Consider the following 56,823-nt stretch of genomic DNA (forward strand, 5'->3'; position numbering starts at 1 on the left):
TAAACGTTTTTCTTCGCATTTTCACCTCGTTAGCGTTGCTCATTATATCTCTAACAAAGTGTCCTGTTTGATTAGACTCATTACATGAGTTGTTTGGCGAAGAAACGACCGATGCTGACAAGCTGGTATGGCTTGATGGCGTAGCGGCTAAAGTTTCCGAAAATGATTCTGTGATGGATCAACTTCGTCATAACGATATTGAGCAAATCATGCTTGGGGATTATCCTCAGGCCGTACAGAATGCTGTCATTGAAAGCATGGGGGCGTTTGAGAAACATTCAGTTGCTTACCTGTCTGATAAGGGGGTTGTCCGTTAGCCAACCGTTTTATCTTAATGTATTGCTTAAAGGGCTTGCCCGATGAGTGAGTCTTTGACGGGCTTGATATGAATTTGCGTAGAAGTTTTGGTATACTGTTTGAACGATGTTTTTCAGCCCAGATTCTGCTTTTTAGGAGTGATTATGAGCACCCACAAAAAAACTCAGGCAAGCTACGCTAAGCCATCACGTGCTGACATTGTTCGCTCAGTAGCAACATCTACGGCTGTTGAAACAGGGCAGTCCTCCGCGAAGATCGAAGCTTCACTTGAAGCCACGCGCAAAAAATTTGCTCATTTGCGTCTTGCGGTTTAATCCCTTCTTAATGCTTCTCTCACCCAGTGTTTCATCGGCTCGTAGTCCATTGATACACCTGCATGGATAGCCGAGATATACTGGGTTTTGTTTTGCTCCCGGCTTTGATAATCCAGCGGTTTGTATCCTCCCTGAACGGCCATTACGTCGGCTAGCAGTCGCGACAGGCGTCCGTTTCCCTCTCTGAATGGATGGATAAGTATTAGCTCTACATGGGTTATGGCGATAGCAGTGATGAGTTGTTCTTCGTCCATGCCGCTACATGGCGTGTATTGAGCCAGATACCTGGTGTCGAATTCGCTCAGCAGTTTTGGCAATTGTGCTGAAGGTGCAAACATAAAGCCGCCCTTGCTGATATTAACCGCTCTTTCTTGTCCAGCCCACTGGTAGATGTTGCCTAACCAGCGGCGATGCCAGCTTTTTAGCATGGCTACGCTGAACTGTCCTTCCGGGAACTGTTCTTCAAAAACAGACTGGTAGAGTTGTTCTAACAGGACAAGTTCAGCCTCATCCATCTCATCAGAAGTTGCGATCCCCAGCTTGTTAGCCAAAACTTGCTCGCCAGAGTCTTTCTCATACTGACCTTCACTGCTGGATACATGGTATCGGCTCATTGAGATGCCCTGTGTTATTAGAAGGATGGGAGAGCAGAGGGAGTATAACGCTGGATGAGTACAGTAAATAATATTCGTAAAATCAGATAGTTACAAAAGTGTAGGTTACAATGTAGTTTTTATGCTCAAGTGAAAAATAATCGTTAGTAATCAGCATTAACACACCAATGCATCATTGGGGTGTGATCTGATAAATCCTTGTCAATAGACTCATTCATATTGATTTTACTCATTTTTTAAGTCTGTTGGGTACCCAAGTGGCCCCATGTGAAACCCTTAAAAACCCATGTGAATCGCTAAATTTGTATACCAGTAGTATACCGGTTAGTATCGGGTAGACACTCTGAATAGCGGGTATAGATTGATGAAATTGACACTCAACCAGTCGACTATAATCAATAAGTTATCTATCGATGTTAAACCAGAACTCGACCAGCAAGGGCGTGTTATCTACTTACCGAATCCTGGACGAAAGCCGTATCTTATCACTGATAATCACCGGGATTCACCCGTTGGTTTTGGTGTCAAAATCAGTGCAAAAAAAAAGACATATATTGTTCAACAGAGCGTATCTTCTCCTGGCAACCGTCCTGAGACAGGGGGAAAATCCCGGTCTGAGGTTATCAGACCTACCATTGGCAATGTCTCTGATTTCGCTAATATCGATCAAGCCCGCGAGGGTGCTCGTACTTTAGTTTAAACTATGAAGTTGACTAAAAAGCACCCTAACTTAAGTGACAGGAACCAGTAGATGTTCAGGCATTCATCCCTCAGACTGCCATTAAACGATTCGATAAGGGCGTTATCCGTGGGTTTTCCCGGCCGGGAGAAGTCCATGGTGACCCCGTTTTCACAGGCCCATCAGTCCACCTGCAGCTTTTGCGATATACGCCCTGAGGACGGCCTCAGACGCTCCATCACAGCAACCACATCATCCGGTAATCCCTCCGAAACCCCTGGCCGACCTCGATCGCCAGCCGCCCGCGCCAGATTTCAGGGCCAGAAAGGCGTTTCATCGTATGAGTAAGGGCTCTTGCTGCATCCTGATTCGGTTTAGTCGTTGCACCTCCCGTTGCTGCTGCCATTCCGGCCTTCGCCGTACTGTCCATAACAATCGGAAACGGGGGAGGTGGCATAGCTTTCGCTTCAGCAAAGAACAAGCCAGACACTTTATCAAATAGGGATTTTTTCTTTGGCGGTTCTGGTGGCGGTGACGTTTTATTTTTCACAGCCTGAGCGTGTTGTTCAGGCACCGGGACTGGCTGAGCGGGTTGTGACTGATAGAAGCATAAATAACCGGTAACGGTCAGAAGTTCTATACCGGCATTTTCCTGCCACCGGGGAAAGAGGGGCAAACAGCGGTTTTCACTGCCTGGTTGTGTTATCTGTCTTTTTTTTCGTTTTTTTTTGTATTACTCCACTGTTTGTCTGGCTGGCAAAGCATTACCATGGGCCAACGTCTGCTTCTGGTTAATGGGTTTCTGATGCGTTACAAAATTGCGTTATTACCGTTATTTGCGTTGCTGGTTGCCTGCAGTAGTAAAACAGAAAGTGTCCGGCAGGGGCCACAAGGCGGTTTTTTACTGGCTCCGGCTGGCGGACAGGGAATGTTATCCGGGGATTTTGCCGGGCGTCCGCAGACCGAAGAATTTATTAATATGATGGTGAAAAAGCATAATTTTGACCGTCAGCAGCTTGAATCCTGGCTGGGACAGGCGCGGCGTTTAGATTACGTGCTCAGGCTGATGGACAGGCAGGCACCTAATACTCCGGCACCTCCGGGGCCAAACGGGGCGTGGCTGCGTTACCGGAGTAAATTTATTACCCCGTCGAATATACAAAACGGTGTGGCATTCTGGAACCAGTATCAGACAGAACTGCAGCGGGCCCGGCAACAGTACGGAGTTCCTGCAGAAATTATTGTCGGTATTATCGGGGTGGAAACCCGCTGGGGAAGAGTGATGGGTAAAACCCGTATTCTTGATGCGCTGGCAACCCTGTCGTTTGATTATCCGCGGCGTTCGGCCTATTTCAGCAGTGAACTGGAGACATTTTTACTGATGGCCCGCAGCGAACGGGATAATCCGCTGGAGCTGAGAGGATCGTTTGCCGGAGCAATGGGTTACGGCCAGTTTATGCCTTCGGCCTATAAACAATATGCCGTTGATTTTGATGGTAACGGCACGATTAATCTCTGGGACCCTGTAGATGCCATTGGCAGTGTGGCCCATTATTTCCAGCAGCATGGCTGGCAGGCCGGGCAGCCAATTGCAGTGCCCGCCAGTGGCACCGCACCTTCTCTGGATGACGGCTATAATACCCGTTACAGCGTCAGTCAGCTGATAAAGGCCGGATTACGGCCACAGGCTGCATTGCCCGGGGATCAACAGGTAAGCCTGCTGAAACTTGATATGGGGCAGAGTTATCAGTACTGGTTCGGGTTGCCTAATTTTTATGTGATTACCCGTTATAACCACAGTACCCAATACGCAATGGCGGTCTGGCAGCTGGGTGAAGCAGTACGTAATGCCCGCAATAACACGGTTTTTTAATTCACGACTTTCCTTATTGTTTGTATGGATATAGGATGGCGCCCTTTGCGGGCGTCTTCTGCCTGCGGTGAGAGTAAGGAACCCTGATGCAAACACTCCCTCCTTGTCCTGAATGCCATTCTGAATACAGCTGGCAGGATACTGAAAATTATAACTGTCCTGAATGTGGTCATATCTGGCCGGTAGTGTCAGCTGAAACCTCAGAAGAGACCTTACTGGTGCGCGATGCCAACGGTAATCTGCTGGCGGACGGTGACAGCGTTACTATTGCCAAAGACTTGAAAGTAAAAGGCAGTTCTTCGGTACTGAAGATTGGTACCCGGGTTAAAGAGATTCGTCTGACAGAAGGTGATCATAATATTGATTGCCGGATTGATGGTTTTGGCCCGATGAAGCTGAAATCAGAGTTTGTGAAAAAAAGTTAATCTTCGCACTCTGTTCTCCGGCGGCATGACCGGCCGCCGAGATCCCTTTTGTTGTGCCATTCTCTGTCCTTTCACGCAAAAAAAACCTTTATACCCCGCAATGCAGCAAACTCTTGCTGCGCAGTTCCGTTTTCCGGCGGTTGCTGCCGGCCATGACTTGAAAAGCTGTCATTAATCCATAGTATCTTCTCTGGTGTTGATAAATATACTCGTGCTACACGGAGGGAAGTTGATGGATAAGGATTTACGGCAGTTAAGTATTCAGACCGGACAGTCTCTGCTGTCCCGCGGCGCAACACTCACTACCGCTGAGTCCTGTACCGGCGGCTGGATTGCAAAAGTGATTACTGACATCAGTGGCAGCTCTGCATGGTTTGAACAGGGATTTGTGACATACAGTAATCAGGCCAAAATCACTATGCTGGGGGTTGACCCGGCAACTCTTGAGGCCCATGGTGCGGTAAGTGAAGCGACAGTCCGTGAAATGGCGAGTGGGGCACTACAGGCTGCGGAGGCTGACTATGCGATTTCAGTCAGCGGTATTGCCGGTCCGGATGGCGGCAGTGCAGAGAAACCGGTCGGTACCGTCTGGTTTGGTTTTGCGGCCGCAGACGGTAAAGTACTGGTATCAGGTCAGCAATTTACCGGTGACAGGGACGCAATACGGGCTCAGGCAGTCGCATTTGCCCTGCGTACCCTGAACTGTGAGTTTCTGGAAAAATAAACTTGATACTGTATGACTATACAGTATAATTATCCCTCATCAGAGACAGAGCATACCCACACATTTGCCTGGCTAATCCGGCATAATCAGGAGTTGAAATGGCGATCGACGAAAACAAACAGAAGGCTTTAGCCGCAGCGCTGGGGCAGATTGAAAAACAATTCGGTAAAGGCTCCATCATGCGTCTGGGTGAAGACCGCACTATGGATGTTGAGACCATTTCAACCGGTTCACTGTCGCTGGATATTGCTTTAGGTGCCGGCGGGTTACCGATGGGCCGTATCGTGGAAATCTACGGGCCAGAATCTTCCGGTAAAACCACACTGACCTTGCAGGTTATTGCCGCCGCGCAGCGTAAAGGAAAAACCTGTGCCTTTATCGATGCTGAACATGCTCTGGACCCTGTCTATGCCAAAAAGCTGGGTGTGGATATTGATAATCTGCTGTGCTCTCAGCCGGATACCGGTGAGCAGGCGCTGGAGATTTGTGATGCACTGGCGCGTTCCGGGGCAGTGGATGTCATTATTGTTGACTCCGTCGCCGCTCTGACACCAAAAGCCGAAATTGAAGGTGAAATCGGTGATTCTCATATGGGACTGGCTGCCCGTATGATGAGCCAGGCAATGCGTAAACTGGCGGGTAACCTTAAACAATCCAATACACTGCTGATTTTTATCAACCAGATCCGTATGAAGATTGGTGTGATGTTTGGTAACCCGGAAACGACAACCGGCGGTAATGCGCTGAAATTTTATGCGTCTGTTCGTCTGGATATCCGTCGTATCGGGGCCATCAAAGACGGCGATAATGTGGTCGGCAGTGAAACCCGTGTCAAAGTGGTCAAAAATAAAATTGCAGCGCCGTTTAAACAGGCTGAATTCCAGATTATGTACGGCGAAGGCATTAACTTCTTCGGTGAACTGGTTGACCTGGGGGTTAAACATAAACTGATCGAAAAAGCCGGTGCATGGTACAGCTATAACGGCGATAAAATTGGTCAGGGTAAAGCGAACGCGGGTAACTACCTGCGTGATAACCCACAGGCCGCCAGCGAAATTGAGCAAAAACTGCGTGATATGCTGCTGAATGCTCCTGCTCAGGAATCAGCCGAAAAAGAGTCAAACGGTCATGATGAAATGAGTGAGGATCATCAGGAGTTCTGAGTCCGGTAAGCGGATACATTACCCTGAAACGGGAGAGTGCTGTTAAAGCCTCTCCCGTTTTTTGTTTTTTATGGCCGGTACTGGCAGAGTATCACTTTGCGTCAATAACCTATCACACAGGAGAGTCTGGTGCTGTTTACTGAAACTGAACGCCATCCGATGTTTGCTTCTTTACTGGAACGGGCGGTACGGTTACTGGCCCGGCGTGATCATTCCGAACACGAGCTGAAAGAAAAAATCCGTCTTTCGGTGTGGCGCAGCGAGCAGAGAGAGGGCAGTGAGCATACGCCTCCCGATGAAGCGGCCCTGACACAGGTGATAGCCTGGTGCCTGGAAAATAATTATCTCGACGACCAGCGTTTTACCCGGCAATTTATTATCAGCCGTAGCCGCAACGGTTATGGACCACAGCGTATTCGTCAGGATCTGCAGCTGAAAGGGATAGGGCGTGATGATATCAGTCAGGCATTAGCAGAGTCTGAGATAGACTGGCAGCAGCAAGCGGCAGAGGTTGCCGGGAAAAAGTATGGTCATAAATGGCCCTCCGATGCCCGGGAAAAAGCCAGATTACAGCGATTTTTACACTCCAGAGGGTTCCTGATGGAGGATATTCGCTCTGTTTTGGTAAATTTTTCCGGCTGAGTCATAATCCGGTTTTACTTCCCTGTGAAGAAAACTTATCTTATTCCCACTTTTTTGTTCCACTGTCACCGGCGGGCCGCAATGTGCTGGCTGCCCGGACGAAAGGAACATCCGTCAGAGTGATACCAGGATATTTATGAGCAAGAGTACTGCTGAGATCCGTCAAGCGTTTCTCGATTTCTTTAAGAGCAAGGGACACCAGGTTGTAGCCAGCAGCTCCCTCGTACCAAATAATGATCCGACGTTGCTGTTTACTAACGCCGGAATGAACCAGTTTAAAGACGTTTTTCTCGGTCAGGATCAACGCGACTATACCCGTGCAACAACATCACAACGCTGTGTACGTGCCGGCGGTAAACATAACGATCTGGAAAATGTCGGTTATACCGCCCGTCACCATACGTTCTTCGAAATGCTGGGTAACTTTAGTTTCGGCGACTATTTTAAGGCTGAAGCTATCGCATTTGCCTGGGAGCTTCTGACCGGTGCTGAATGGTTTAATTTGCCGAAGGAGCGTCTGTGGGTCACAGTCTATGAGACTGATGATGAAGCCTATGATCTCTGGGCTAACGATATTGGCGTGCCGGCCGAGCGCATTATCCGCATCGGTGATAATAAAGGCAGTGCCTATGCGTCAGATAACTTCTGGCAGATGGGTGATACGGGACCTTGTGGCCCGTGCAGCGAAATTTTTTACGACCACGGTGACCATATCTGGGGTGGCCCTCCGGGCAGTCCGGAAGAAGACGGCGATCGCTATATCGAGATCTGGAACATCGTATTTATGCAGTTTAACCGTCAGCCGGACGGTACTATGCTGCCATTGCCTAAGCCTTCAGTGGATACAGGCATGGGGCTGGAACGTATTACTGCCGTGCTGCAGCATGTTAATTCTAACTACGAAATTGACCTGTTCCGTACGCTGATCAGTGCGGTGGCAAAAGTGACCGGTACCACTGACCTCGATAATAAATCACTGCGGGTTATTGCTGACCATATCCGGTCATGTGCCTTCCTGATTGCTGATGATGTACTTCCATCGAATGAAAACCGTGGTTATGTATTACGCCGTATTATCCGCCGTGCAGTACGTCACGGAAATATGCTCGGTGCCAGCGGAAGCTTTTTCTACAAACTGGTTGCCCCGCTGATTGATGTGATGGGCAGTGCCGGTGATGACCTGAAAAAACAACAGGCTCATGTTGAATCGGTCCTGAAAACTGAAGAAGAACAGTTTGCTAAAACACTGGAACGTGGTCTGACGTTACTGGATGAGGAACTGGCGGCCCTGAAAGGGGATGTTCTGGATGGTGAAACCGTTTTCCGTCTGTATGACACTTTCGGATTCCCTGCGGATTTAACCGCGGATGTCTGCCGTGAACGTAATGTCACAATTGATGAAGCCGGATTCGAAGCAGCCATGGAAGCACAGCGTCAGCGTGCCCGTCAGGCCAGTGGTTTCAGTGCTGATTATAACAATATGATCCGTGTGGACAGTGAGTCAGCCTTTACCGGTTATGACCATTTGCAGGAGCAGTCCACTGTCACGGCTATCTTTGTCGAAGGTCAGCCCGTTGATGCACTGACAGGGTCAGAGCAGGCAGTTATTATATTGGATCAAACACCGTTCTACGGTGAATCAGGTGGTCAGGTCGGTGATACCGGGATATTAACGGCCAATGGTGTCAGCTTTACAGTGACAGATACCCAGAAATACGGCAAGGCTAACGGTCATATCGGTAGCCTGACCAGCGGTATCCTGCGGACAGGTGATAAAGTATCAGCACATGTTGATGAACAACGCCGTGCCCGGATACGTCTGAATCACTCAGCCACTCACCTGTTACATGCTGCATTGCGTGAAGTTTTAGGTGACCATGTGTCACAGAAAGGTTCACTGGTTAATGATAATTACCTGCGTTTTGACTTCTCCCATCCGGAGGCCGTCAAACCCGGGCAGTTACGCAGGGTTAATGAAATTGTTAACGCCCAAATCCGCCGCAACCTGGCGGTAGAAACCGACATTATGGACCTTGAGTCGGCCAGGGCGAATGGTGCAATGGCTCTGTTTGGTGAGAAATATGACCAGAAGGTGCGCGTACTCACCATGGGTGACTTCTCGGTTGAACTCTGTGGTGGTACTCATGCCAGCCGTACCGGAGATATCGGCTTATTCCGTATTACTTCCGAGTCCGGTACTGCGGCGGGTGTACGCCGTATTGAAGCGGTTACCGGTGAACATGCCCTGCAAACGGTATTTGCGCAGGATGCTCAGTTACATGAAATAGCGCAGCAGGTGAAAGCAAACAGCAGTAATCTGAATGAGAAAGTCCGGTCTCTGGTAGAGCAGGTGCGTTCTCTGGAAAAAGAACTGCAGCAGTTGCAGGACCAGCAGGCAGCACAGGAAAGCAGTTCACTGTCAGCCAAAGCGATTAATATCAACGGCGTTAAACTGCTGGTCAGTGAGCTCAGCAATACTGAACCAAAACTGTTGCGAACCATGGTCGATGATTTAAAAAATCAGCTTGGATCGGCGATTATTGTGCTGGGAACCGTTAATGACGGTAAAGTATCGCTTATTGCGGGAGTCACGAAAGATTTAACTGACAGAGTTAAAGCAGGGGAACTGATCGGCATTATCGCCAGTCAGGTCGGTGGTAAAGGCGGTGGTCGTCCGGATATGGCTCAGGCCGGCGGAACGGAACCTGCAGCATTACCAGCGGCTCTGGCAGGGGTTGAGGCCCTGGTCAGCGGGAAATTGTAAAAGAGATAAACAAGCTGCCGGTAGAAATCGCCCGGACCGTTCTCCGGGCGTTTTTTACACGATAAGCAACCTAAAATGATAAAGTCAGGTAGTAATGGTGTATTTCGGCTAAACTAACTATTAGCGAAATGTATTGGCATACTGATTGAATTTTCTGTATCAGTCGTAGTCAATAGATAGTAATGCGTTATACGATGGATTTGCCGGGACCCAGAACTGGCCCGACTCTTTTAATCTTTCAAGGAGCAAAGAATGCTTATTCTAACTCGTCGAGTTGGTGAAACTCTCATGATTGGCGATGAGGTGACGGTCACAGTATTGGGTGTTAAAGGGAACCAGGTACGTATAGGCGTGAATGCTCCTAAAGAGGTGTCTGTGCATCGTGAGGAAATCTATCAGCGCATTCAGGCCGAAAAGACCCAGCAGCCAGACTACTAACATATTCAGCGCCTCGTTTTTAACGAGGCGCGCCTTTATTCAATCCCCGGTCCCTATACTACAGCGATGCATCTTCCTGATGCTGTGCCGTTGAATTCTCACTCCTTTTGGCTTTTAAATGCCCTGATTGACGACTAAACGTGCAATCAGGCTCTCAGCGCTAAAAATTGTTTGACTTATAAGGCGGGGAAAGTAATATGTGCGCCAACGCAGCGACGAAGCGCAGTAACAGGCACAGCGTCGGTGCGGGTAGCGAAGTAACAAGTGGTGAGGTGGCCGAGAGGCTGAAGGCGCTCCCCTGCTAAGGGAGTATGCGGTCAAAAGCTGCATCGAGGGTTCGAATCCCTCCCTCACCGCCATTTATACTGCATCCGTAGCTCAGCTGGATAGAGTACCCGGCTACGAACCGGGCGGTCGGAGGTTCGAATCCTCCCGGATGCACCATCTTTGTGATATTCTGCGTTTATCCTCCCTTGTTATCATTTTCTTTGGCATTTTTCTGACCTGTTCTGGCAGTGCTTTTGACCGGTTTACGGTTAATCCCCCCTGATTTATCGGTTCTGTTTTTATCATTTCCTCAGGGACCGGATAATCACTGCCCTGAAAGATATACTCCGATTTATATTAGACATCAGCCTGTTAGCTATTTTTTGTCGTTAGCATTTACGGTTTACTGCTGACGGCGACAATTCATCTGCATTAATATAAAGTAACGACTTATCGGTTCAGTCTGGAGTGAGTATGTACGATCATTATCACGGACTTATTTTTGATATGGATGGCACCCTGGTCAACAGCGAGCCGGCACACCGTCAGGCCTGGAAACAGGTATTAGCACAGCACCGCCTGGCGTTCTCTTTCGAGCAGATGATTGCACTTAACGGCTCTCCGGGCTGGAAAATAGCTGAACAGATATTGATAGCGAATAACGCGACTTTGGATCCCCGGCAGCTGGCGGCAGAAAAAGATCAGCAACTGGATAAAATCTTACTGACTACCTCTGCACTGTTGCCGTTAATCGGGGTCGCCAGACATTATTATGGCCGCTTGCCCATGGCGGTAGGCACCGGAAGTAACCATCAAATGGCTGATCGCCTGCTGACCCATCTCGGGGTGCGTCATTTATTTAATGTCCTGATTGCTGCCGATGATGTGGAACACCACAAACCTGACCCGCAGACTTTTCTGGAATGTGCCCGGCAGATGGGGGTTGAGGCGGCACAGTGTGTGGTGTTCGAAGATGCCGATTTTGGTATTCAGGCAGCTAAAGCTGCAGGAATGGATTTTGTTGATGTACGCCTGTTGTAACTGACCGCGGTCTCCGGCAGACAGGCAGATAACCGGACGCCGCTGCAGCCTTAGTATCACAGGTTAATACTATTCAGCATTTAGCCTGCCTGTGGCCTTGTGCTGGCAGTCCGGCGTCATGGCAACTAATTTGGTTTACCGTATCTTTTGGTTCATTGCTACACTGCAACCGTACAGAACTATAAGACATAATTATCACCGTGGGAGGTGACAGTGATACCTGACGTATCTGACGCATTAAGCTGGCTGGAAAAGCACCCTGAAGCACTGCAAGGCATCGGCCGTGGAATTGAACGTGAAACGTTACGTGTTCAGCCCGACGGGCATGTATCACAGCAGGGACATCCGAAAGCGTTGGGCTCCTCACTGACCCATGACTGGATTATTACTGATTTTGCCGAATCATTACTGGAGTTTGTGACCCCGGTTGATCGGGATATTAAACATCTGCTGGCATTTCTGCGCGATATTCACCGCTATGTTACCCGTTCGCTGGATGATGAGCGTCTGTGGCCATTCAGCATGCCCTGTATCATTAAGCATCCGGACGATATCACCCTGGCACAGTATGGCAGTTCCAATATTGGTCAGATGAAAACCGTGTACCGTGAGGGGCTAAAACACCGTTACGGTTCACTGATGCAGGTGATTTCAGGACTGCACTACAACTTTTCCCTGCCGGAAGCATTCTGGCAGGCGCGGCTGGGTATCGACAATCTTGCACAGGGTAAAGATGCGGTCTCTGCCGGTTACCTGCAACTGATCCGCAATTATTATCGTTTTGGCTGGATTATTCCTTATCTGTTCGGGGCATCACCGGCAATTTGTGAAAGTTTCCTGCCGCAGGGGAAAGGTGATTTGCCTTTGCAAAGCAATGATAAAGGCACTTACTGGCTGCCTTATGCGACTTCTCTGCGTTTAAGTGATCTGGGGTATACCAACAAGTCACAGAGTGCACTGGGTATTACCTTTAACTCGCTGGAAGGCTATGTCAGCGCCCTGAAGAAAGCGATTAAAACACCGTCTGAGGAGTATGCTAAGATCGGTGTCCGGGACAGTGACGGAAAACGTATTCAGTTAAATACCAATGTGTTGCAGATTGAAAACGAGCTGTATGCGCCTGTCCGGCCTAAACGGGTTATCCGCGCCGGTGAAGCACCTTCTGCGGCCCTGAGCCGCGGCGGTATCGAATATATTGAAGTCCGGTCACTGGACGTTAACCCGTTTACCCCGACTGGAATTAATGAACAACAGGTACGTTTCCTGGATATGTTCCTGATTTGGTGTGCACTGGCCGATGCACCGGAAATGAGTGCCGAAGAACTGCAATGTACCCGTGGCAACTGGAACCGGGTGGTGATGGAAGGGCGTAAGCCCGGCCTGATGCTGAGTGCCGGCTGTGGTGAACAGATCTATTCATTGAACGAGGCCGGTCACAGTATGTTTGCCGGTTTACAGCGGATTGCAAAAGTACTGGATGCGCCAGACGGAAGTACAGAATATCAGCAGGTATGCAGTCAGTTGCTGGCGTCGATTGACGATCCGGAGTTAACCTATTCGGCGAAAATTCTGCGTGATATGCAGCAGAAAGGTCTGGCCGCAGCCGGAACCGAACTTGCAGAAAAATACCGTCAGATGCTGCTCGCTGAACCGCTGGAAGTGTTAACCGAAGAACAATTTAGCCAGCAGGCGCGGGCGTCAGTCATTGCACAGGCTGAAACAGAAGCCAGTGATACACAGAGTTTTGAAGAGTATCTGGCGGGCAGGGAAGGCTGAAAAAAGAAAAGGCCACATCACTGTGGCCAAAGTAACATCTCTGTTGTCAGGGATGATGATAACAAATGCGCGTCTTTCATATACTCAGACGCGGGCCAGAAGAAAAAGTTTCATTGATTGGAAAATTTTTTTAAAAAGAGGTGACCATATGCCATTGTTGGATAGTTTTACCGTTGATCATACACGCATGGCAGCTCCGGCTGTACGTGTTGCCAAGACCATGAAGACGCCACATGGCGATACTATCACGGTGTTCGATTTACGTTTCTGCATTCCGAATAAAGAAGTGATGCCTGAACGTGGTATTCATACCCTTGAACACCTGTTCGCCGGGTTTATGCGTAACCATCTGAATGGCCAGGGCGTGGAAATTATCGATATTTCGCCGATGGGTTGCCGTACCGGCTTCTATATGAGCCTGATCGGTACACCTGCGGAGCAGAAAGTCGCTGATGCCTGGAAAGCAGCGATGGAAGATGTGCTGAAAGTTACCGAGCAGCGTAAAATTCCTGAACTGAACGAGTTCCAGTGCGGTACTTATCAGATGCACTCTCTGGAAGAAGCTCAGGATATCGCACGTCATATTCTCCAAAATGACGTGCGTGTGAACCATAATGAAGAGCTGGCTTTGCCAGCAGAGACCCTGAAAGAGTTACATATCTAGTCTCTGTTTGTTATGACGGTCTGTCAGCCGGTCTGACAGAAAAAAAGGCGGCATGCGTAACAGCGTGCCGCCTTTTTTACCGGGTCCTGTATCAGCCCAGAGATGCCTGTAATGAGGTATGCGGGGTAATTCGCGTCTGCCGGACCATATTGTCCTGCACATCGAGGATTTCGATGGCGTAATGTCCAATCTGTACCCGGGTATTGACTTCCGGAATCTCTTCCAGCACTTCCAGCAGCATGCCATTAATGGTGCGGCCGCCATCTTCCGGCAGGTTCCAGTTAAAGACCTTATTGATTTCCCTGACGTTGGCACTGCCATCGACCAGCACCGAACCATCATTCTGTGGTAACACTTCTTCGGCGAGGGTAGGAGACATGGAGGTCGTAAAATCACCGACAATCTCTTCCAGAATATCTTCTATGGTGACCAGACCTTTGATATCACCATATTCATCGATCACCAGGCCGGCTTTTTTCTTATTGCGCTGAAATTTAACCAGCTGCATATTTAACGGGGTTCCCTGCGGGATAAAATAGATTTCATCGGCAGCCCGCAGCAGGTTTTCTTTGGTGAACTCTTTTTTCTCTGTCATCATCCGCCAGGCCTCGCGGACCCTCAGCATGCCGACGGCATCATCGAGGGTATCGCGGAACAGGACAATTCTGCCATGGGGTGAATGTGTCAGCTGGCGAATAACTGATTTCCAGTCATCATTGACGTTAATGCCGACAATCTCATTGCGCGGCACCATAATGTCATCCACGGTGACTTTTTCCAGGTCCAGTACGGATAACAGCATGTCCTGGTTACGCCGCGACATCAGGGTGCGTGATTCATAGACAATGGTACGCAGTTCTTCTTTACTGAGCGCTGAACTGGCGGAGCCGCTGGTTTTAATCCCGACCATCCGCATCAGGGCACGGGTGATTGAATTCAGCAGCCAGACGACAGGCATCATAATAATCTGTAACGGAGCCAGTAAAAAGCTGCTGGGGTAGGCGACTTTCTCCGGATAAAGTGCGGCAATGGTCTTCGGTAAGACCTCGGCAAAGACCAGCACAATAAAGGTCAGTACTCCGGTGGCAATCGCCACACCGGCATTGCCGTATAAACGTATACCGACAATAGTCGCAAGTGCTGAAGCAAGAATATTGACCAGGTTGTTACCGATCAGCACCAGGCTTATCAGCCGGTCCGGTTTGGCGAGCAACTTCTCAACTCTTCTGGCCGCCCGGTTACCGTTTTTGGCATTATGTCGCAATTTATAGCGGTTAAGTGTCATCATGCCGGTTTCTGAGCCCGCAAACCAGGCAGACACCAACACCATAATGACCAGCGTAATAATTAGCGTGGTGGTTGAAACATGTTCCAACGCGATATTTCCTTTATTTTAATAAATTAACGGCTTAGCAGGTGCTGAAGGATCCGGCTGCCAAAATAGGCCATGGTCAGCAGCACAGCGCCGCTGCAGTTAAACCATACCACGCGGCGACCGCGCCAGCCTTCATGATAATGGCCCCATAACAGGACGATATAGACAAACCACGCGAGCAGAGAAAGCACCGCTTTATCGATGTTTTCCGCAGAGAACAGGTCACGCATATAAAATAGGCCACTGCACAGGACCAGCGTCAGCAGCACCACCCCCACCTGGGTAATATGGAACATCTTACGCTCTATCACCATCAGCGGCGGCATATCATGGCTGAATGCCAGCTTTTTATTTTTCAGCTGGTAGTCGATCCAGGCCAACTGTAATGCATATAACGCCGCGATGATTAGCGTGGCATAAGCAAATAATGCCAGCCCGATATGCAGCATAATGCCCGGGGTGGTTTCAAGGTGGGTAAGAAAGGCATTGGGGACAAAGGTGGCAAATGCCAGATTAATCAGGGCGAAACTGTACACAAAAGGCAGCAGCAGCCAGCCGCGATTCCGTGAGGCAACGATGGTCATCACCGCACAGATCATCAGGCTGACCAGTGAACCGATATTCAGCAAACTAAAGTTTTGTTCTGCATTCAGAATAAAAATTCGTTGCTCAACCGCGACACCATGGCAAATCAGTGCCACAACCGCCGATAGCATCGCCAGCCGCCGCCAGCCGCTGCTGCGTGTCAGCAGGCTCGGGATGATCAAAGCAAGACTCAGTGAATAGGCAAGGAGTGCCACAATCGCAAAAACTGACATATATAGGGTATCGTATTCGTCATCATATAGGGTTCAGACAGGCAGTATAGCGTTAGCCGCGACTTGCGCCAAACGATCTGAAGGTCAATTGCAGAGATCGGCAACGCTTCATGTTATACTGCGAGGAAAATGTCGCCGAGGCGGCTTCGCAATATTTTCTGAGTGAAAGGTAATGTTTGATAATTTAACCGATCGTTTGTCGCAAACACTGCGCAATATCAGCGGCCGCGGAAGGCTGACAGAAGACAATATTAAAGACACTCTGCGTGAAGTACGTATGGCGTTACTGGAAGCTGACGTTGCTTTACCCGTCGTCCGTGAATTTATCGCGCGGGTGAAAGAAAGCGCAGTCGGGCATGATGTTAATAAAAGCCTGACCCCGGGCCAGGAATTTATCAAAATTGTCCGTGATGAACTGATCGCGGCAATGGGTGCTGAAAATAACACCCTTAACCTGGCAGCTCAGCCTCCGGCCGTGGTGTTAATGGCGGGTCTGCAGGGTGCCGGTAAAACGACCAGTGTCGGGAAGTTAGGCAAATTTCTCAAAGAAAAGCACAAGAAAAAAGTATTAGTGGTTTCTGCCGACGTCTATCGTCCGGCGGCAATTAAACAGCTGGAAACCCTGGCTGAACAGGTAGGTGTTGATTTCTGTCCTTCAGATGTCACACAGCAACCTGTCGATATCGTCACTCATGCATTAAATGAGGCCCGTCTGAAGTTTTATGATGTGCTGCTGGTAGATACCGCCGGTCGTCTGCATGTCGACGAAGCGATGATGGACGAGATTAAGCAGGTACATGCCGCGATTAACCCGGTAGAAACCCTGTTTGTTGTGGATGCAATGACGGGGCAGGATGCGGCCAATACCGCCAAAGCCTTTAATGAAGCCCTGCCGTTGACCGGGGTCATTCTGACCAAGGTGGATGGTGATGCGCGTGGCGGTGCTGCCTTGTCCATTCGTCACATTACCGGTAAGCCGATTAAGTTTATGGGGATGGGCGAAAAAACCGAGGCACTGGAAGCATTTTACCCGGACCGTATTGCTTCGCGGATCCTCGGTATGGGCGATATGCTGTCGCTGATTGAGGATATCGAAAGTAAGGTTGACCGCGATCAGGCCGAAAAACTGGCCAAAAAACTGAAGACCGGCGATGGCTTTGATCTGAATGACTTCCTGCAGCAGTTAAAGCAAATGCGCAATATGGGCGGCATGGCCAGCCTGATGGGGAAACTGCCGGGTATGGGCCAGTTGCCGGATAATGTGAAATCGCAGATGGACGATAAAGTGCTGGTACGTATGGAAGCCATTATCAATTCCATGACGCGAAAAGAGCGCGAAAAGCCGGAAATTATTAAAGGATCACGTAAACGTCGTATTGCCACGGGGTGTGGTCTGCAGGTACAGGATGTTAACCGTTTGCTGAAACAGTTTGATGATATGCAGCGAATGATGAAGAAAATGAAGAAAGGCGGCATGGCCAAAATGATGCGTGGCATGAAAGGTATGATGCCGCCAGGATTTCCCGGCCGTTAAGCCGGAAAAGTAAAAGTCCGAACTGTAATTGACTTACAGGTTGCTTTTTACTCCAAAACGAGTAAAATTTTCGGGCTTTTTATATTGCACCCGGGCCCCGCCCCTCGCTGGGGTCCGGGTGTTTTATTAACTAAAGAGGATGTTATGGTAACAATTCGTTTGGCTCGTCACGGCGCTAAAAAGCGTCCGTTCTATCAGGTTGTCGTTACTGACAGCCGTAATGCGCGTAATGGTCGTTTCATTGAGCGTGTTGGCTTCTTCAACCCGGTTGCTTCTGGTCAGGCCGAAGCAGTGCGTCTGGATCTGGACCGCATCGAACATTGGGTTGGCTTAGGTGCCACAGTTTCTGACCGCGTTAACGCGCTGGTTAAAGAAGCAAAAAAAGCAGCTTAATCTGTCACGGTGGCGAACATGAGCATGACCGGAAAATCTACCGCGCAACCTCCGATTAATTCCCTTATTTTAGGAAAAATGGGAGCGGCCTACGGTATTCGTGGTTGGCTCAAGGTGTTTTCTTCCACCGAAGATGCTGATCGCATTTTTGATTACCAGCCATGGTTTATTCAGCGTGCCGGTAAATGGCAGCAGATTGAGCTGGAAGGCTGGAAAAATCATAATCAGGACATGATTATCAAAGTCAAAGGCATTGATGATCGTGATGCGGCGGCGCAATTAACCAATTGTGAAATACTGGTTGATGCCACGCAGTTGCCCGCGCTGGAAGACGGTGATTATTACTGGAAAGACCTTATTGGTTGCCAGGTAATGACCGTTGACGGTTACGAAATGGGGAAAGTCATTGATATGATGGAAACCGGATCGAACGACGTGTTAGTCGTAAAGGCAAATCTGAAAGATGCTTTTGGCGCGAAAGAGCGGTTAATTCCGTTTCTTTATGAACAGGTTATCAGGAAAGTCGATCTCACTACTGGCACAATTGAAGTAGACTGGGATCCTGGTTTTTGATCTCCGGAGATAACGGTAACCCAACGGCGAACGCTATGTGGATTGGTGTGATTAGCCTGTTTCCAGAGATGTTTCGTGCGATTACCGATTACGGGGTAACTGGCCGGGCTGTCAAAAATGGTCTGCTCAGTATTCAGTGCTGGAGTCCCAGAGACTTCACACATGACAGGCATCGTACTGTCGACGACCGCCCCTACGGTGGCGGGCCGGGAATGCTGATGATGGTACAACCCTTACGGGATGCTATCCATGCAGCCAAAGCAGCGGCAGGTGAGGGCGCTAAGGTAATTTACCTGTCACCTCAGGGGCGCAAACTTGACCAACAGGGGGTTTGCGAACTAGCGACGGATCAGAAATTAATTCTGGTCTGTGGTCGTTACGAAGGTATTGATGAGCGGGTAATAGACGCCGAAATTGATGAAGAATGGTCAATCGGTGATTATGTGCTCAGTGGCGGGGAACTGCCGGCAATGACGATGATTGACTCGGTGGCCCGGTTTATTCCGGGAGTACTGGGAAAACAGGCATCGGCTGACGAAGATTCGTTTTCTGAAGGATTGCTGGATTGTCCGCATTATACCCGGCCTGAAGTGTTAGAGGGTGTGGAGGTTCCGCCGGTTTTACTGTCGGGCAACCATGCTGAAATTCGCCGCTGGCGCATGAAACAGTCGCTGGGTCGCACCTGGCTGAGAAGACCTGAACTTCTGGAAAACCTGGCTCTGACTGAAGAGCAAGCTAAATTGCTGCGTGAATTTCGTCATGAAAATCAGCAGCAGCAACATGATGATACGGAAGAATAGTCTTCCCTGAATATCAGTTTACCCAGGATAAGAGATTTAATTATGAGCAACATTATTAAGCAAATTGAACAAGAACAGATGAAACAGGATGTACCTTCATTCCGTCCGGGTGATTCCGTGGAAGTGAAAGTATGGGTCGTTGAAGGTTCTAAAAAACGTCTGCAGGCATTTGAGGGCGTGGTTATCGCAATCCGTAACCGCGGTCTGCACTCTGCATTCACTGTTCGCAAAATGTCTAACGGCGAAGGTGTTGAGCGTGTATTCCAGACTCACTCACCGGTAATTGACAGCATTACTGTCAAACGTCGTGGTGCTGTACGTCAGGCCAAACTGTACTACCTGCGTGAGCGTACTGGTAAGGCTGCTCGTATCAAAGAGCGTCTTAACTAAGGTATCGCTAACGCGACATCTGAAAGTTAATAGAGAACAAGGGGTTGACCAATGGTCAGCCCCTTTTTTTTATTCATTATTCTGTGACCAGCAATCACAACTGTTCAGTGTTATTTAATCGTTCAATTTTTGCTATCAATCAGGCCAGGTGCCATGACAGAGTGTTATAATATAGCAATAACTGCCGTGAAATCAGGTAACTCACCTGCACGGCCCGTCACCCGCCACCGCAGGTGATGGGGACAACGATTACAGGAACGGTCTATGAGTGACGGTAAAACATTAAAAACCCGCCAGGGTGAACATCAGCTCCACCCGGAAACATTAATGACCAGCTACGGCTATGATCCGATGTTATCCGAGGGGGCGGTGAAACCCCCGGTGTTTCTGACGTCCACATTTATTTTCCGTACAGCAGAAGAAGGGCAGGCATTCTTTGATGTCGCCAGTGGTCGTAAGCCCGCGCCTGAAGGCAGCAGAGAAGGGCTGGTCTATTCCAGGTTTAATCACCCGAACAGTGAAATCGCAGAAGACCGGCTGGCCCTGTATGAAGGCGCGGAGCGCTGTGCTCTTTTTTCGTCGGGGATGTCGGCAATAAGCTCGGTACTGCTGACTCTGTGTCAGCCGGGGGATGTGGTCTTAAAAACTCAGCCGTTATACGGTGGTACTGAAACTCTGTTTAATAAAACACTGGCTGGTCTGGGGATCAGCAGCAGTCCGCTGAGCAACTCGCTGGATTATCCGCAGATGCTGTTATCTGCCAGGCAGGCGGCGACCGGTGGCCGTATCAGCGTGATTTTTGCCGAAACACCGGCTAATCCGACCAATTCACTGGCGGATGTTCGCTTACTGGCGAAACTGGCGGATGAGCTGGAAACATTACAGGGTTTCCGGCCAGTGGTGGTGTGTGACAATACGCTACTGGGCCCGGTCTTCCAGCGCCCTCTGGCGCTGGGTGCAGATATCAGCGTTTATTCCCTGACGAAATATGTCGGAGGTCATTCGGATCTGGTGGCCGGTGCCGCGATGGGCAGCCGGGCACTGATGGCACCCATCCGCCAGATGCGCAGCGCGATTGGTACTCAGCTGGATCCGCACTCCTGCTGGATGCTGGGCCGCTCACTGGAAACACTGCAGTTACGCATGGAAAAAGCCAATAATAATGCGCAACAGGTAGCTGAATTCCTGCAACAGCACCCGAAAATTACCGCAGTGAATTATTTGCCCTTTAAAGACGCCACCACCGCTGAAGGTAAACTGTTTGCTGAGCAATGTCAGGGGGCGGGCTCAACCTTCTCGTTTGATGTCGGTCATGGCCGGGAAGAGGCATTCCGTTTTCTGAATCACCTGCAGATTTTCCGTCTGGCGGTCAGTCTGGGAGGGACCGAGTCTCTGGCCAGTCATCCGGCCACTACTACCCACTCAGGTGTTGCCCGGGAAACCCGTGAAGCTTTTGCTATTTACGATACCACTGTACGGGTGTCGATTGGTATTGAGCATCCGGCGGATTTAATCGCCGATTTGCAGCAGGCGCTGGATGCTCTGACGTCTGACTGAGTCGAAAAAATCAGGGCCGGTTATTGTGACCGGCCCTGAGATCAGAGTGTATTAACGGGCAACAATAAAACGCTGCTTATCGTCAATATAGCCTTTTTCACCCGCAGGTGCTTCCACCGAGCCGAAGTTCATCTGAGCACGCAATGTCCAGGATGCCGGTATATTCCAGGTCTGCCGGACATCGTCATCTACCAGCGGATTGTAGTGCTGTAGATTTGCCCCGATACCTTTTTCGGCCAGAGCCAGCCAGACGGCATACTGGGCAATACCACTGCTCTGTTCTGACCAGACTGGGAAGTTATCCGCATATGCCGCAAACTGCTGTTGTAATTCGCTAACCACCTGCTGGTCTTCAAAAAACAGTACTGAGCCTGCCGCAGCGGCAAAACTATCAATTTTTTTATCGGTCGCTGCAAATGCATCCGCAGGAACACGTTTTCTCAGCTGTTCTTTGGTCAGGGACCAGAAATGTTTGTGTTGTTCACCGAGCAGAATCAGGGCCCGCGAACTCTGGGAATTAAACGCAGACGGTGAATTTCTGATTGCTGTCTGAATCAGGGCAATAACATCATCTTCTGCCAGTGGCAGTGCCGGACCCAGTGCATAAATAGTTCTGCGTTTTTCAGCCAGTGCATTGAAACCTTGTGACATATGATCTCCTTACTCTTGGGATAACCATTCCGGTATCAGTTCCGGGAGTGGTGAGGATATAAGCTGTCGGAACACAGGATAGCTCATTGCCGGTAGCTCTACCTGTTTATCTTAAGTAATAAACCCGGCGAATAGCATTAAATGTCAGGGGAGCCATTAGTTTAGCTATACTGTTAGCGCAGATTCCGTTCAAAGGATCAATTTAATTAACCTTTACGTGATGCGAATCAAGGCTTATCTGCAGCAGGTCAGTTAACCTTGTGGCCAGCAGATATTACGTGGTCTTTTTACCCTTTTAACAGGAGTTCCATTATGAAAGCAGCAGTCGTTACTAAAGATCATAGTGTTGAAATTGTTGATAAAAAGTTACGTCCCCTGGAGCATGGCGAAGCGCTGCTGCAGATGGAGTATTGCGGTGTGTGTCATACGGACCTCCACGTTAAAAATGGTGATTTTGGCGATAAAACCGGGGTTATCCTCGGTCATGAAGGTATCGGGATTGTTAAACAGATTGGTCCGGGTGTAACCTCGCTTAAACCCGGTGACCGGGCCAGCGTCGCCTGGTTTTTCCAGGGCTGCGGCCACTGTGAATACTGTGACAGTGGTAATGAGACTCTGTGTCGCAGCGTAAAAAATGCCGGTTACAGCGTGGATGGCGGTATGGCCGAAGAGTGCATTGTGGTGGCAGATTATGCGGTGAAAGTACCGGAAGGCCTTGACCCGGCGGCCGCCAGCAGTATTACCTGTGCCGGGGTTACGACTTATAAAGCAGTGAAAGTGTCTAAAATTCGTCCCGGACAGTGGATTGCGATTTATGGCCTGGGCGGGCTGGGTAATCTGGCATTACAGTATGCAAAAAATGTATTCAATGCCAAAGTCGTGGCGATTGATGTCAATGAAGCACAACTGGAGTTTGCCCGTGAAATGGGGGCAGACCTGACCATCAACCCTCTGAAAGATGATGCTGCCAAAGTGATGCAGGAAAAGTTCGGCGGCGCTCATGCGGCGGTAGTCACTGCGGTAGCAAAATCGGCGTTTAACTCAGCAGTATACTGCGTCCGCGCCGGTGGCCGTGTGGTTGCTGTCGGTCTGCCGCCGGAAGCTATGAGTCTGGATATTCCCCGTCTGGTTCTGGACGGTATCGAAGTTGTCGGGTCACTGGTCGGTACCCGTGGTGATCTGGCGGAAGCCTTCCAGTTTGCCGCTGAGGGGAAAGTAGTACCGAAAGTCGAAAAGCGTCAGGTTGAAGATATAAATACTATTTTCCACGAAATGGAGAACGGGAAAATCAAAGGCCGGATGGTGATTGATTTCTGTTCGCACCAGCATTAAGGGTAATCCGTAAGCGGTGTCAGGCACCGGAAAAGGCTCTGACCACAGGTCGGGGCCTTTTTTTTGGTTATCACTCTGCGCTCAGGCGATGCTCCGGGGCAGATAGCGTATTAATAACGGCTCACAGTTTCTGCCAGTTCAGACTATTTTGGTCAGACCAGTTTGTCGGGAAAAGTAATATCATTCACAAAACTCATATGAAGTCTGTGATCTGTGCTGAATATACTTAACAAACGTTTTACCCGGTCGTTAGGATACCGCTGACAACACTGCGTTAACATCAGCAGAACACTTATCTACAGACTGACCGGCAGCCTGATCTATTCAGGAGGAGCTAATGAATAAATCGCCAGAAAAACTCACTGATATGCTGGTGAATCGCCTGCAGCTATTGATTAAACAGCAGTCGCTGCAGGCAGGGATGCGGCTACCTTCTGAACGTCAGCTGGCCAGTGATTTGCAGGTTTCCCGCGCATCTGTACGGGAAGCGCTGCAAAAACTGAATAGTGCCGGGATTGTCTGTACTCAGCGCGGCGGTGGCACCTTTATCCGCAAGCAAATCACCCCCTGGTCTGAACGGGTGATTGTCGAGCCTCTGAAAGCATTACTGAGAGATGACCCGGAATACCGTCTGGATATTCTCGAGGCCAGACATGCGCTGGAAGGCGGAACGGCATGGCATGCCGCGCTGCGGGCGACAGCAGAAGATAAGCAGCGCCTGCAATACTGTTTTGATGCCATGAGTGAGTTACAGGCCGGCAGTGATGCCAGTCTGGTCGCTCAGGCGGATGCACGGTTTCATCTGATGATTGCAGAAGCGTCTCATAACGCGGTGTTGTTACAGACTATGCGCGGACTGTTCGATTTATTACACAGTTCGGTGTTACAGAGCCGCCAGCAAATGTTTGCCAGGCAGGATATTGTTGAGCAGTTGTGCGGACAACACTATCAGCTGCTGCAGGCTATCCTGTCAGGCGATGCTGCAGCGGCAAAGAATGCCGCTAACTGTCACCTTAGTTTCGTGCATAAAACCACCCAGCAACTCGATGAAGACTATGCCAGACAACTCAGAATCATTCGTTTGCCTGACGATCTTCCGCAAAGCCCAGAGAATTGATCATGATTATTTCTGCTTCATCTGATTACCGCGCCGCTGCTGAGCGACGTCTGCCGCCCTTTCTGTTTCATTATATTGATGGTGGTGCTTACAGCGAATACACAATGAAACGCAATACGGATGATCTTTCGCAAATCGCCTTACGCCAGCGAGTCTTAAGGAATATGTCATCCCTGAGTCTGGAAACCCGGCTGTTTAACGAAACATTATCAATGCCGGTGGCTCTGGGGCCGGTGGGTCTGACGGGAATGTATGCCCGCCGCGGAGAAGTACAGGCAGCCAAAGCCGCTTCGGACGCCGGAATACCTTTTACCTTGTCGACAGTCTCTGTTTGTCCGATCGAAGAAGTGGCGCCGGCGATGTCCCGGCCAATGTGGTTCCAGTTATATGTCCTGCGCGATCGCGGATTTATGCGTAATGCACTGGAAAGGGCAAAAGCAGCCGGCTGTACCACCCTGGTCTTTACGGTAGATATGCCCACCCCCGGCGCACGTTACCGTGATGCTCATTCAGGAATGAGCGGGCCGTTTGCAGCATCACGGCGTTACTTACAGTCGGTTCAGCACCCTCGCTGGGCATGGGATGTGGGTGTACTTGGCAGGCCCCATGATCTCGGTAATGTATCGGCTTACCTGGGGAAACCGACCGCACTGGAAGACTATATTGGCTGGCTGGCGAAAAACTTTGATCCGTCGATTTCCTGGAAAGACCTGGAGTGGATCCGTGATTTCTGGGACGGTCCGATGGTGATTAAAGGCATTCTGGATCCTGAAGATGCAAAAGATGCCGTCCGTTTTGGTGCTGATGGTATTGTGGTATCGAATCATGGTGGCCGGCAACTGGATGGTGTCTTATCGACGGCGCGGGCAATGCCGGCCATTGCTGATGCAGTAAAAGGTGATCTTACCCTGCTGGCAGACAGTGGTATCCGCAACGGTCTGGATGTGGTGCGGATGCTGGCACTGGGTGCAGATACCGTATTACTGGGCCGGGCATTTATTTATGCACTGGCTGCCCATGGGCAGCAGGGTGTGGAAAATCTGCTGACGCTGATCGCGAATGAAATGCGTGTGGCGATGACACTGACCGGGGCTAAATCGGTGAGTGATATCAGCCGGGAATTACTGGCGGCTAATCACCTGCTGGTGGGATAAATCGTAAATGCAGGCCGCAGTTTGTTACTGCGGCTATACTTAAGTTTTACGAACCTGAACCGGAGGAACTGATGACTATTCATAAACAAGGCTCGGCCCATTGGGAAGGTGATATTAAGGGCAAAGGAACGGTAAGTACCCTCAGCGGCGCTCTGAGCCAGCAGCCTTACGGGTTTAATACCCGCTTTGAAGATAAGCCCGGTACTAACCCCGAAGAACTGATTGGTGCAGCCCATGCCGCCTGCTTTTCTATGGCTCTTTCCCTGATGCTCGGACAGGCAGGTTATACGCCGAAAAGTATTGATACCGTTGCCGACGTGTCACTGGATAAAAAAGGCGAAGGCTTTGCGATTACCCGTATCGCGCTGGCCAGTGAGGTCGAATTACCGGGCATTGATGAGAAAAAATTTGAAGAAATCATCCTGAAAGCGAAAGCCGGATGTCCGGTATCGCAGTTACTGGATACGGAAATCACCCTCGACTACACGCTAATGAACTGACAGTGATATGTGCCCGCGCTCAGCGGGCCATTATTCTTCATTTTCCGTATCTTCCTTCACCTGACGGATAAGCCGTTCCCGGCCAGCCAGCGGGCTCAGTGCTGTACCCTTTACCGGACGCCGCACCCGGGTTACGCGGGCAGGATCGGCAGCAATAAATTCAAAGGTCGGGGCATAGTAAAATGGCAGCCAGCCACCGAATCCGCTTTCCCATTCCCAGCGGACAGGGCAGGGCCAGAGAATCTCCTGATACAGCAGATAATATACCCAGCGCCCGGAGGGTTTACGCGGCCGGGATTTTTTTGTTTTCATCTGTTACCCCGGGTCAGCAAAAAGAGTCACCGCACAAATCGCGGGTGACAGACCGCAGCCGGTTTATTGTGGCTGACGATCACGGTGAACTTCTCCGCAGATCAGTACCGCATGGGGGCGCACTTTATGTATGCGGTCGGCCATCTGCTCACAGCTGACCTGGTCCGGAAATATATGTTCAGATACGGGTAATGCATCACAGGCATCGTTACCACAGGCACTGACTAATAATACAAATCCGATTAACATGACTGGCTCCTTAGCGCGGTGTCCTTGTATCGTGATGACCGGAATCTCAGTATAGCATTGTGATTGGTAACATTTTGCTAATCGACTGTTGCTGCCGTTGTCACTGTTGTTTTGTATAAAAAAACTGAAAAAGACGGCGGTTATTCTGCCAGAGATTAAATAACTGCGTTACACTTCCGCCCTGTATATCGTTAATATTATTTCTACAGGTAACATTATGAAAGAAACCAGTTCTCAGCCGATACAGCACCTTAATGAAGCGATCTCCCAGCCCGCACAGCATCCTAAACAGGCGGCATTGCAGTTAGTTATTGAACTGGTTCGCGCCGGAAAACTGAGTCCGTTACAAGGGGATGCTGCCAATATGATTTCGATTTATGAACAGTTCAAAACCCATTTTGAACAGGAACGTGATCGCTGAAACGCCCTGATTTCTCGCGGGCAGGTTGCGGCCTGTCCCCGGTGCCTGCATGCGGTTACAGGGCCGACAGATAGAAAGCCGGTACCAGTGCTATCAGATTATTTAGTGTATGTAAAAATACCGGCAGCGCCAGCCCGCGGCTTTTCAGTCTTGCCCAGCACAGCAACAGTGAAAATAACGTTAATGCGGCCACCGACTGCCAGTGAACATACTGGGTATGCATGGCAGCAAACAGTAAAGACGTCAGTAACATGGCGGCAAAACGGCTTTTCGGAGCCCACAGCAGAAACGTTTGTAATAAAAAACCGCGAAATAATACCTCTTCAAAAACCGGCGCCAGACAGACTGCGGTGATTAACAGGATAAGCTGTGAACTGCGGGGCTGATTTGCCTGCTCGGATAGCCAGATTTCGGGCAGCAGATATTGTGTTTCTGCCACAATCAGTAGCAACAGCAGCAGACTGAATAGCAGTGTTTGCCACGGCTGCAGTGTGCTGAAAGGAATATCGTTCCGGCGCTGACAATAAAAACGGTATAACGGATAAATCACCGCAAATTCAAACACGCAGAGTACCGGAACCAGCAAACCGCTGGCCCGCAGGGCGGCAAAATTAGGAAACAGCGTAATCATCAGTGTTATCAGGTAGTAGATAACAAAACTACCCAGATAAAACGCAGTCAGTGTAATTTTATCTGATTGAGTGTTCATTGTTCGCCCGGTAGTAGGAATCTTCTGAATAGTATCAATGGCACAAATCACTGTCGAGTCAGGCGATGCAATCACCGCCGGGTTTTGTTAATGCATCGGTACAGGCTGAGGTTATAATCACATCTGAGTCTGCCCGGGTCTGCGGGCCAGGTTGTAAAGGTAATATCCGTCCTTTCGGCGGGGGATTTTGTACCATAGATGTTATTAGATGAAGGGCTGTGCCCTGCAATATCAGGACCCGGTAGCGATGTAAAGGCCCGCAACTGTATTACCGGTCCTGTACCTGAGGAATAAAGATGAAAACATATGGCAGAGTATTACTTATCACTGGCTTTCTGTTACTGGCGGGCTGCCAGTCGTCCGCTAAGCCATCACAGACAGCCTATGTCCCTGATGATGATATGTGTGGTGCTTCTGATTATCAGCAGTACCTCGGTAAACCACTGTCGTCGGTGAATAATCTGCGTTTTGATAATCCGGTTCGGGCAATTGGCTATCATTCTGTGGTCGCCATGGATTTTAACCTGCGCCGCCTGAATTTCTTTGCTGACAGCCAGGGAATGATCAGCAGGGTATACTGCGGATAAAAGTGCTGCTGTCATCAGAAAGTCATTATTCACCTCTATACTCTGATGCTGTTCGTTATCAGATGTATTTCCCGCTCCGGCGGGCTTTTTCTGGCGCATCACTTCTGTCACTCTGTTATCCGCAGGGTGAACTTACGTTATTTTCAGCCCGTTTCTGCGTGACGTCCGCCGTTTACCATCACTTTTTTGTCTGCCCGCTGTAAGATAATTGTCAGGTTGTATGTCATAAAATCAATGGCCCGTTGAAACGGATAATTCTTATCATCTGCGCGGATATACTGACGGCGATTTCAGAGAACAATTATCAGCGGGGTCATTATGTTACGTTTGATTAAAATTTCTGCAGTGCTGGGCGTTGTTGTGATGCTTAACGGTTGTATTTTCCCGCCGCCGGGTGGCGGGGGCTGGGGAGGCGGAGGGCCTGGCGGCGGCGGATGGGGCGGCGGCGGGCCTCACTATGGCGATAACGGACGCTGAATAACTGCCGGCAGATAATTGCCGGAGGGCACCCTGGATACCAGGGCCCTCCGGAGATAATATCGCATCTGATCTTTTCTCACCGTTCTGCGTGGCATGATCTGCTGGTATGTCTGCCGCTGACCTGTCGCAAGCAATGATTTCCCGCGAACCCCGTCTTTTTTTGTTTTTTTCTCCTCGTTTGCCAGCCATTTAGTAAAAAAATCTGCATTTTTATTTATTTAATGTTACCGTCAGCAGCAGATAATGCTGAGGTTAATTATGAACAACCTAATCGCTGAGCTGTTAATCAAACTGGCAGAGAAAGACGAAGAGTATAAGCTTCAGACCGAGCGAATGGCAGCTATGGAAGTGATTTTATCGCTCATGCTGGAAAGTTTACCTGCGGAGACTGTTTCTTTATTTGAGGAAAAGTTTCAGCAGCAGCTATTGAGTAATAATGATCCATTTTCAATAAAGGCTGAGTCTTTTTCATATAGCCGTTGCCTGGACGCTATATCGGCAATAAAATATCCGTTGTCTGACGGATAATAGCTGTTAAATTACGAATAATATGACTTCCCGCAACACGGGGGGGCTATGGCTATCCGGCCGATACTGTTATTACAGGAGTAAGTAATGAATAAACTGATCAGCAGGTTAATACTGTGTGGGTGCTGCGTCACGGCGTCAGTAACAGCAACTGCAGCCGAAAAAACAGCACAACAACAAAAAATGACTGACTGTAATCATCAGGCCAGTTCTCAGAGCCTGAAAGGGGATGCCCGTAAGGGTTTTATGAGTACCTGCCTGAAAAAAGAGAATAACAAAGCTGGTCTGACCACACAGCAGCAAAAAATGAAAACCTGTAACGCTGATGCCAAACAAAAAGCATTGAAAGGTGATGCGCGTAAGTCATTTATGAGTAGCTGCCTGAAAAAAAGCTGAGTATACCCTTGTTGCTATGATGTCTCTGACAGACAGTCTCAGTCAGAGACTGTCTGTCAGATTTTTATTTGTAACATTTATTCTGTGATATATATTCGCACTTGCGGCTAAGAAAATCTTCCGTATTACCCTAAAATTCCGCCGCAGTTTAATTTACCGCTATTTAATTACGGTAATGCTTTGCTTATTCTCAGCATAATTAAGGAAGAGAACGATGGCAGCGCTTATTATTATTTGCGTTTTTTTTATCAGTGTATTTTATGCCCATTCCCGCGGAAAAATAAGACAGAAGTTTTCCAGGCAATTATTTGATCATTCAACCTTTATGGCCCCGGTAAACATGTTTATGACCGGGTTCTCGGCATTGCCATCAAAGCAGGCATGGTTTCCCGCAGATACGTTTGCTGAGCTGCAGCCTTTACGTGATAACTGGCAGGTTATCAGAGATGAAGCGGTGAACCTGCAAAGCCATATTAAAGCCGCGACGGCAAACAACGATGCCGGTTTTAATACCTTCTTTAAGCGCGGCTGGAAGCGTTTTTATCTCAAATGGTACGGTGATGCACACCCGTCCGCTGAGCAGCTTTGCCCGGTGACCACCCGGCTGGTCAGTTCTATTCCCTGTATCAAAGCTGCAATGTTTGCAGAGTTGCCCGCCGGCAGCTATTTAGGCAAACACCGCGACCCTTATGCCGGATCAGTGCGTTACCATCTGGGGTTATCAACACCGAATGATGAACAGTGCTTTATTGAGGTCGATGGTGTGCGCCGTAGCTGGCATGATGGTGAGGCGATGATTTTTGACGAAACTTTTGTTCACTGGGCACAGAATGATACCGGACAGACCCGCATTATTTTGTTCTGTGATATAGAAAGACCGATGAAATGGCGCTGGGCGCAGGCAGTAAACCACTGGGCAGGACAAACATTAATGTCAGCGGCGGCATCGCCTAATGATGATAGTGACCGTACCGGCACCATTAATCGGTTATTTAAATACGTAAATGCCGCCCGTGATGCGGGACAAAGACTCAAAAAGCGGAACCGTAAACTTTATTACCTGCTGAAAAATGGTGTGATTACACTGATTTTTCTGGGACTGATTATCTCGGTCTTTAAACACTGGTGATCCGTGTTGCTGGATACTTTGCGGTATCCGGCAATACACAACCGCTATTTTTTACTTAATGCTTCTGATTTTTCGATACATTTCTGCATTGCCAGCATAATAGCTGAACGGAAGCCCTGACTTTCCAGAGTCTGAACCGCTTCGATAGTGGTGCCGCCGGGCGAACATACACTGTCTTTTAACTGTGCCGGATGCTGCCCGGTTTCCAGTACCATCTGTGCTGCCCCTTTGACGGCCTGTGCCGCGAAAGAATAAGCCTGCTGCCTCGGCATCCCGCCCAGAACGGCGGCATCCGCCATGGCTTCAATCATCATAAACACATAGGCCGGTGATGATCCGCTGACGCCGACGACCGGATGAATCAGGTATTCGCTGACCTGTTCTGCTTGACCGAAGCTGCGGAATATTTCGAGGATCGTTGCGGTTTCTTCCGGACTGACCAGGGCATTCGGGGTGACCGAGCTCATTCCTTCACCGACTAATGCCGGCGTGTTCGGCATGATACGGATAATTTTACGATCATGACCAAGGATATCGGCTAAGGAATCCAGAGTGACACCGGCTGCAATCGAAACCACCAGGGTCTGTTTACTGATCTGCCCGGCAATGTCGCCCAGTACTTTACGGATAACATTGGGTTTCACTGCCACGACCAGAATATCCGTTTCGCGGGCAATCACTTCGGCACTTTCGGCAGCATGCAGACCATACTCCGCGGACATCTGCTGGTTAGTTGCCACTTTACGGTCAAACACCCAGATATTTTCCGGCGTAATCACCTGGCTTTTAACAATACCGTTAATGATTGCTTTGGTCATATTACCGCAACCGATGAAACCAATTTTTTTATTCAGCATTACCTGTCCTTTGTTGTCGTCGGAAAGCCGCAGTGTGCCTGCGTGATATCAGGTTATCTTTTCCCGGGGGCTGACAGCAACCGGTAAACGGATAAACAGTTGTCCCCGGTGGCCATAATAGTCCACAATTCCGGCTCCGTCCCTTTAGGAGGTATTATGGCTATCTGGGTTGACGCTGATGCCTGCCCGACAGTAATCAAAGAAATACTGTATCGCGCAGCAGAAAGAACACAAACACATATTACTTTTGTCGCTAACCAGTCACTGCGGCTGCCGGCATCACCCTGGCTGCACAGTCTGCGGGTCGCCGCGGGGTTTGATGTGGCCGATAATGAAATTGTCCGCAGGCTGATCCCCGGTGATTTGGTGATCACCGCTGATATTCCTCTGGCGGCGGAAGTGCTGGAAAAAGGGGCTGACGCGCTGAACCCGCGGGGAGAGCGCTACTCTCCGGCGACGATCCGCGAACGCCTGACAATGCGTGATTTTATGGAAACGCTGCGGGCCAGTGGCATTCCTTCCGGCGGTCCGCCGGCACTGAATCAGAAAGACCGGCAGTTATTTGCGAATGAACTGGACAAATGGTTCAGACAGCCCTGAGGCTGCCTGAAACCGGGACGACAGGGGGGAGTTACAGGAAACTATCGTCGTCATCATTAAAGCTGTTATCACCAAAGAAGCTGTCAAAGCCACCGCCGTTATTATTATCATCCCAGCTGGCATTGTCTGCAGGATGCTCGTTGCTGCCGTAATTAAAGGTATCCAGATTCTGATCGTAATCCGGCGTTTCCGGCGGTGCTTCATTAATAATGTTTACAATCTCTTCCGGCTGAGAATGGTGGAACATGCTGGTCAGCATATCTGCCAGTACCACCCCGCCGGCAACACCTGCAGCAGTTTGTAATGCCCCCCCCAGGAAGCCGGTAGTACGGCCCGCTGCCGGAGGTGCAGTGTAGGCTGGTTGTTGCTGAGGCTGCTGTGGTGCCTGTTGCGGATTACCCCATGCTGACTGGGCTGGAGCCTGCTGGCGTTGCTGTGAGTTGCCACCGCCAAATAAACCGGCCAGAAAACCACCACTGCTCTGAGGCTGCTGCTGTTGTTGCAGCTGTTGTAAACGGGTTTCCAGCCCGGCGACCTGATCATTCAGCTTTTTCAGTGCTGCTTCCTGAATAAGTAACGCCTGTGACATATAGTAGGCTGCTGCAGGCTGGTTTTGCAGATGGTTTTTGATTAACTGTTCTGCCCCGGGGTCTCGTGGTCCGCTTTGGGTTTCTGCCTGTTGTAAACGGCTAAACAGACTATCAATCAGTTTTTGTTCTTCGCTCTGCATGGTGAAACCTCTTTTTATCATCTTTATTACACCCCGGCTGTATATCAGTGAGGGTGGTTGTGACTGTCTGTGACTCCGGGTGCCGGTGTTGGTCACTGCTGTTACCTGCACCCTGCAATTATTGTTTGGTGACTGCACCCTGTTAAACAGTTATGCCGGAGTTATATATGGGGGTGCCGGCCGGTAAAGTAAATGCAAACGCAGTAAAAAAATATTGCGGTATCCCGCCCGGCCACAAATATCGATGTTTTCCGCCGCTGGCGGTTGTCGGCGGGTGGCTGTCAGGGGCAATTCCGGTTATCATGCACAGGTTTACATCCAGTCACTTTAACTATCCCGGCGGAGGATCGGTCTTTATGTCATTACCCATCTATCTGATAGGTGCGCGGGGTTGCGGAAAAACAACCATCGGCCATCTGTTATCACAGACACTGGGCTATGCATTTAATGATACGGATCATCATTTGCAATCGTCGCTGCAATGCACCATTGCCCAAATTGTTGCCGAACAAGGGTGGGAAAGCTTTCGGGATAAAGAGTCAGCATCACTGATTCAGGTGACGACGGCATCGGCAGTGATTGCAACCGGCGGCGGTATTATCCTGCGCCCGGAAAATTGCCAGCATATGCGTGAACATGGCCGGGTTTTCTGGCTGAAGGCTGAACCGCAGGAACTGGCTAAGCGCTTAACGGTGGATCCGGAAGCCGGACAGCGTCCGACCCTGACAGGCAGACCGATCACCGAAGAAATGAGCGATGTGCTGAAAATCCGCAGTCCGCTTTATTCATCCACAGCTCACCATATTATTGATGCTTCCCGTCCTCCTCAGGAAGTGGTGGATAATATATTGCAGGTATTATCACAACAGCGAGCCGGTTAGCCTGCCCCGGTTCGCCTTTCTGCCGGTAGCCTGTTATACCGGCCATTTTTCCGCAGTTGTTCTCTGGTCTGCTATTTTAAAGAAACTTTGCCCGTTCCTGATACCAGAAACCAGCCGAAACTGCTCTGTCAGCTCTGAGCGGTAGCGGAAATGGTTAAGCTGATGATGTGGCTGATTATTTACGTGACAAGTCGATCTGACAGCTTTTACACTGTCTGCAACATCCTGCTGACGATTAAGGAAACTGCATGCTGAAGTCTAATGAGTACTTTGAAGGTAAGGTCAAATCGATTGGTTTTGAAAACACCCTGTCAGGCAGCGCCTCTGTCGGTGTTATGTCTGCGGGCGAATATACCTTTGGTACCGGTAAGCCGGAAGAAATGACGGTTGTCAGTGGATCACTGAAGGTATTGTTACCGGGTGAAACCGAATGGCGCTGGTATGAAGCAGGACAGGTATTTAATGTGCCGGGGAACAGTGAGTTTTATTTACAGGTTGCTGAAGACAGTGCTTATCTGTGTCGCTATCTGTAAATGATGGTACGCCATGCTCTGCCTGTGCAGGGCATGGCGCAGTGATCAGCGCCGGGCTTCGCCGCCCAGGGCTTCCACCAGTGCTTCGGTAAACATCGCCAGCTCACCGGTCATCAGGGTAAAATCCGCATCAAAGCGTAAGGCCTGATCTTCCCGGTCGATATCATCATTTTGTTCACGCAGCGTTTCGCTGAATTTCAGCCTTTTGAGTGAACCGTCATCACAAACCATAAACTGTAATCGCTCCTGCCAGTCGAGGGCCAGTTTTGTCACCCGTTTTCCGGCCTCGATATGCAGGGCAATTTCGTCACTGACCAGCGCCTGTTTTTTACAGCGGATCACGCCACCTTCTTCCAGAGTCGCTTTCAGTTCGGCTTCATCCAGCAGGGTAAAACCTGCCGGCAGGCTGCCGGAACGTACCCATTCGGTCAGCGTCAGTTCGACGGGCGTTTCCAGTGTCAGCGGGACAACCGGCAACGAACCGAGGCTTTTGCGCAACAATGCCAGCAGGTCTTCTGCTTTTTTGGCACTGGCGCTGTCGACCATAATCAGCTGGTGTCGGGTATCAATCCACAGCCAGGTCTGGCTGTAGCGGCTGAAAGCGCGCGGCAACAGGCTATGGATCACTTCATCTTTCAGGGAATCTTTCTCAGTTTTTTTCAGCTTACGTTGCTGGGTAGCTTCCAGATGACTGATTTTGGCCTCAAGGGCTTGTTTGATCACCGGGGAGGGCAGGATTTTCTCTTCTTTACGGGCGCAGAGCAGCATCTGACCGTTACTGACATGGACCAGTGCGTCGGCCTTATCATTCAGTGGTGCTATCCAGCCGGTTTTTACCTGATCCTGGCTGCCACAGGGGGTGAAACTGCATGCCTCCAGTTGCTTTTCCATGTCATCGGCAGACAGCGGGATTTCACGGTTGAGACGGTAAACCATCATATTTTTAAACCACAGCATCTGAGTTCCTTAAGCCAGCATTTTCCGGAATGTCTGACAGATGATACCCAATCACTGGCCTGGTTTCAGCAACTACTGTAATAAATAACAGTATCTGAAGGGGGCAGGTGATATAACCGGCGGATAAATATCACCTGCCCGCGGGCTTATTCCTGACTCATCAGTAACGCATCGTGCGGCGCCTGTCGGCGCTGGTTGCTGGTCAGTCGGAAGTACAGATAACCGGCCGCCATGATCACCACAAACAGCAGTGCGATGACCGGGTTAAACCACACCATTGAAACCAGGCAGATCACTGCCAGCAGCAGGGCGATCGCCGGGACCAGCGGGTATCCCGGCGCACGGAAACTGCGAATCATGGCCGGTTCAGTGCGGCGCAGGCGGAACAGGCTCAGCATACTCATGATATACATAACAATGGCACCAAAAACGGCCAGAGTGATCATCGCGGCGGTCAGGGACATGCCCTGCAGGTGGATCCAGTTATCGCTGAAAATAGCGGCAATACCTATTACTCCACCGGCGAGGGTTGCCCGGTAAGGCGTCCTGAAACGGGACAGTTTCGCCAGCGGCCGGGGCAGATATCCGGCACGGGCCAGGGCAAAAAATTGCCGGGAGAACCCGAGAATAATCCCGTGAAAACTGGCCACCAGACCGAACAGACCAATCCATACCAGCATATGCATCCAACGGGAATGTTCACCGACGATCATTTTCATTGCCTGTGGCAGCGGATCATTAATATCGGACAGCTTACGCCAGTCTCCGGCTCCGCCAGCCAGCAGCATCACGCCTATTGCCAGTACCACCAGGGTCAGGATCCCTGCAATATAAGCCCGCGGGATATTTTTACGCGGATCTTTTGCTTCTTCGGCGGCCATGGCGGCACCTTCAATGGCCAGGAAAAACCAGATAGCAAAGGGAATTGCTGCAAAAACCCCGCTGATGGCCTGCAGACCGAAACCATCTGCACCGGCCCAGCCATGGGCTGTAAAATTGGTCAGGCGGAACCCCGGAGAGACGACCCCCATAAAAACCAGTAATTCGATCACTGCCAGGATGGTGACAATCAGCTCAAACATAGCGGCCAGCTTAACGCCCAGAATATTGAGGCTCATAAATACCAGATAAGCAACTACCGCTGCAATTTTCGGGTCCAGAGCCGGAAACTGGACATTCAGATAGGCACCGATAGCCAGTGCAATCGCCGGCGGGGCAAAGACAAATTCGATCAGCGTCGCCAGCCCGGCAATCAGGCCGCCGGTTTCCCCGAATGCTCTGCGGCTGTAGGCAAAGGGGCCGCCCGCGTGAGGGATAGCGGTGGTTAATTCGGTAAAACTAAAAATAAAGCAGCCGTACATCAGGGCTATCAGCAGTGTGGTCATCAGAAATCCCAGAGTACCGGCGACACCCCAGCCATAACTCCAGCCAAAATATTCGCCCGAAATCACCAGGCCGACGGCAATTCCCCATAAGGAAAAGGTGCCGAGGGTGGGTTTGAGTTTTGTTGTCATGTGTCTGTCCCCGTCGTGTGTTGGCACTCCGCCGATACTCTGTCCGGCGCAATAAGCTGTCTGCCGGATAATGCCGCGCAGCGGGGGGCAATACCTGACCGCAGTTGTCACAATTCTGTCATTTGAAGTCAACTTCCTCCCGCGACCGGCAAACATTGTCGTGCAAAGCCAGGTTTTGTTACTGGCGGGTCAGGAAACCGGCCCTTTATCGCAGGCATGCTTACGCAGGGACTACGGACTCAAACAACGACCGGGGTGTTGATAATGGAAGTAAAACAAAATGATTCGATGACAGATCAGCAACTGATGCAGATAGCCAGTAAAGCCTTATCCGCGTATCCGCAACTGGCTGACGGTGAGCTTTCGCTGATTTGTCGTTCTGAGAATGCCACCTTTCTGCTGACAGTGGCGGGCCAGCGCTATGCCCTGCGGTTACACCGTGCCGATTATCATGATAAAGCAGATATTGTCAGCGAGTTACTGTGGCTGGATGCCCTCAGAGACAGTGGTATTGAGGTGCCGGAGGCGGTCTGTGACGGGCAGGGTGAGCGGGTACAGACCATCAGCACCCCTGATGGCAGTGTGCGTCATGTGGTGATCTTTTACTGGATGGCCGGTGAAATGCCGACCACCAATGTTGATCCGGCCGCATTCCGTGCCCTCGGTGAGGTCACTGCCGGGCTGCATCAGCACAGCCGCCAGTGGCAGCGTCCGGAGGGATTCCGTCGTATCTGCTGGGATCACGATAGCATGGTGGGAGAGCACGGACACTGGGGGCGCTGGCAGGATGCTCCGCGGCTGGCCGCCAGTGATCATCCGCTTATTTTTCAGGCGCTGGACAAAATTAACCATCGCCTGACGGCCTATGGTCAGCAGCAACAGCGTTACGGACTGATCCATGCGGATTTACGTCTGACTAACCTGCTGCATCATCAGGGCCAGACCAGAATTATTGATTTTGATGACTGTGGTTTTGGCTGGTATATGCATGATCTGGCTGCAGCCATCAGTTTTTGTGAGCATCACCCGCGGGCCGCAGACTGGATTGATAACTGGCTGACGGGTTATGAAAAAAGCGGCCATATCAGTGACCAGGATATGGCGATCCTGCCTGATCTTCTGATGCAGCGCCGCCTGCAGTTAAGTGCCTGGATGGGATCTCATGCCAGAACAGAAATGGCCCGCGGACTGGAACAACACTGGTCAGCAGACACTGTCCGCCTGTGTCGCCGTTATCTGGAAACGGATCGCTGGCCGGTGGGGCAGTAATGCACCAGCTCAGTGCGCTGTGCCGTGACGGGGAACGCTGAACCGCCGGGGCTGCCGCAATACGGGGTTTTTACGCTGGTATGTAAATTGCATCACCTGCGATAGTTCAGAATATATCGGGGGGATCATGGAACAGCCAGTTGCGCTTTTACAGCAGAGTTCGCAGGCCGTTTGCGGTTTAATCAGCGGCAACCGCGGAGTACTGGCCGCCGCGGCCACCGGTCTAAGTGATTTTATTTGCGGGCAGGGCGGCGATGCAGACAGAATTTTCGGGCTGAGTGGTGTGGATCCGGAGTTACTGGGCAGCCCGACCCTCAGTCTCGGGCTGGTGAATTATTGCCGCGTACTGGAAGAAGCTGCCCGTCACTCTGCCAGTGACAATTTTGGTTTGCATTATGGCCGCCAGTTTAAACCTCAGGCACTGGGACTGATTGGCTATATTGGCCTCTGCTCGCCGACACTGGATATTGCCCTGCACAATGTGGTTCAGGCATTTCCCAGCCATCAGCACGATACTCTGGTCCGGCGGGTAGATAAGGGGGATCACTGGCGGCTGGATTATCAGGTACGCCACGGGGCTATTCTGTGCCGCCGTCAGGATGCAGAACTGACGATGGGGATGTTTATGAATCTTATCCGCCATTCCGCCGGCCAGCACTGGGCCCCGCGTGAAGTCCATTTCGAACACTCCCGCCCTGAAAACTGGCACGAGCACTGCAAAATATTTGATGCGCCGGTCTATTTTGACCAGCCTTATAATTCATTACTGATTGCTAAACGTGACCTGCAACGCAGCATGCCGGATAACGATCCTATGTTACTGATGGTTATGCAGGATGCTTTGCAACGCCTGAATCTGACCCGTGAAAGTCAGGGGCTGACCGGAAAAGTTCGTGCGGCTATCCATCTGTTACTCAGCAACGGAGAACCGGCACTGGAAACCGTCGCGGAGAATCTTGGTCTGTCTGCCTGGACTTTACAACGCAGGTTACGGGAGCACAATGTGAGTTTCTCTGTGCTGGTGGATAATGTACGCAGCGAACTGGCGACCCATTATCTGCAACAGAAATCCCTGTCCGTATCGGCGATGGCGATGTTGCTGGGGTATTCTGAAGTGAGTGCTTTTTCCCGCGCCTGCCGGCGCTGGTTTGGTATCAGTCCCCGTCAGTGGCGCCGCCAGGAAAACCTGACGGCGGAAAGTCAGTGATTTCAGGGCGCCGGTAATTCCAGTTTACTGTAGCCCAGTCCGTTCACCTTGATCACTTTAATCTGCAGCGGAATACGCTCTTTCATGGCCTCGACATGGCTGATGACTCCGATGATTTTTCCGCTGGCATTGAGGCTGTCCAGTGCATCCAGCGCTATATCCAGGCTGCCCGTGTCCAGGGTGCCGAAGCCTTCGTCAAGGAACAGCGACTCAATACGGTTTTTGTCACTGACGAGATCCGATAAGGCCAGTGCCAGTGCCAGGCTGACCAGAAAACTCTCCCCGCCGGACAGGGTACGGGTATCCCGCTGATTATCGGCCTGCCAGGTATCAATCACCGATAGCTCCAGGGCATCGGATGCCTGACGCTGTAACAGATAACGGCCATGTAAACGTGCCAGTTGCTGGTTAGCCAGCCAGACCAGATGATCCAGTGTCAGTCCCTGGGCAAAGCGGCGGAACAGTGAGCCGGTGGCTGAGCCTATCAGACGATTAAGCTGATCCCAGTCGGCCAGCAACCGTTGTTGCTCATGGATCTGAGTCAGCAACTGCTGTTGTTGCTGACGGTAACGGTCATCGGCCTGTAACTGCTGACGGATTTCCCCCTGCTGATGCAGATTATCTTTTAACTGTTGCTGCAATTGCTGTTGCCGCTGGCTGAGAAGATCGCCATCGTCATGGCTGTCCGCCGGGCGCTGTTGCCGGTGTTGTGTCAGTGCCTCCGTGGCCTGCCGGAGCAGAATGTCAGTCTGGCTGAGGGCCTGTTCCCGTTGCTGCAACTGGCTGCGTAACTCACTGGCCTGCTCACTGTCCAGTAAGGCATCGGTAAATGCCTGCTGGCTGTCGAACCCTTGCTGTTGCAAAGCCGCAGAGAACTGTTGCTGACAGTGTTCAGTCTGTTCCCTGAGTTGCCGGACCTGCAGTTCCAGCTGGTGATGCTGACCGGTTATCTGACTCAGCTGATTCTCTGTCTGCTGCCATTGTTGCTGCAGGGTGCGGGTTTGTTGCTGCTGATGCTGAACCTGTTGCTGCAGTGTCTGGCGGGCCTGTTCCGTCTCCTGATCGCCAAATAATTCTCTGCGCTGTTTCCTGAGGGTGGTCAGCTGTGATAACTGCAGGACCAGTAGCTGCTGTGCCTCTTTCAGTAACTGCTGTTGCCCGTTAATTTCCTGTTGCAGGCTGTCCAGTGCCGTTGTCAGACGGATATGTTCCGGCTCACTGTCGCGGAGTTGCTTTTCGTTTTCCTGCCAGTCACGCCACAATGCCTGTTGTTGTGTAAACCACCGGGCCGCAGCGCTGGCATCATCGGGCAGGGTTAGCTGATAGTGGCTGAGGTCGGTACGTAATTGTCCGGCCAGCGACTCCGCCTGTTGACCGGCCAGCTGACTGCGGGACTGGTGCTCCGTGGCCGTCTGCCGGCTGTTATCTAATTGCTGTCCCAGCAGTCCGGATTGTTGCTGATGCGCCTGTCGTTTTTCTTTACTCTGGTAGAGAGCATCCCGCGCCTGCTGGCTGGCGGTTGCTGCCTTTTCACGTTGTTGTAAACGCTGACGGGCCTGTGATTCACCGTGTTCAGCGGCCTGAATATACGCCTCCAGGGCTGCACTATCGCTGAGATCACAGTCCAGTTGCGCCGTTTGTGTCAGTTGCTGCCACTGTGTCTGCAGAGCTGCCAGCTGGCCGGTCAGTTTTTCTGTGTCGTGGTTTAATTGCTGTCCGCGATCCGCGGCCTGGGCTAACCGGGCTTTACACCCGGTTCCCTGTTCCCGTAGTTCGGCGACAAGGTTTTCCAGCCGGCGTTTCTGTTGCAGGTTTTCATCCGGTTGCAGCTGGCTGTACTGCTCTGCTGCCGGATGGGCAGATGATCCGCACAGGGGACAGGGCTGCCCCTCTTCCAGTTGCTGACGCAGTGCTGACAGATTAATAATTTTTGCTTCCAGCTCACACAGCGTTGTGATGGCCTGTAATTGTTTTGTCTGTTCTGTGAATGACTGTCGGCAGCGGACCAGGGTCTGTTCATCCTGGCTGATTTGTTGCTGCAGGGCTGCCTGTTCAGCCTGCAGGCGAGTAAGTTGCTGCTGCACAGGCGCTGCGCCGGAGGCCAGCCGTAATAACTGCTGGTGGCGGGCACGTTGTGTCTGATATTGCTCCAGTGTCTGGCGCAGTTGCTGGCTGGTGATATCGTTTTCCAGGTGTGCCTGCAGGGTTTCACAGCGCTGTAGTTCGGCGGCAGCCGCAGTGGCGGCCTGCTCCAGCGGCGCGGCATTACGGTTCAGGGCTGTCAGGGCTGTCTGCTGCTCTGTTATCCGCTGTTGCAAAACAGACAATTGCTGTTCTGCCTGGCGGGCACTCTGTTGTTGTTGCTGCCACTGGGTCTGCTGGTGCTGCCAGACGGACAGAGAAGGGCCATATCCGGCAATCTTCAGATGTTGTTCACGCCAGCTCAGCCACTGGCTTCGCCGGGCTGTCAGCACCTGCAATTGGTGCTGCCCGGCAGTATGCTGCTGCTCAGACTGTGCCAGCGTCTGTTGCTGGTGCATAAGCTGCTGTTGTGTGGTATCGGATAACTGTTGCTGTGCAGTGATTTTCTGGTCGAGAGGGATCACCTGTCCGGTCAGCAGGCTCTCCAGTTGTTGCTGTTGTTGTTGCAGTTTCTCCAGCCCGGATTCGCTGTTTTCATGCTGGCGGTGTGCCTGTTGCTGAGCGGCTTCGGCCTGCTGCCGTCGGGCAGCGGATACCTGCAAAGCTTCCGTCTGTTGCTGTTGTTGTTGCAGATAACGCTGCAGTTGTTGCCAGTTATCCCGGATTTTTTCGGCCGGTTGATTGTCAGCCAGCCGTTGCCGTATCGGCTCTGCCTGTTGCCATAAACGGCTGGTTTCCTGATGCTGCTGTTCGCGTTGTTGTTGCTGGCTGACCAGTGACTGATCCTGCTGTAGCCAGTGCTGTGCCTGGCTGATACGCTGGCTGTCTTGCTGTAATTGCAGTTCACTCTGTTGCAGCAATGTCTGCTGTTCAGTGATCTGCCGGCGGGTCTCTTCATCCAGCAAGACGACGCCGGAGACCCCGGCCTGCAGGGTATCAAGTTGCTGTCGCAGCTGTTTATGTTTTTCAAATACCGTCTGAGATATCTGTCCGTAAATTTCGGTGCCGGTCAGCTCTTCAAGCAACTCGGCTCTGTCTGCTGAAGGGGCATTCAGGAAGGCGGCAAACTGCCCCTGGGATAACATCATTGAGCGGGTAAAACGCTGAAAGTTCAGTCCGGACAGTTGCTCCGTCAGCCGCAATTTGTCCTGAATTTTATCAGCAACAATGACGTTATCGCTGCAACGGGCCAGTTCGACACGCGGTGGCTGCAGCTTACCGTTATGCTGTCCGCGGGCACGGTTCTGGCTCCAGAAGGCTCGCCAGGCTTCACCTTTAATTTCGAATTCGACTTCCGCCAGACATTCACTGGTACCCCGTGTCATCAGCTCGTTTTGTGCCGGGGTAATACTGCCGAGGCGCGGGGTCTGGTGATATAACGCCAGACAAATGGCATCCAGCAGGGTGGTTTTACCCGCCCCCGTATCACCGGTAATGGCAAACAGTCCGTTACCGGCGAAGGGCGGCTGCCGGAAATCGATAGTCCACTCGCCACGCAGAGCATTGAGGTTTTTAAAACGCAGAGTCAGTATTTTCATCAGCAGTCCGGCTCCTGTCCGGTATGTTGCAGCTGTTCCAGTGTCTGACGGTAGAGGGTCATCAGCCGCAATTGATCCTGCTGCGACAATTGTTCCTCTGCCGCCAGGCGGCGCTGAAATACCTCTTCGGGGGTCAGTTCATTCAGGGTTTCATTATTTATCCGGCGGATCCCGGCAACGGAACGGTCGCGACTGCGCCGGAGTAACAGCACTTCTGCCGGCAGCCCGTCGGTGATAGCTTCAATACGCTGTTGCAGGTCACTCAGGTATTCCTGCTGTGTCACTTCAATATCCAGCCACACTGGCCGGCCATTACTGTCAGCGGTTAACGTGTGCAGCTGCCGTTCTATCTCTTCCAGTGAACCTTTCACTGTTTTCATCTGCTGAAAGCACGGGATCGGCAGGGGGGTGACCGTTAATGGCTGACCCTCGCCGCATTCCACCAGGCAAACACTTTTTTCATCAGCCGGTTCATCAAAGCTCAGGGCTATCGGCGAACCACTGTAGCGAATATGAGCCTGACCAGCGACCTGTTGAGGGCGATGAATATGCCCCAGGGCGATATAATCGGCCGGCGGAAAGGCCGATGCGGGGAAAGCATCCAGGGTACCGATATAGATATCCCGTACCGAATCACTGCTGCTGGTGCCCAGCGCTGTCAGGTGGCCGGTGGCAATAATAGGTAATGCTGGCAGGCCCAGAGAGGTACGTAGATCCAGGGCCGCCCGGTAGCATTGCTGATAATGATCAGTTATGGCCTGCAACAGATTTTGCTGTTTCTGGTGACTGTCCAGCCCTGCCTGACTGAGCTGGATATCCCGTGGCCGTAAATAAGGGATTGCACACAGGATAGCTGCAGGCTGTTGCCGGGCATTTTTAAGAATAACCAGCTGCTGATCAACCTCTTTTCCGGCGCTGGCGATGACCCGGGTATTCAGGCAGGCCAGCAGTTCCCTTGACTCATTGAGCATAGCGACCGAATCATGATTCCCGGCCAGAATCACCAGCTGGCAGCCGGTTTGCTGCAAAGCCACCACAAAATGGTTATATAGCTCACGTGCATAACTGGGCGGGGAGCCGGTATCGAAAATATCTCCGGCAACAATCAGTGCGTCCACCTGATGCTGAGTAATTTGCTGTAATAACCAGTCAAGAAAAGACTGATGCTCAAAAGCCCGGCTACGGGTATAAAAAAACTGGCCCAGATGCCAGTCAGAGGTATGGATAATCTTCATAATACTCCCGGTTTCACCCTGCTGACGGCAGTATACCCTGTTGTCAGTCGCGAGATAAAAAAAGCGTTACCCTGGCCAGTGGCCGGGCCGGAAACGGCAGATAACCAGGGTAATTGTATTATCTCGCTAAACTAATAAAGACAGTAATAGTTAATGTTTATTATCAGTCAGTCGGAAAATAAGCTGGCATTTATTCATAAAACTGTCATAAAACTGTCTCATAATGAGGCCGCAACTTCGGAAATGCCCGGAGATATCCGCTGGAGAAACAATGGCTAAACGCATTCTGGTCGTAGAAGATGAAGCTCCTATCCGCGAAATGTTATGTTTCGTGCTGGAGCAGAATGATTATCATCCTGTCGAAGCTGAAGATTATGACAGTGCAGTTAAAAAACTGATTGAACCCTGGCCGGATTTAATTCTGCTGGACTGGATGTTGCCGGGAGGCAGCGGAATTCAGCTTATCCGCTACCTGAAAAAAGAGGCCATGACCCGCGATATTCCGGTGGTAATGCTGACAGCGAAAGGAGAAGAGGAAGACCGGGTGCGCGGGCTGGATGCCGGCGCTGATGATTATATGACTAAGCCATTTTCCCCGAAAGAATTGATCGCCAGAATCAAAGCCGTTATCCGGCGTATTTCACCGATGGCCGATGATGAGTTAATTAATATCCGGGGGCTGACACTCGATCCGACATCTCACCGGGTTATGTCCGGCGAAACTCCGGTAGAAATGGGGCCGACGGAGTATAAATTACTGCACTTTTTTATGACCCATGCGGAACGGGTATATAGCAGGGAGCAGCTGCTTAACCATGTGTGGGGAACCAACGTGTATGTGGAAGACCGGACAGTTGATGTCCATATCCGGCGACTGCGTAAAGCCCTCGAAGTGACCGGCCATGAGCGTATGGTACAGACAGTCCGTGGGACAGGATACCGGTTCTCTGCCCGTTACTGAATGGAGTGTGACTCGTGCTGGACAAACTTTCGTGGCGCACTCTGATCCTTGAGTTTTTGCTGGCCTGTGTGGCGGGTGCAGTTGCCGGCCTGCTGACAGGGCAACTGGCCTGGGGCCTGCTACTGGCGGTGGTAATATTACTTTTCTGGCATTTTTTCCAGCTGATGCGGCTGTCTCACTGGCTGTGGGTTGACAGAACCCTGACTCCGCCGACCGGGAAAGGCAGCTGGGAACCATTGTTCCATGGCCTTTATCTGATGCAGGCGCGTAACCGGCGGCGGCGCAGTGAACTGAGAAATCTGATCAAACGTTTTCGCAGTGGTGCTGAATCTCTGCCAGATGCACTGGTGATGACCACCGAAGAGGGTAATATTTTCTGGTGTAACGGGCTGGCGCAGCAACATCTCGGCCTGCGCTGGCCGGAAGACAATGGCCAGAACATTCTTAACCTGTTGCGTTACCCTGAATTTTCGCGTTATCTGCAGACCAAAGCCTTTGATATGCCCTTCACCCAGCAGCTGAACAACGGTCACCATATGGAGTTCAGAATTATGCCTTATAGTGAAGGACAGTGGCTGATCAGTGCCCGCGATATGACCCAGATGCGTCAGCTGGAGAATATGCGGCGTCACTTTTTTGCTAATGTCAGCCACGAGCTGCGTACCCCGCTGACGGTCATCCAGGGCTATCTGGAAATGATGGAAGATAAGCAACTGAACGAACAGATGTACCATAAAGCAGTCGTTACTATGCAGGAACAGTCACGGCGTATGGAAGGCCTGGTCAGGCAGTTAATGACCCTGACAAAAATAGAAGCAGCGCCGGTACTGAATATGAAAGAGGTGATTGATGTCCCTGCCATGTTGCATATGCTGCAGCAGGAAGCGGAGACACTGAGTCATGGCCGGCAGCGGGTACATTTTTCTATTGATGAAAGCCTGAAAGTATTTGGCAATGATGAACAGCTGCGCAGCGCCATATCGAATCTGATCTATAACGCTATCAGCCATACTCCCGAAAATACCGGTATTGAAATTATCTGGAAGCGCAGTACCGGCGGGGCGGTTTTTTCCGTCTCCGATAATGGTCCGGGCATCCCGGCAGAGCATATCCCCCGGCTGACAGAGCGTTTTTACCGGGTGGATAAAGCACGGTCGCGTAATACCGGCGGCAGCGGACTGGGGCTGGCAATAGTCAAACATGCGCTGGGTCATCACGGCACACGGTTATCAATTACCAGTGACCCCGGCCGTTGTACCTGTTTTAGTTTCTCCCTGCCTGCCCGGTTAGTTGTTAACGCGGACAGTATGGCCACTGACAGTTGACATTGACGACATGCCACTGAGGTGGCATGTTTTACGCGGTTTCCCGGACAAACCGACCGACTTTATCGTGGTATTTTGTATGAGCCTGCCAGCACGGGTACCAGTACACCGACGCCCGCGGATGAAAAATATTCAGGGGTGATGAGTTTTATTCAATTGATGACGGTACCTTGCCATGGGATTCTGAACTTAATATAGCCATCCAGATGGCTTTTTTAGGGTAACTTTCCGCCAATTGCCGGAACCAGGAGAATAATTATGCAAAGAGATCACGCCCCTTTTCGTGCCGATATTGCAGGCAGCTTTTTGCGCCCTGAGTCGATAAAACAGGCACGGGCACAATTTTCAGCAGGAACCCTGGATGCCGAAGCATTACGTCAGGCAGAAGATGCCGCGATCCTTGAAGTGGTACAGAAGCAGCAGGCTGCCGGATTACAGGTCGTAACCGACGGTGAGTTTCGCCGGGCCTGGTGGCATTTTGATTTCTTTGAAGGACTGGAAGGCGTCGAAGCCTTTGAAGCCGACCAGGGTATTCAGTTTAACGGGGTGGAAACCAAAGCCCGCGGGGTACGTGTGACGGGTAAACTGGGCTTTAAACAGCATCCGATGCTGGAGGATTTCCGATACCTGCAAAGTATTGCCGGTGACTCCGTTGCTAAAATGACTATTCCCAGTCCGAGTGTGTTGCACTTTCGTGGCGGCCGTCGCTATATCGATGAACAGGTGTATCCTGATTTAACAGAATATTTTGATGATTTAGCCACCACCTGGCGGGATGCTATCCGCGCCTTTTATGATGCCGGCTGCCGTTATCTGCAGCTTGATGATACGGTCTGGGCTTACCTCTGTTCGGAAGAACAGAAAGCACAGGTCCGTGCCCGCGGTGAGGATCCGGAGCTGCTGGCGGCGACCTATGCCGGTGTACTGAATAAAGCGCTGATCGGTAAACCTTATGATTTGACCGTTGCGTTGCATATCTGCCGGGGTAACTTTCGTTCGACCTGGATCTCTGAAGGCGGGTATGAACCTGTGGCAGAGGTTTTATTCGGTCAGGTGAATGTTGATGCTTTTTTCCTGGAATATGATAACCAGCGTTCCGGAGGCTTTGAACCACTAAGGTTTATTAAACCCGGTCATCAGCAGGCAGTGTTAGGCCTGATTACCACTAAAAATGGCACACCGGAAGATCCCCGGCAAGTGAAAGCCCGTATAGCAGAAGCGGCCCGCTATCTCAGTCTCGATCAGATTTGTCTCAGCCCGCAATGCGGATTTGCCTCCACTGAAGAAGGCAATACTCTGACAGAAGACGAACAATGGCAAAAAGTCCGTAGTGTGGTAAAGATTGCCGGCGAAGTCTGGTGATCTTACCGCAATATAATGCACAAAAGGCGCAACTGCGGCGCCTTTTGTGTATCAGCCATAGAATAAATGCATATATTTGTCGGAAAGAGAACAAATAATAAACATATCATCGTCCTGAACCTGCGGGTAATCCCGTCATATTCACTGCTTTTCATTTTATATATGACATATCCTACTAGTTTACTGATCTGATATTGCCTTTCTTCCCTATAAAAGTTTTACTTATGGGCGTTGTCATTCACTTCCGGTGAAAAAAAATAATCCTAATTTCACCCGTTACCGGTGATTTGCGCCCTCACGGGGCTGAGAGCTGTGGTGAACTGCTGTTCACGGAATAATGATGATCAAACCCAACTTCCAGGTATTTTCAGCACATGATGTGCAGAGTAATTTATGACTAAAAGTTTAACTTCTAAAGATATCCTTGCGCTGGGCTTTATGACATTTGCCCTGTTTGTCGGCGCAGGTAATATTATTTTCCCGCCTATGGTGGGTATTCAGGCCGGAGAACATGTCTGGACCGCAGCGATTGGTTTTCTGATTACCGCAGTAGGGCTCCCGGTACTGACCGTGGTTGCTCTCGCCAGAGTCGGTGGCGGGATTGATGCTCTGAGTTCACCGATCGGTAAGGCTGCCGGACTGGTACTGGCGACCGTATGTTATCTGGCCGTGGGGCCGCTATTTGCGACACCACGTACTGCGACTGTGTCCTTCGAAATCGGTATTGCTCCGCTGGCCGGTGACGGGGCGCTTCCGCTGCTGATTTACAGCCTGATCTATTTCGCGCTGGTGATTCTGATTTCTCTCTATCCCGGAAAACTGCTCGATACCGTCGGTCATTTTCTTGCTCCTCTGAAAATTATTGCTCTGGCAGTTTTAGGTATTGCGGCGATTCTCTGGCCGGCTGGCGGAGAAATTTCGGCAGTGGAAAGCTATCAGCAGGGTGCATTTTCTAACGGGTTCGTTAATGGTTACCTGACCATGGACACACTGGGCGCGCTGGTATTTGGTATCGTTATTGTTAATGCCGCCCGTTCACGTGGTGTTGAAGACAAAGGACTGCTGACCCGTTATACGGTACTGGCGGGTGTTATTGCCGGAATCGGTCTGACGCTGGTCTATCTGTGCCTGTTTAAACTGGGTTCAGGCAGCGGGCATCTGGTGGCACAGAATGCGAATGGCGCTGCTATTCTGCATGCTTATGTACAGCAGACTTTTGGTGGCGCTGGCAGTCTGTTCCTTGGCGCTCTGATTTTTGTTGCCTGTATGGTTACTGCGGTCGGTCTGACCTGTGCCTGTGCTGAATTCTTCGCCCGGTTATTGCCATTATCCTATCGTGCGCTGGTTTTTATCCTGGGACTGTTCTCTATGCTGGTTTCCAACCTCGGACTCAGTCACCTGATCCAGTTATCTATTCCGGTACTGACGGCGATTTATCCGCCATGTATCGTGCTGGTACTGCTGAGCTTTACCCTGCGCTGGTGGAATAACAGCAGCCGGATTATTGCACCGGCAATGACGGTCAGTCTGGTGTTTGGTATGATTGATGCGCTGAAAGGCAGTCAGTTTAAAGACTTACTGCCGGGATTCTGTCAGAATCTGCCGTTAGCCGATCAGGGATTATCCTGGCTGCCACCGACAGTGGTAATTGTGTTGCTCTGTGCGATTATTGACCGAATGAAAGGAAGCCGGCAGGCAGAAGTTCGCCAGTAACCACAGAAATTAACGAGTAAACCACGGGCCTGCCCGTGGTTTTTCTTTTTACAGGTACGGGTTGTTATGCAAAATAAAAATAAGCTCAGCCGCGGGCTGACCACCAGACACATTCGTTTTATGGCGTTAGGCTCGGCCATCGGAACCGGATTATTTTATGGCTCAGCGGATGCGATCAGAATGGCGGGGCCGAGTGTCTTGCTGGCCTATGTGATTGGCGGCGCGGTGGCCTATCTTATTATGCGGGCACTGGGTGAAATGTCGGTGAATAATCCGAACGCCGGTTCTTTCTCCCGCTATGCCCGTGATTATCTTGGCCCTATGGCCGGGTATATCACTGGCTGGACCTATTGTTTTGAAATCCTGATTGTCGCGATAGCCGATGTCACCGCATTCGGGGTGTATATGGGCGTATGGTTCCCTGAGGTACCGCACTGGATTTGGGTACTGAGTGTGGTGCTGATTATCGGGGCGATTAATATTATGAGCGTGAAGGTGTTCGGCGAAGTCGAATTCTGGTTCTCGTTTTTTAAAGTCGCCACCATTATTATCATGATCCTTGCCGGTCTCGGCATGATTATCTGGGGGATTGGTAACGGCGGACAGCCGACCGGTATCAGTAACCTGTGGAGCCATGGCGGATTTTTTGCCCACGGCGTTACCGGTATGCTGCTGTCATTGCAGATGGTGATGTTTGCCTACGGCGGGATAGAGATTATCGGTATTACCGCAGGTGAAGCAGATAAACCGGAGAAGTCGATTCCGCAAGCGATCAACTCGGTACCCTGGCGTATTCTGGTGTTCTATGTCGGCACACTGTTCGTGATTATGTCAATTTATCCGTGGGATCAGGTCGGGACTAACGGCAGCCCGTTTGTACTGACATTTCAGCATTTAGGCATTGCTGCTGCCGCATCATTACTTAATTTTGTGGTGATTACCGCCTCTTTATCGGCGATTAACAGTGATATTTTCGGTGTTGGCCGAATGCTGCACGGTATGGCCGAACACGGTGATGCGCCTAAAGTCTTCCTGTCAGTTTCCAAACGCGGAACGCCCTGGCTGACTGTGGTTGTGATGATGGTGGCACTGTTAATCGCGGTACTGCTTAATTATCTGATGCCGGAAAAAGTCTTCCTGGTGATTGCTTCACTGGCAACGTTCGCCACTGTCTGGGTATGGATCATGATCCTGTTATCACAGATTGGTTTCCGCAAAAAAATAGGTCACCAGGGTGCCGAAAAACTGCGCTTCCCGTTACCCGGTGGTCCGCTGATGTCAGTACTGGGGATCCTGTTTCTGACGTTTATCATTGCAATGATTGGCTACTTCCCGGACACACGGTTGTCATTGTATGTCGGGGCTGGCTGGGTGGTTTTATTGCTGCTGGGCTATCGTTTTGTGAAAAAAGGGACCGCAGGAGCAGAACAGGCATAATCACAGGACCGGCCCGCTTCCCCGCGGGCCGGTCTGCCGGTCTGTCAGGATGATATGTCCTGGCGATGTGCAGCGGTTTCTGCGGTCACGACAGCAGCCAGCTGGCTGCCCAATGAGCGCACATCGCTGCCGGTAGGGCTTTGATGTACCCGCAGGCCAAACACCGGCAGTGCCGCGTAGATATAGTCAAAAATATCACTCTGAATTTGTTCGTATTCAGTCCAGACGGTGGTATTGGTAAACGCGTAAATTTCGATCGGCAAGCCGTTTTCAGTCGGTGCCAGCTGACGAACCATCAGCGTCATCCCCTGATGGATTTTAGGGTGGATACGCAGCCAGTTCTCCAGCCAGATCCTGAACGTTCCCACATTGGTCAGTGCCCGGTAATTGAGCGGAGACTGGCTGTCTTTGGCATTTTCGGCATTCCATTCAGACACTTCTTCCCGCATTTTGTCCAGATAAGGCACCAGCAGCCGGGCTTTACTGAGCTGATCAGCTTCCTGCGCGGACAAAAAGTGGATACTGGTCGTATCAATATTAATGCTGCGTTTTATCCGCCGCCCGCCGGACTCAGACATTCCTCGCCAGTTTTTAAAAGAGTCAGAGATCAGGGCATAGGCCGGAATAGTGACAATCGTATTATCCCAGTTACGGACTTTAACGGTGGTCAGATTGATATCGATTACTGCACCGTCCGCACCATATTTAGGCATGTCCAGCCAGTCATTCAGTTTCAGCATATCGTTTGCTGCCAGCTGGATGCCGGCCACCAGTCCGAGGATCGGATCTTTAAAGACCAGCATTAATACGGCGGTCATGGCACCCAGCCCTGTCAGCAAGACCCCCGGTGATTTACCCAGCAGTACCGAAATCATCAGAATACTTATCAGGATAGCAGTCACCAGTTTGACGCTTTGCAGAATTCCCCGCAATGGCAGCTGGCGTGCCAGCATACTGTTGGCAGAAACGTGCTGAATAAAATCCAGCAGCGAAAACCCAATCAGCATGGCAAACAGAATGGTCCAGAGTTCCCCGACGGTCATCAGGGTATTGAACACGGCCGTATTATTGTCGAGCATGATTTGAGTCAGCAACTGGAATAATATTCCTTGTATCATCCAGGCGACACGGTGAAATAACTGGTTACGTAACAGAGCCTTTGGCCACTGGTGGGGGCTTTTTTCTGCCCGGTATTTAAATACCGGCAGCAGGCATTTGTGCAGTATCAGATGAATAATCAGTGAAATAAAAATAATCGCCACTATGACTGCAACCACCGCGAATGTATTGGTGTAGTGCGTCAGTCCTAACGCCAGAAGCCAGTCGGTAATTTGTTGTTGCATAAGTCTCCCTGTGTTTATGTTATCTCATCAGGGTAAGCTTAAAGCCTCCGGCGACAGAGTGCGAATAACAAAACCCGATATCGACGGGGAATACATTTCTTTACTCTCAGTTGGGGGGGGAGGGGCAGAGGATGACGGGGGAAGGAACAGATAAAAAATAACCCGCCGGAGCGGGTTATCAGCCTGCGGTATTACAGTTTACCGGCGTTGGCTGTCAGATATTTAGCGACGCCTTCCGGGGATGCGCCCATACCTTCCTGGCCTTTTTCCCACTGTGCAGGACATACTTCGCCATGCTCTTCGTGGAATTGCAGCGCATCAACCATACGCAGCATTTCGTCGACGTTACGGCCTAATGGCAGATCGTTAACTACCTGATGGCGAACTACACCGTCTTTGTCGATCAGGAATGAACCACGCAGTGCAACACCTGCATCCGGATGTTCGATGCCGTAAGCCTGCTGGATTTCACGTTTGATGTCCGCAACCATGGCATATTTTACCGGGCCGATACCGCCATCGTTGATAGGGGTGTTACGCCATGCGTTATGCACAAATTCAGAGTCGAAGGAAACACCAACCACTTCCACACCACGTTTCTGGAACTCAGCATAACGTTTGTCGAACGCGATCAATTCGGAAGGACAGACAAAGGTGAAGTCCATTGGCCAGAAGAACAGCACCACAGGTTTACCTGCAGTGTGTTTTTTAAAGTTGAAATTTTCAACAATTTCACCATTGCCCAGTACGGCAGCAGCCGTAAAGTCAGGGGCCTGACGGGTAACCAGTACCATAATCACTCCAATCGCTTAGGGGTTAAAAAAACTGGCGTAGCAGAGCAGCCAGCTCTCGCAAAAATTATCCTGTTACTTGCAGACAAGAGTATGACAGCCAGCGCAGGCTTTTACAGCCTTTTTTCGCTAGCCAATTGCATAAGTCCGGGATAAAACTCAGAAAAAAGCTGATCGAGGGCGGCGTAGTTGTCGGTAAAATCCTGATAAGAGTGGCGTAACTTTTCCAGTTTAGGTCGTCTTTTGGCCATTCCTTGTAACACGACTTCCAGCCGCTCTTTACGGGCATATTTTTCCAGCCACCGTTCAGGCCACATCCACTGATTCAGGGCGCGAAATTCTGCCGGGGTACGGGTTAAAAACGGCCGGATTTGTTGTTCCGCCTGATCACAAAAATCGCCCAGCGCGATGTCCGGACAATAAAGGTTCCAGTCGCGGGCGAGGAAATGATCCCAGATAACGTCCAGAGTGACGGGCGATACGCGGCGGGTTTCCTGACGGAATAGCTGGCGGGCGGCACGCACTTCCGGCAACTGGTCGGTCATGCTGTCGAGCCGGCGGTGCAAACGAATACCATCAGCCACCGGAACATCCCACTGCTGCGAGGGGTCGCCACGGACAAAATCAGCCATCAGATTCCCTAACAGAGAGCTTTCTGAGAGGGTGGCAAGGTGCAGGTGCGCTAGAAAATTCATAGGCTATTATAGGCAAATCTTTAGCGTCACAGCCAGTGGTTCAGTAATGGCTGCTTTTCCGCTACACTATGTCGCCTGTTTTTTTGCCCGGAATATTCCGCCATGCGCGTAGCTGATTTTAATTTTGACCTGCCAGAGTCATTAATTGCTCATTATCCCCAGCCCAACCGGAGTGGTTGCCGTCTGCTATCCCTTGACGGTCCCGGCGGAGAGGTGACTCACGGGGTTTTTACCGATGTCCTGGACAAGCTGAACGCCGGTGACTTACTGGTTTTCAATAATACCCGCGTGATCCCTGCGAGGGTATTTGGTCGTAAAGCCAGTGGCGGTAAAATTGAAGTACTGGTTGAGCGTATGCTGGATGATCACCGTGTGCTGGCCCATGTCCGTGCCTCAAAAGCGCCTAAACCCGGCAGTGAATTACTGCTGGGGGATGATGAAAGTATCAGCGCGACTATGGTCGCCCGGCACGATACGCTATTTGAAATCGCTTTCAGGGATGACCGGGCAGTGCTGGATATTCTTAACCAGGTCGGTCATATGCCCCTGCCGCCGTATATCGATCGGCCAGACGAAGAGTCTGACCGGGAGTTGTATCAGACCGTGTATAGTGCCCGGCCGGGAGCGGTTGCGGCGCCGACCGCAGGGCTGCACTTTGATGAGCCGTTGTTACAGGCCCTGCGTCAGAAGGGCGTGGAAATGGCCTTTGTTACCCTGCATGTCGGGGCGGGGACCTTCCAGCCGGTCAGGGTGGATACCATTGAAGATCATAAAATGCATTCTGAGTATGCAGAAGTGCCTCAGGATGTGGTGGATGCTGTTCTGGCCTGTAAAGCCCGGGGTAATAAAGTGGTTGCGGTCGGCACCACCTCGGTACGTTCTCTGGAAAGTGCTGCCCGCGCGGCTGAACAGGCATTAATTGCCCCGTTTTTTGATGACACGCAAATTTTCATCTATCCGGGATATCAGTATCAGGTGATTGATGCTCTGATCACTAACTTCCATCTGCCTGAATCAACCCTGATTATGCTGGTATCGGCGTTTGCCGGGTACCACCAGACAATGGAGGCCTATCGTCAGGCCGTAGAGCAGCAATATCGCTTTTTCAGCTATGGCGATGCGATGTTTATTACTAAAAACCCGGCCGCTGCTGAGCAGCAGGTCGGGGAGTAAACCTGCGGCTGGCCAGGTGTCAGCCGTTATCCGGATGTTTAATTATTAACATCAGACTGTTTCTCTGGTGGAGGTTGTGTGAAGTTTGAATTAATGAACACCGAAGGCCGTGCCCGTCGCGGCCGGTTAGTATTCGATCGTGGTGTGGTGGAAACGCCGGCGTTTATGCCGGTCGGGACTTACGGCACGGTCAAAGGGATGACTCCGGAAGAAGTCAGAGATACGGGTGCACAGATTATTCTGGGCAATACTTTTCATCTGTGGCTGCGTCCGGGTCAGGAAATTATGAAGCTGCACGGTGATCTGCATGATTTTATGCAGTGGCAGGGGCCGATTCTGACTGATTCCGGCGGCTTCCAGGTCTTCAGTCTCGGGGATATTCGTAAAATCACCGAAGCAGGTGTGCATTTCCGTAACCCGATTAACGGCGATAAGATTTTCCTCGACCCGGAAAAATCCATGGAAATTCAGCATGATCTCGGTTCTGATATCGTGATGATTTTTGATGAGTGCACCCCTTACCCGGCGGATCACGACTATGCAAAACGCTCTATGGAGATGTCTCTGCGCTGGGCGAAACGCAGCCGTGACCGTTTCGATGCACTGGGTAACAAAAATGCATTGTTCGGTATTATCCAGGGCGGTGTTTACGAAGATTTACGAGATGTCTCTGTTAAAGGGCTGGTAGATATAGGATTTGATGGGTACGCTGTGGGCGGTTTGGCTGTCGGTGAGCCGAAAGAAGACATGCACCGCATCCTTGAACATGTCTGTCCGCAGATTCCGGAAGACAAACCCCGCTATCTGATGGGGGTGGGTAAACCGGAAGACCTGGTGGAAGGTGTGCGCCGTGGTGTGGATATGTTCGACTGTGTGATGCCAACGCGTAATGCCCGTAACGGCCATCTGTTCGTTACCGACGGGATTGTCAAAATTCGTAATGCGAAGCATAAAGACGATACTTCCCCGCTGGATGCCGAATGTGACTGTTATACCTGTCGTCATTACAGCCGTGCATATTTGCATCACCTGGACCGTTGTAATGAAATTTTAGGCGCAAGACTGAATACTATTCACAATTTGCGTTACTATCAGCGTCTGATGGCGGGTTTACGTAAAGCTATTGAAGACGGTAAATTAGAGCACTTTGTGGCTGACTTTTACCAAAGGACCGGCAAAGACGTCCCGGCCCTGAACGTTTGACTATAAATCCAATGAGGGAAATTTAATGAGTTTTTTCATTTCTGACGCAGTTGCTGCTGCCGGTGCTCCGTCTCAGGGAAGTCCGTATTCTCTGGTGATCATGCTGGTGGTTTTCGGATTGATTTTTTACTTTATGATTTTACGCCCACAGCAAAAACGTTCTAAAGATCATAAAAAACTGATGGACTCGATTGCTAAAGGCGATGAAGTACTGACTAACGGCGGACTGGTCGGCCGTGTCAGTAAAGTTTCTGATACCGGATATGTGGTTATTGCGCTTAACGATACGACTGAAGTCGTGATCAAACGTGATTTCGTAGCTGCCGTTCTGCCGAAAGGCACAATGAAGGCGCTGTAATTTTTTCTCCCCTAAGGGAATTGCCGTGTTAAACCGTTATCCTTTGTGGAAGTACATCATGCTGATCGTGATCCTTATCGTCGGTCTGGTATATGCACTTCCCAACCTGTATGGAGAGGATCCGGCCGTGCAAATCACTGGTGCGCGGGGTGCCGCCGCCAGTGAGCAAACGTTGGATCAGATCCAGAATATTCTCCGCCAGGACAAGATCCAGAGCAAATCCATTGCCCTGGAGAATGGTGCCATTCTTGCCCGTTTCTCTAATACTGATATCCAGTTACGTGCCCGTGAA

Annotated in this window: 59 protein-coding genes, 2 tRNA genes and 2 pseudogenes (1 of these 63 running past the window's edge); 45 read left to right on the top strand and 18 right to left on the bottom strand. The window is 50.8% G+C overall.

The window, feature by feature from the left end; genetic code table 11:
• The first annotated feature begins 89 nt into the window (after positions 1-89).
• Together JK216_RS04850 and JK216_RS04855 are read left to right on the top strand one after the other, a co-directional pair.
• Positions 90-317, top strand: a complete 228-nt coding sequence (locus tag JK216_RS04850) for a hypothetical protein (protein WP_212711569.1) — start codon at positions 90-92, stop codon at positions 315-317.
• 144 nt (positions 318-461) lie between these two features.
• Entirely contained in the window at positions 462-632 is a 171-nt protein-coding gene (locus JK216_RS04855) for a hypothetical protein (protein ID WP_164881279.1), read from the top strand.
• Here JK216_RS04855 and JK216_RS04860 read toward each other — a convergent pair.
• Entirely contained in the window at positions 629-1,246 is a 618-nt protein-coding gene (locus tag JK216_RS04860) for a Fic family protein (RefSeq protein WP_212709023.1), read from the bottom strand. The two genes, JK216_RS04855 and JK216_RS04860, sit on opposite strands and share 4 nt — an antisense overlap.
• A gap of 364 nt (positions 1,247-1,610) precedes the next feature.
• On the opposite strand from JK216_RS04860, the pseudogene JK216_RS04865 reads away from it, so the two are divergent.
• A pseudogene (locus JK216_RS04865) lies at positions 1,611-1,943 on the top strand (integrase); the annotation flags it as partial.
• A 35-nt stretch (positions 1,944-1,978) separates the two neighbouring features.
• Here the strand turns inward: JK216_RS04865 and JK216_RS04870 are convergent.
• Both JK216_RS04870 and JK216_RS04875 read right to left on the bottom strand, forming a co-directional pair.
• A pseudogene (locus JK216_RS04870) lies at positions 1,979-2,116 on the bottom strand (transposase); the annotation flags it as partial.
• Positions 2,117-2,163: 47 nt separating this feature from the next.
• Positions 2,164-2,601, bottom strand: coding sequence for a hypothetical protein (locus JK216_RS04875; protein ID WP_212710701.1), 438 nt, complete (start codon positions 2,599-2,601; stop codon positions 2,164-2,166).
• Between the two features lie 129 nt (positions 2,602-2,730).
• Here JK216_RS04875 and mltB point away from each other — a divergent pair, with 129 nt between their 5' ends.
• From mltB to luxS, 12 genes are all read left to right on the top strand, one after another.
• On the top strand, positions 2,731-3,798 hold the full coding sequence (mltB, locus tag JK216_RS04880; protein WP_212709021.1) for a lytic murein transglycosylase B: 1,068 nt from the start codon (positions 2,731-2,733) through the stop codon (positions 3,796-3,798).
• An 86-nt stretch (positions 3,799-3,884) separates the two neighbouring features.
• A complete protein-coding gene (locus JK216_RS04885; RefSeq protein ID WP_212709020.1) occupies positions 3,885-4,223 on the top strand; it encodes a zinc ribbon domain-containing protein YjdM in 339 nt (112 codons plus the stop codon).
• Between the two features lie 232 nt (positions 4,224-4,455).
• The gene (gene pncC / locus JK216_RS04890; protein WP_249213200.1) at positions 4,456-4,947 is read left to right on the top strand and encodes a nicotinamide-nucleotide amidase; all 492 of its coding nucleotides are present in this window, start codon (positions 4,456-4,458) and stop codon (positions 4,945-4,947) included.
• 98 nt (positions 4,948-5,045) lie between these two features.
• Positions 5,046-6,110 carry a recombinase RecA gene (gene recA, locus JK216_RS04895; protein ID WP_212710699.1) on the top strand — a complete coding sequence of 355 codons (1,065 nt, stop codon included), beginning with the start codon at positions 5,046-5,048 and terminating at the stop codon, positions 6,108-6,110.
• A gap of 159 nt (positions 6,111-6,269) precedes the next feature.
• On the top strand, positions 6,270-6,752 hold the full coding sequence (locus tag JK216_RS04900) for a regulatory protein RecX (RefSeq protein ID WP_212709047.1): 483 nt from the start codon (positions 6,270-6,272) through the stop codon (positions 6,750-6,752).
• 136 nt (positions 6,753-6,888) lie between these two features.
• Complete coding sequence (alaS, locus tag JK216_RS04905; protein ID WP_212711571.1) at positions 6,889-9,516, top strand: alanine--tRNA ligase; 2,628 nt, start codon at positions 6,889-6,891, stop codon at positions 9,514-9,516.
• Positions 9,517-9,768: 252 nt separating this feature from the next.
• Positions 9,769-9,954: a carbon storage regulator CsrA gene (gene csrA, locus JK216_RS04910; RefSeq protein WP_025902553.1), complete on the top strand. Its 186-nt coding sequence runs from the start codon at positions 9,769-9,771 to the stop codon at positions 9,952-9,954.
• 266 nt (positions 9,955-10,220) lie between these two features.
• Positions 10,221-10,313, top strand: a tRNA-Ser gene (locus JK216_RS04915).
• Between the two features lie 8 nt (positions 10,314-10,321).
• Positions 10,322-10,398 (top strand) — tRNA-Arg (locus JK216_RS04920).
• Between the two features lie 297 nt (positions 10,399-10,695).
• Positions 10,696-11,262 (top strand): fructose-1-phosphate/6-phosphogluconate phosphatase, encoded by a 567-nt coding sequence (yqaB, locus tag JK216_RS04925; protein ID WP_212711572.1) that lies wholly within the window; start codon positions 10,696-10,698, stop codon positions 11,260-11,262.
• Between the two features lie 213 nt (positions 11,263-11,475).
• Complete coding sequence (gshA, locus tag JK216_RS04930) at positions 11,476-13,038, top strand: glutamate--cysteine ligase (protein ID WP_212711573.1); 1,563 nt, start codon at positions 11,476-11,478, stop codon at positions 13,036-13,038.
• A 148-nt stretch (positions 13,039-13,186) separates the two neighbouring features.
• Entirely contained in the window at positions 13,187-13,702 is a 516-nt protein-coding gene (gene luxS, locus JK216_RS04935) for an S-ribosylhomocysteine lyase (protein ID WP_212709014.1), read from the top strand.
• Between the two features lie 91 nt (positions 13,703-13,793).
• On the opposite strand, the gene JK216_RS04940 is transcribed toward luxS, so the two are convergent.
• Positions 13,794-15,077 carry an HlyC/CorC family transporter gene (locus tag JK216_RS04940; protein WP_212709013.1) on the bottom strand — a complete coding sequence of 428 codons (1,284 nt, stop codon included), beginning with the start codon at positions 15,075-15,077 and terminating at the stop codon, positions 13,794-13,796.
• Positions 15,078-15,103: 26 nt separating this feature from the next.
• The gene (locus JK216_RS04945; protein ID WP_212711574.1) at positions 15,104-15,895 is read right to left on the bottom strand and encodes an inner membrane protein YpjD; all 792 of its coding nucleotides are present in this window, start codon (positions 15,893-15,895) and stop codon (positions 15,104-15,106) included.
• A gap of 172 nt (positions 15,896-16,067) precedes the next feature.
• Here JK216_RS04945 and ffh point away from each other — a divergent pair, with 172 nt between their 5' ends.
• The 6 genes from ffh to JK216_RS04975 all read left to right on the top strand — a co-directional run bounded on the left by ffh (position 16,068) and on the right by JK216_RS04975 (position 21,142).
• Positions 16,068-17,429, top strand: coding sequence for a signal recognition particle protein (gene ffh, locus JK216_RS04950; protein ID WP_212709011.1), 1,362 nt, complete (start codon positions 16,068-16,070; stop codon positions 17,427-17,429).
• Positions 17,430-17,573: 144 nt separating this feature from the next.
• On the top strand, positions 17,574-17,822 hold the full coding sequence (gene rpsP, locus JK216_RS04955) for a 30S ribosomal protein S16 (protein ID WP_212709010.1): 249 nt from the start codon (positions 17,574-17,576) through the stop codon (positions 17,820-17,822).
• A 24-nt stretch (positions 17,823-17,846) separates the two neighbouring features.
• Positions 17,847-18,395, top strand: a complete 549-nt coding sequence (gene rimM, locus JK216_RS04960) for a ribosome maturation factor RimM (protein ID WP_212709045.1) — start codon at positions 17,847-17,849, stop codon at positions 18,393-18,395.
• A 35-nt stretch (positions 18,396-18,430) separates the two neighbouring features.
• A complete protein-coding gene (trmD, locus tag JK216_RS04965; RefSeq protein ID WP_212709046.1) occupies positions 18,431-19,195 on the top strand; it encodes a tRNA (guanosine(37)-N1)-methyltransferase TrmD in 765 nt (254 codons plus the stop codon).
• A gap of 42 nt (positions 19,196-19,237) precedes the next feature.
• Positions 19,238-19,585, top strand: a complete 348-nt coding sequence (gene rplS / locus JK216_RS04970; protein WP_212709009.1) for a 50S ribosomal protein L19 — start codon at positions 19,238-19,240, stop codon at positions 19,583-19,585.
• Between the two features lie 264 nt (positions 19,586-19,849).
• Positions 19,850-21,142, top strand: a complete 1,293-nt coding sequence (locus tag JK216_RS04975) for a cystathionine gamma-synthase family protein (RefSeq protein ID WP_212711575.1) — start codon at positions 19,850-19,852, stop codon at positions 21,140-21,142.
• Between the two features lie 51 nt (positions 21,143-21,193).
• Here JK216_RS04975 and JK216_RS04980 read toward each other — a convergent pair whose 3' ends face one another.
• Entirely contained in the window at positions 21,194-21,793 is a 600-nt protein-coding gene (locus tag JK216_RS04980; RefSeq protein ID WP_212710694.1) for a nitroreductase family protein, read from the bottom strand.
• A 312-nt stretch (positions 21,794-22,105) separates the two neighbouring features.
• Between JK216_RS04980 and adhP the strand changes: the two genes are divergently transcribed.
• The 4 genes from adhP (at position 22,106) to JK216_RS05000 (ending at position 25,896) form a co-directional block, all read left to right on the top strand.
• The gene (gene adhP / locus JK216_RS04985; RefSeq protein ID WP_212709006.1) at positions 22,106-23,125 is read left to right on the top strand and encodes an alcohol dehydrogenase AdhP; all 1,020 of its coding nucleotides are present in this window, start codon (positions 22,106-22,108) and stop codon (positions 23,123-23,125) included.
• A gap of 337 nt (positions 23,126-23,462) precedes the next feature.
• Positions 23,463-24,242: a transcriptional regulator LldR gene (gene lldR / locus JK216_RS04990; RefSeq protein WP_212707877.1), complete on the top strand. Its 780-nt coding sequence runs from the start codon at positions 23,463-23,465 to the stop codon at positions 24,240-24,242.
• Positions 24,243-24,244: 2 nt separating this feature from the next.
• Positions 24,245-25,396, top strand: coding sequence for an FMN-dependent L-lactate dehydrogenase LldD (gene lldD, locus JK216_RS04995; RefSeq protein ID WP_212707878.1), 1,152 nt, complete (start codon positions 24,245-24,247; stop codon positions 25,394-25,396).
• A gap of 71 nt (positions 25,397-25,467) precedes the next feature.
• Positions 25,468-25,896, top strand: coding sequence for an OsmC family protein (locus JK216_RS05000; protein ID WP_212707879.1), 429 nt, complete (start codon positions 25,468-25,470; stop codon positions 25,894-25,896).
• Between the two features lie 30 nt (positions 25,897-25,926).
• Here JK216_RS05000 and JK216_RS05005 read toward each other — a convergent pair whose 3' ends face one another.
• Together JK216_RS05005 and JK216_RS05010 are read right to left on the bottom strand one after the other, a co-directional pair.
• Complete coding sequence (locus JK216_RS05005; protein WP_212707973.1) at positions 25,927-26,208, bottom strand: hypothetical protein; 282 nt, start codon at positions 26,206-26,208, stop codon at positions 25,927-25,929.
• 63 nt (positions 26,209-26,271) lie between these two features.
• A complete protein-coding gene (locus tag JK216_RS05010; RefSeq protein ID WP_212707880.1) occupies positions 26,272-26,457 on the bottom strand; it encodes a hypothetical protein in 186 nt (61 codons plus the stop codon).
• Positions 26,458-26,674: 217 nt separating this feature from the next.
• On the opposite strand from JK216_RS05010, the gene JK216_RS05015 reads away from it, so the two are divergent.
• On the top strand, positions 26,675-26,878 hold the full coding sequence (locus tag JK216_RS05015) for a hypothetical protein (protein ID WP_212707881.1): 204 nt from the start codon (positions 26,675-26,677) through the stop codon (positions 26,876-26,878).
• Positions 26,879-26,933: 55 nt separating this feature from the next.
• On the opposite strand, the gene JK216_RS05020 is transcribed toward JK216_RS05015, so the two are convergent.
• Positions 26,934-27,587, bottom strand: a complete 654-nt coding sequence (locus tag JK216_RS05020; RefSeq protein ID WP_212707882.1) for a CPBP family intramembrane glutamic endopeptidase — start codon at positions 27,585-27,587, stop codon at positions 26,934-26,936.
• A gap of 296 nt (positions 27,588-27,883) precedes the next feature.
• Between JK216_RS05020 and JK216_RS05025 the strand changes: the two genes are divergently transcribed.
• The 5 genes from JK216_RS05025 to lpxO all read left to right on the top strand — a co-directional run bounded on the left by JK216_RS05025 (position 27,884) and on the right by lpxO (position 30,707).
• A complete protein-coding gene (locus tag JK216_RS05025; protein WP_212707883.1) occupies positions 27,884-28,174 on the top strand; it encodes an I78 family peptidase inhibitor in 291 nt (96 codons plus the stop codon).
• A gap of 318 nt (positions 28,175-28,492) precedes the next feature.
• The gene (locus JK216_RS05030; protein ID WP_212715373.1) at positions 28,493-28,651 is read left to right on the top strand and encodes a hypothetical protein; all 159 of its coding nucleotides are present in this window, start codon (positions 28,493-28,495) and stop codon (positions 28,649-28,651) included.
• Between the two features lie 261 nt (positions 28,652-28,912).
• Complete coding sequence (locus tag JK216_RS05035; protein WP_212707885.1) at positions 28,913-29,182, top strand: sigma-S stabilization anti-adapter protein IraP; 270 nt, start codon at positions 28,913-28,915, stop codon at positions 29,180-29,182.
• Positions 29,183-29,269: 87 nt separating this feature from the next.
• Entirely contained in the window at positions 29,270-29,578 is a 309-nt protein-coding gene (locus JK216_RS05040) for a PsiF family protein (protein ID WP_212707886.1), read from the top strand.
• Positions 29,579-29,792: 214 nt separating this feature from the next.
• The gene (gene lpxO, locus JK216_RS05045; RefSeq protein WP_212707887.1) at positions 29,793-30,707 is read left to right on the top strand and encodes a lipid A hydroxylase LpxO; all 915 of its coding nucleotides are present in this window, start codon (positions 29,793-29,795) and stop codon (positions 30,705-30,707) included.
• 44 nt (positions 30,708-30,751) lie between these two features.
• Here the strand turns inward: lpxO and proC are convergent, their stop codons facing one another.
• On the bottom strand, positions 30,752-31,564 hold the full coding sequence (gene proC / locus JK216_RS05050) for a pyrroline-5-carboxylate reductase (RefSeq protein WP_212707888.1): 813 nt from the start codon (positions 31,562-31,564) through the stop codon (positions 30,752-30,754).
• 156 nt (positions 31,565-31,720) lie between these two features.
• On the opposite strand from proC, the gene JK216_RS05055 reads away from it, so the two are divergent.
• Complete coding sequence (locus tag JK216_RS05055; protein ID WP_212707889.1) at positions 31,721-32,164, top strand: YaiI/YqxD family protein; 444 nt, start codon at positions 31,721-31,723, stop codon at positions 32,162-32,164.
• 31 nt (positions 32,165-32,195) lie between these two features.
• On the opposite strand, the gene JK216_RS05060 is transcribed toward JK216_RS05055, so the two are convergent.
• Positions 32,196-32,894: a DUF2076 domain-containing protein gene (locus JK216_RS05060; RefSeq protein WP_212707970.1), complete on the bottom strand. Its 699-nt coding sequence runs from the start codon at positions 32,892-32,894 to the stop codon at positions 32,196-32,198.
• Between the two features lie 356 nt (positions 32,895-33,250).
• On the opposite strand from JK216_RS05060, the gene aroL reads away from it, so the two are divergent.
• Both aroL and ppnP read left to right on the top strand, forming a co-directional pair.
• Positions 33,251-33,775, top strand: a complete 525-nt coding sequence (gene aroL / locus JK216_RS05065) for a shikimate kinase AroL (RefSeq protein ID WP_212707890.1) — start codon at positions 33,251-33,253, stop codon at positions 33,773-33,775.
• 248 nt (positions 33,776-34,023) lie between these two features.
• Positions 34,024-34,308, top strand: a complete 285-nt coding sequence (gene ppnP / locus JK216_RS05070; RefSeq protein WP_212707891.1) for a pyrimidine/purine nucleoside phosphorylase — start codon at positions 34,024-34,026, stop codon at positions 34,306-34,308.
• Positions 34,309-34,353: 45 nt separating this feature from the next.
• Here the strand turns inward: ppnP and rdgC are convergent, their stop codons facing one another.
• The gene (gene rdgC, locus JK216_RS05075; protein WP_212707892.1) at positions 34,354-35,265 is read right to left on the bottom strand and encodes a recombination-associated protein RdgC; all 912 of its coding nucleotides are present in this window, start codon (positions 35,263-35,265) and stop codon (positions 34,354-34,356) included.
• Positions 35,266-35,411: 146 nt separating this feature from the next.
• Positions 35,412-36,779 (bottom strand): ethanolamine permease, encoded by a 1,368-nt coding sequence (gene eat / locus JK216_RS05080; RefSeq protein WP_212707893.1) that lies wholly within the window; start codon positions 36,777-36,779, stop codon positions 35,412-35,414.
• Between the two features lie 264 nt (positions 36,780-37,043).
• On the opposite strand from eat, the gene JK216_RS05085 reads away from it, so the two are divergent.
• Positions 37,044-38,048, top strand: a complete 1,005-nt coding sequence (locus JK216_RS05085) for a phosphotransferase (RefSeq protein ID WP_212707894.1) — start codon at positions 37,044-37,046, stop codon at positions 38,046-38,048.
• Positions 38,049-38,175: 127 nt separating this feature from the next.
• The gene (locus JK216_RS05090) at positions 38,176-39,255 is read left to right on the top strand and encodes an AraC family transcriptional regulator (RefSeq protein WP_212707895.1); all 1,080 of its coding nucleotides are present in this window, start codon (positions 38,176-38,178) and stop codon (positions 39,253-39,255) included.
• A 2-nt stretch (positions 39,256-39,257) separates the two neighbouring features.
• Here the strand turns inward: JK216_RS05090 and JK216_RS05095 are convergent, their stop codons facing one another.
• Both JK216_RS05095 and sbcD read right to left on the bottom strand, forming a co-directional pair.
• The gene (locus tag JK216_RS05095) at positions 39,258-42,935 is read right to left on the bottom strand and encodes an AAA family ATPase (RefSeq protein ID WP_212711066.1); all 3,678 of its coding nucleotides are present in this window, start codon (positions 42,933-42,935) and stop codon (positions 39,258-39,260) included.
• Entirely contained in the window at positions 42,935-44,170 is a 1,236-nt protein-coding gene (gene sbcD, locus JK216_RS05100; RefSeq protein ID WP_212710688.1) for an exonuclease subunit SbcD, read from the bottom strand. The genes JK216_RS05095 and sbcD overlap by 1 nt, the downstream gene beginning before the upstream one ends.
• A 271-nt stretch (positions 44,171-44,441) precedes the next feature.
• On the opposite strand from sbcD, the gene phoB reads away from it, so the two are divergent.
• The 5 genes from phoB to proY all read left to right on the top strand — a co-directional run bounded on the left by phoB (position 44,442) and on the right by proY (position 50,968).
• Positions 44,442-45,131 carry a phosphate response regulator transcription factor PhoB gene (gene phoB / locus JK216_RS05105; protein WP_212707898.1) on the top strand — a complete coding sequence of 230 codons (690 nt, stop codon included), beginning with the start codon at positions 44,442-44,444 and terminating at the stop codon, positions 45,129-45,131.
• A 14-nt stretch (positions 45,132-45,145) separates the two neighbouring features.
• Positions 45,146-46,456, top strand: coding sequence for a phosphate regulon sensor histidine kinase PhoR (phoR, locus tag JK216_RS05110; RefSeq protein ID WP_212710687.1), 1,311 nt, complete (start codon positions 45,146-45,148; stop codon positions 46,454-46,456).
• Positions 46,457-46,714: 258 nt separating this feature from the next.
• A complete protein-coding gene (locus JK216_RS05115; RefSeq protein ID WP_212710686.1) occupies positions 46,715-47,818 on the top strand; it encodes a cobalamin-independent methionine synthase II family protein in 1,104 nt (367 codons plus the stop codon).
• Between the two features lie 393 nt (positions 47,819-48,211).
• Positions 48,212-49,531, top strand: a complete 1,320-nt coding sequence (brnQ, locus tag JK216_RS05120; RefSeq protein WP_212711067.1) for a branched-chain amino acid transport system II carrier protein — start codon at positions 48,212-48,214, stop codon at positions 49,529-49,531.
• A 66-nt stretch (positions 49,532-49,597) separates the two neighbouring features.
• A complete protein-coding gene (gene proY / locus JK216_RS05125) occupies positions 49,598-50,968 on the top strand; it encodes a proline-specific permease ProY (protein ID WP_212711068.1) in 1,371 nt (456 codons plus the stop codon).
• 44 nt (positions 50,969-51,012) lie between these two features.
• Here proY and JK216_RS05130 read toward each other — a convergent pair whose 3' ends face one another.
• From JK216_RS05130 to JK216_RS05140, 3 genes are all read right to left on the bottom strand, one after another.
• Positions 51,013-52,311, bottom strand: a complete 1,299-nt coding sequence (locus JK216_RS05130) for a mechanosensitive ion channel domain-containing protein (RefSeq protein WP_212707903.1) — start codon at positions 52,309-52,311, stop codon at positions 51,013-51,015.
• 191 nt (positions 52,312-52,502) lie between these two features.
• Positions 52,503-53,105, bottom strand: a complete 603-nt coding sequence (locus JK216_RS05135; RefSeq protein WP_212707904.1) for a peroxiredoxin C — start codon at positions 53,103-53,105, stop codon at positions 52,503-52,505.
• 110 nt (positions 53,106-53,215) lie between these two features.
• Complete coding sequence (locus JK216_RS05140; RefSeq protein ID WP_212707905.1) at positions 53,216-53,797, bottom strand: ACP phosphodiesterase; 582 nt, start codon at positions 53,795-53,797, stop codon at positions 53,216-53,218.
• A gap of 102 nt (positions 53,798-53,899) precedes the next feature.
• Here JK216_RS05140 and queA point away from each other — a divergent pair, with 102 nt between their 5' ends.
• From queA to secD, 4 genes are all read left to right on the top strand, one after another.
• The gene (gene queA, locus JK216_RS05145; protein WP_212707906.1) at positions 53,900-54,970 is read left to right on the top strand and encodes a tRNA preQ1(34) S-adenosylmethionine ribosyltransferase-isomerase QueA; all 1,071 of its coding nucleotides are present in this window, start codon (positions 53,900-53,902) and stop codon (positions 54,968-54,970) included.
• A gap of 78 nt (positions 54,971-55,048) precedes the next feature.
• Positions 55,049-56,173 carry a tRNA guanosine(34) transglycosylase Tgt gene (gene tgt / locus JK216_RS05150; protein ID WP_212711069.1) on the top strand — a complete coding sequence of 375 codons (1,125 nt, stop codon included), beginning with the start codon at positions 55,049-55,051 and terminating at the stop codon, positions 56,171-56,173.
• A 25-nt stretch (positions 56,174-56,198) separates the two neighbouring features.
• Positions 56,199-56,531 carry a preprotein translocase subunit YajC gene (gene yajC, locus JK216_RS05155; protein ID WP_212707908.1) on the top strand — a complete coding sequence of 111 codons (333 nt, stop codon included), beginning with the start codon at positions 56,199-56,201 and terminating at the stop codon, positions 56,529-56,531.
• A gap of 25 nt (positions 56,532-56,556) precedes the next feature.
• Positions 56,557-56,823, top strand: partial view of a protein translocase subunit SecD gene (gene secD / locus JK216_RS05160; RefSeq protein ID WP_212711070.1) — the 5' end (the start) only. 1,581 nt of this gene lie beyond the right edge of the window; the window shows 267 of its 1,848 coding nt (coding positions 1-267); its start codon is at positions 56,557-56,559; the stop codon falls past the right edge of the window.

Source organism: Tatumella sp. JGM94 (assembly GCF_018257595.1).
GTDB lineage: Bacteria > Pseudomonadota > Gammaproteobacteria > Enterobacterales > Enterobacteriaceae > Tatumella > Tatumella punctata.

Coding starts and splice junctions, on each gene's coding strand:
- JK216_RS04855 (WP_164881279.1), top strand. CDS start 462: ATGAGCACCCACAAAAAAACTCAGGCAAGCTACGCTAAGCCATCACGT.
- JK216_RS04860 (WP_212709023.1), bottom strand. CDS start 1,246: ATGAGCCGATACCATGTATCCAGCAGTGAAGGTCAGTATGAGAAAGAC.
- mltB (WP_212709021.1), top strand. CDS start 2,731: ATGCGTTACAAAATTGCGTTATTACCGTTATTTGCGTTGCTGGTTGCC.
- JK216_RS04885 (WP_212709020.1), top strand. CDS start 3,885: ATGCAAACACTCCCTCCTTGTCCTGAATGCCATTCTGAATACAGCTGG.
- pncC (WP_249213200.1), top strand. CDS start 4,456: ATGGATAAGGATTTACGGCAGTTAAGTATTCAGACCGGACAGTCTCTG.
- recA (WP_212710699.1), top strand. CDS start 5,046: ATGGCGATCGACGAAAACAAACAGAAGGCTTTAGCCGCAGCGCTGGGG.
- JK216_RS04900 (WP_212709047.1), top strand. CDS start 6,270: ATGTTTGCTTCTTTACTGGAACGGGCGGTACGGTTACTGGCCCGGCGT.
- alaS (WP_212711571.1), top strand. CDS start 6,889: ATGAGCAAGAGTACTGCTGAGATCCGTCAAGCGTTTCTCGATTTCTTT.
- csrA (WP_025902553.1), top strand. CDS start 9,769: ATGCTTATTCTAACTCGTCGAGTTGGTGAAACTCTCATGATTGGCGAT.
- yqaB (WP_212711572.1), top strand. CDS start 10,696: ATGTACGATCATTATCACGGACTTATTTTTGATATGGATGGCACCCTG.
- luxS (WP_212709014.1), top strand. CDS start 13,187: ATGCCATTGTTGGATAGTTTTACCGTTGATCATACACGCATGGCAGCT.
- JK216_RS04945 (WP_212711574.1), bottom strand. CDS start 15,895: ATGTCAGTTTTTGCGATTGTGGCACTCCTTGCCTATTCACTGAGTCTT.
- ffh (WP_212709011.1), top strand. CDS start 16,068: ATGTTTGATAATTTAACCGATCGTTTGTCGCAAACACTGCGCAATATC.
- rpsP (WP_212709010.1), top strand. CDS start 17,574: ATGGTAACAATTCGTTTGGCTCGTCACGGCGCTAAAAAGCGTCCGTTC.
- rimM (WP_212709045.1), top strand. CDS start 17,847: ATGACCGGAAAATCTACCGCGCAACCTCCGATTAATTCCCTTATTTTA.
- trmD (WP_212709046.1), top strand. CDS start 18,431: ATGTGGATTGGTGTGATTAGCCTGTTTCCAGAGATGTTTCGTGCGATT.
- rplS (WP_212709009.1), top strand. CDS start 19,238: ATGAGCAACATTATTAAGCAAATTGAACAAGAACAGATGAAACAGGAT.
- JK216_RS04975 (WP_212711575.1), top strand. CDS start 19,850: ATGAGTGACGGTAAAACATTAAAAACCCGCCAGGGTGAACATCAGCTC.
- JK216_RS04980 (WP_212710694.1), bottom strand. CDS start 21,793: ATGTCACAAGGTTTCAATGCACTGGCTGAAAAACGCAGAACTATTTAT.
- adhP (WP_212709006.1), top strand. CDS start 22,106: ATGAAAGCAGCAGTCGTTACTAAAGATCATAGTGTTGAAATTGTTGAT.
- lldR (WP_212707877.1), top strand. CDS start 23,463: ATGAATAAATCGCCAGAAAAACTCACTGATATGCTGGTGAATCGCCTG.
- lldD (WP_212707878.1), top strand. CDS start 24,245: ATGATTATTTCTGCTTCATCTGATTACCGCGCCGCTGCTGAGCGACGT.
- JK216_RS05000 (WP_212707879.1), top strand. CDS start 25,468: ATGACTATTCATAAACAAGGCTCGGCCCATTGGGAAGGTGATATTAAG.
- JK216_RS05005 (WP_212707973.1), bottom strand. CDS start 26,208: ATGAAAACAAAAAAATCCCGGCCGCGTAAACCCTCCGGGCGCTGGGTA.
- JK216_RS05010 (WP_212707880.1), bottom strand. CDS start 26,457: ATGTTAATCGGATTTGTATTATTAGTCAGTGCCTGTGGTAACGATGCC.
- JK216_RS05015 (WP_212707881.1), top strand. CDS start 26,675: ATGAAAGAAACCAGTTCTCAGCCGATACAGCACCTTAATGAAGCGATC.
- JK216_RS05020 (WP_212707882.1), bottom strand. CDS start 27,587: ATGAACACTCAATCAGATAAAATTACACTGACTGCGTTTTATCTGGGT.
- JK216_RS05025 (WP_212707883.1), top strand. CDS start 27,884: ATGAAAACATATGGCAGAGTATTACTTATCACTGGCTTTCTGTTACTG.
- JK216_RS05030 (WP_212715373.1), top strand. CDS start 28,493: ATGTTACGTTTGATTAAAATTTCTGCAGTGCTGGGCGTTGTTGTGATG.
- JK216_RS05035 (WP_212707885.1), top strand. CDS start 28,913: ATGAACAACCTAATCGCTGAGCTGTTAATCAAACTGGCAGAGAAAGAC.
- JK216_RS05040 (WP_212707886.1), top strand. CDS start 29,270: ATGAATAAACTGATCAGCAGGTTAATACTGTGTGGGTGCTGCGTCACG.
- lpxO (WP_212707887.1), top strand. CDS start 29,793: ATGGCAGCGCTTATTATTATTTGCGTTTTTTTTATCAGTGTATTTTAT.
- proC (WP_212707888.1), bottom strand. CDS start 31,564: ATGCTGAATAAAAAAATTGGTTTCATCGGTTGCGGTAATATGACCAAA.
- JK216_RS05055 (WP_212707889.1), top strand. CDS start 31,721: ATGGCTATCTGGGTTGACGCTGATGCCTGCCCGACAGTAATCAAAGAA.
- JK216_RS05060 (WP_212707970.1), bottom strand. CDS start 32,894: ATGCAGAGCGAAGAACAAAAACTGATTGATAGTCTGTTTAGCCGTTTA.
- aroL (WP_212707890.1), top strand. CDS start 33,251: ATGTCATTACCCATCTATCTGATAGGTGCGCGGGGTTGCGGAAAAACA.
- ppnP (WP_212707891.1), top strand. CDS start 34,024: ATGCTGAAGTCTAATGAGTACTTTGAAGGTAAGGTCAAATCGATTGGT.
- rdgC (WP_212707892.1), bottom strand. CDS start 35,265: ATGCTGTGGTTTAAAAATATGATGGTTTACCGTCTCAACCGTGAAATC.
- eat (WP_212707893.1), bottom strand. CDS start 36,779: ATGACAACAAAACTCAAACCCACCCTCGGCACCTTTTCCTTATGGGGA.
- JK216_RS05085 (WP_212707894.1), top strand. CDS start 37,044: ATGGAAGTAAAACAAAATGATTCGATGACAGATCAGCAACTGATGCAG.
- JK216_RS05090 (WP_212707895.1), top strand. CDS start 38,176: ATGGAACAGCCAGTTGCGCTTTTACAGCAGAGTTCGCAGGCCGTTTGC.
- JK216_RS05095 (WP_212711066.1), bottom strand. CDS start 42,935: ATGAAAATACTGACTCTGCGTTTTAAAAACCTCAATGCTCTGCGTGGC.
- sbcD (WP_212710688.1), bottom strand. CDS start 44,170: ATGAAGATTATCCATACCTCTGACTGGCATCTGGGCCAGTTTTTTTAT.
- phoB (WP_212707898.1), top strand. CDS start 44,442: ATGGCTAAACGCATTCTGGTCGTAGAAGATGAAGCTCCTATCCGCGAA.
- JK216_RS05115 (WP_212710686.1), top strand. CDS start 46,715: ATGCAAAGAGATCACGCCCCTTTTCGTGCCGATATTGCAGGCAGCTTT.
- brnQ (WP_212711067.1), top strand. CDS start 48,212: ATGACTAAAAGTTTAACTTCTAAAGATATCCTTGCGCTGGGCTTTATG.
- proY (WP_212711068.1), top strand. CDS start 49,598: ATGCAAAATAAAAATAAGCTCAGCCGCGGGCTGACCACCAGACACATT.
- JK216_RS05130 (WP_212707903.1), bottom strand. CDS start 52,311: ATGCAACAACAAATTACCGACTGGCTTCTGGCGTTAGGACTGACGCAC.
- JK216_RS05135 (WP_212707904.1), bottom strand. CDS start 53,105: ATGGTACTGGTTACCCGTCAGGCCCCTGACTTTACGGCTGCTGCCGTA.
- JK216_RS05140 (WP_212707905.1), bottom strand. CDS start 53,797: ATGAATTTTCTAGCGCACCTGCACCTTGCCACCCTCTCAGAAAGCTCT.
- queA (WP_212707906.1), top strand. CDS start 53,900: ATGCGCGTAGCTGATTTTAATTTTGACCTGCCAGAGTCATTAATTGCT.
- yajC (WP_212707908.1), top strand. CDS start 56,199: ATGAGTTTTTTCATTTCTGACGCAGTTGCTGCTGCCGGTGCTCCGTCT.